The sequence below is a fragment of the Arthrobacter sp. B2060 genome (assembly GCF_059090445.1).
Genome location: NZ_JBNHFR010000001.1, coordinates 282819 through 337099, shown reverse-complemented (window position 1 = coordinate 337099; position 54281 = coordinate 282819). Strand labels below are relative to the sequence as shown.

General features: G+C 65.2%; 59 protein-coding genes, 3 tRNA genes and 1 pseudogene (2 of these 63 cut by a window edge). 37 read left to right on the top strand and 26 right to left on the bottom strand.

Features of this window, described 5'->3' with window-relative positions; genetic code table 11:
* Positions 1–306, bottom strand: partial view of a metallopeptidase family protein gene (locus tag AC5RUM_RS01655; RefSeq protein ID WP_494033295.1) — the 5' portion only. Its footprint begins 123 nt before the window's first position; only the first 306 of its 429 coding nucleotides appear in the window; it begins with the start codon at positions 304–306; its stop codon lies off the left edge, out of view.
* A gap of 9 nt (positions 307–315) precedes the next feature.
* Positions 316–1293 (bottom strand): DMT family transporter, encoded by a 978-nt coding sequence (locus AC5RUM_RS01650; protein WP_494033294.1) that lies wholly within the window; start codon positions 1291–1293, stop codon positions 316–318.
* Between the two features lie 239 nt (positions 1294–1532).
* On the opposite strand from AC5RUM_RS01650, the gene AC5RUM_RS01645 reads away from it, so the two are divergent.
* The 11 genes from AC5RUM_RS01645 to AC5RUM_RS01595 all read left to right on the top strand — a co-directional run bounded on the left by AC5RUM_RS01645 (position 1533) and on the right by AC5RUM_RS01595 (position 7876).
* Positions 1533–1605 (top strand) — tRNA-Glu (locus tag AC5RUM_RS01645).
* Between the two features lie 94 nt (positions 1606–1699).
* Positions 1700–1773 (top strand) — tRNA-Asp (locus AC5RUM_RS01640).
* A gap of 48 nt (positions 1774–1821) precedes the next feature.
* Positions 1822–1897: transfer RNA gene (locus AC5RUM_RS01635), tRNA-Phe, on the top strand.
* 747 nt (positions 1898–2644) lie between these two features.
* Positions 2645–4240, top strand: a complete 1596-nt coding sequence (locus AC5RUM_RS01630; RefSeq protein WP_400577608.1) for a glycoside hydrolase family 68 protein — start codon at positions 2645–2647, stop codon at positions 4238–4240.
* Between the two features lie 325 nt (positions 4241–4565).
* On the top strand, positions 4566–5024 hold the full coding sequence (locus AC5RUM_RS01625; RefSeq protein ID WP_494033293.1) for a hypothetical protein: 459 nt from the start codon (positions 4566–4568) through the stop codon (positions 5022–5024).
* Positions 5025–5149: 125 nt separating this feature from the next.
* Positions 5150–5593, top strand: coding sequence for an Asp23/Gls24 family envelope stress response protein (locus AC5RUM_RS01620; RefSeq protein WP_494033292.1), 444 nt, complete (start codon positions 5150–5152; stop codon positions 5591–5593).
* Positions 5590–5781: a hypothetical protein gene (locus AC5RUM_RS01615; RefSeq protein WP_400577612.1), complete on the top strand. Its 192-nt coding sequence runs from the start codon at positions 5590–5592 to the stop codon at positions 5779–5781. The genes AC5RUM_RS01620 and AC5RUM_RS01615 overlap by 4 nt, the downstream gene beginning before the upstream one ends.
* Positions 5778–6158: a hypothetical protein gene (locus tag AC5RUM_RS01610; protein ID WP_494033291.1), complete on the top strand. Its 381-nt coding sequence runs from the start codon at positions 5778–5780 to the stop codon at positions 6156–6158. The genes AC5RUM_RS01615 and AC5RUM_RS01610 overlap by 4 nt, the downstream gene beginning before the upstream one ends.
* On the top strand, positions 6155–6802 hold the full coding sequence (locus AC5RUM_RS01605) for a hypothetical protein (RefSeq protein ID WP_494033290.1): 648 nt from the start codon (positions 6155–6157) through the stop codon (positions 6800–6802). The genes AC5RUM_RS01610 and AC5RUM_RS01605 overlap by 4 nt, the downstream gene beginning before the upstream one ends.
* A complete protein-coding gene (locus AC5RUM_RS01600) occupies positions 6799–7410 on the top strand; it encodes a hypothetical protein (protein ID WP_494033289.1) in 612 nt (203 codons plus the stop codon). Before AC5RUM_RS01605 ends, AC5RUM_RS01600 begins: the two co-directional genes overlap by 4 nt.
* Positions 7411–7561: 151 nt before the next feature.
* Positions 7562–7876 (top strand): hypothetical protein, encoded by a 315-nt coding sequence (locus AC5RUM_RS01595; RefSeq protein ID WP_494033288.1) that lies wholly within the window; start codon positions 7562–7564, stop codon positions 7874–7876.
* Positions 7877–7965: 89 nt separating this feature from the next.
* Here AC5RUM_RS01595 and AC5RUM_RS01590 read toward each other — a convergent pair whose 3' ends face one another.
* Positions 7966–9912: an alpha-amylase family glycosyl hydrolase gene (locus AC5RUM_RS01590; RefSeq protein ID WP_494033287.1), complete on the bottom strand. Its 1947-nt coding sequence runs from the start codon at positions 9910–9912 to the stop codon at positions 7966–7968.
* Between the two features lie 127 nt (positions 9913–10039).
* Between AC5RUM_RS01590 and AC5RUM_RS01585 the strand changes: the two genes are divergently transcribed.
* The 5 genes from AC5RUM_RS01585 (at position 10040) to AC5RUM_RS01565 (ending at position 14655) form a co-directional block, all read left to right on the top strand.
* Positions 10040–11326, top strand: a complete 1287-nt coding sequence (locus tag AC5RUM_RS01585) for an ABC transporter substrate-binding protein (RefSeq protein WP_494033286.1) — start codon at positions 10040–10042, stop codon at positions 11324–11326.
* 7 nt (positions 11327–11333) lie between these two features.
* Positions 11334–12371, top strand: a complete 1038-nt coding sequence (locus AC5RUM_RS01580; RefSeq protein WP_494033285.1) for a carbohydrate ABC transporter permease — start codon at positions 11334–11336, stop codon at positions 12369–12371.
* Positions 12368–13255: a carbohydrate ABC transporter permease gene (locus AC5RUM_RS01575; RefSeq protein ID WP_400577621.1), complete on the top strand. Its 888-nt coding sequence runs from the start codon at positions 12368–12370 to the stop codon at positions 13253–13255. The genes AC5RUM_RS01580 and AC5RUM_RS01575 overlap by 4 nt, the downstream gene beginning before the upstream one ends.
* On the top strand, positions 13252–13518 hold the full coding sequence (locus tag AC5RUM_RS01570; protein WP_494033284.1) for a hypothetical protein: 267 nt from the start codon (positions 13252–13254) through the stop codon (positions 13516–13518). Before AC5RUM_RS01575 ends, AC5RUM_RS01570 begins: the two co-directional genes overlap by 4 nt.
* 84 nt (positions 13519–13602) lie before the next feature.
* Complete coding sequence (locus tag AC5RUM_RS01565; RefSeq protein ID WP_494033283.1) at positions 13603–14655, top strand: LacI family DNA-binding transcriptional regulator; 1053 nt, start codon at positions 13603–13605, stop codon at positions 14653–14655.
* A gap of 30 nt (positions 14656–14685) precedes the next feature.
* Here AC5RUM_RS01565 and AC5RUM_RS01560 read toward each other — a convergent pair whose 3' ends face one another.
* Together AC5RUM_RS01560 and AC5RUM_RS01555 are read right to left on the bottom strand one after the other, a co-directional pair.
* Positions 14686–15585: a DUF8083 family protein gene (locus AC5RUM_RS01560; RefSeq protein ID WP_494033282.1), complete on the bottom strand. Its 900-nt coding sequence runs from the start codon at positions 15583–15585 to the stop codon at positions 14686–14688.
* 13 nt (positions 15586–15598) lie between these two features.
* Positions 15599–16408 (bottom strand): exodeoxyribonuclease III, encoded by an 810-nt coding sequence (locus AC5RUM_RS01555; RefSeq protein WP_400577626.1) that lies wholly within the window; start codon positions 16406–16408, stop codon positions 15599–15601.
* Positions 16409–16692: 284 nt separating this feature from the next.
* On the opposite strand from AC5RUM_RS01555, the gene AC5RUM_RS01550 reads away from it, so the two are divergent.
* The 5 genes from AC5RUM_RS01550 (at position 16693) to AC5RUM_RS01530 (ending at position 21873) form a co-directional block, all read left to right on the top strand.
* Complete coding sequence (locus AC5RUM_RS01550) at positions 16693–18192, top strand: CoA-acylating methylmalonate-semialdehyde dehydrogenase (protein WP_494033281.1); 1500 nt, start codon at positions 16693–16695, stop codon at positions 18190–18192.
* Positions 18192–19265, top strand: coding sequence for an enoyl-CoA hydratase/isomerase family protein (locus AC5RUM_RS01545; protein ID WP_494033280.1), 1074 nt, complete (start codon positions 18192–18194; stop codon positions 19263–19265). The genes AC5RUM_RS01550 and AC5RUM_RS01545 overlap by 1 nt, the downstream gene beginning before the upstream one ends.
* The gene (gene mmsB, locus AC5RUM_RS01540) at positions 19258–20235 is read left to right on the top strand and encodes a 3-hydroxyisobutyrate dehydrogenase (RefSeq protein ID WP_494033279.1); all 978 of its coding nucleotides are present in this window, start codon (positions 19258–19260) and stop codon (positions 20233–20235) included. Before AC5RUM_RS01545 ends, mmsB begins: the two co-directional genes overlap by 8 nt.
* A 40-nt stretch (positions 20236–20275) precedes the next feature.
* The gene (locus AC5RUM_RS01535) at positions 20276–21055 is read left to right on the top strand and encodes an enoyl-CoA hydratase (RefSeq protein ID WP_494033278.1); all 780 of its coding nucleotides are present in this window, start codon (positions 20276–20278) and stop codon (positions 21053–21055) included.
* Positions 21056–21117: 62 nt separating this feature from the next.
* Complete coding sequence (locus AC5RUM_RS01530; protein ID WP_494033863.1) at positions 21118–21873, top strand: CPBP family glutamic-type intramembrane protease; 756 nt, start codon at positions 21118–21120, stop codon at positions 21871–21873.
* A 26-nt stretch (positions 21874–21899) separates the two neighbouring features.
* Here the strand turns inward: AC5RUM_RS01530 and AC5RUM_RS01525 are convergent, their stop codons facing one another.
* A complete protein-coding gene (locus tag AC5RUM_RS01525) occupies positions 21900–22163 on the bottom strand; it encodes a hypothetical protein (RefSeq protein WP_494033277.1) in 264 nt (87 codons plus the stop codon).
* A 133-nt stretch (positions 22164–22296) separates the two neighbouring features.
* Positions 22297–22632, bottom strand: a complete 336-nt coding sequence (locus tag AC5RUM_RS01520; RefSeq protein ID WP_494033276.1) for an ArsR/SmtB family transcription factor — start codon at positions 22630–22632, stop codon at positions 22297–22299.
* Positions 22633–22949: 317 nt separating this feature from the next.
* On the opposite strand from AC5RUM_RS01520, the gene AC5RUM_RS01515 reads away from it, so the two are divergent.
* Together AC5RUM_RS01515 and AC5RUM_RS01510 are read left to right on the top strand one after the other, a co-directional pair.
* The gene (locus AC5RUM_RS01515) at positions 22950–23243 is read left to right on the top strand and encodes a YegP family protein (RefSeq protein ID WP_494033275.1); all 294 of its coding nucleotides are present in this window, start codon (positions 22950–22952) and stop codon (positions 23241–23243) included.
* Between the two features lie 2 nt (positions 23244–23245).
* Entirely contained in the window at positions 23246–23947 is a 702-nt protein-coding gene (locus tag AC5RUM_RS01510) for a PAS and ANTAR domain-containing protein (RefSeq protein ID WP_494033274.1), read from the top strand.
* 40 nt (positions 23948–23987) lie between these two features.
* Here the strand turns inward: AC5RUM_RS01510 and AC5RUM_RS01505 are convergent, their stop codons facing one another.
* Together AC5RUM_RS01505 and AC5RUM_RS01500 are read right to left on the bottom strand one after the other, a co-directional pair.
* Positions 23988–24497, bottom strand: coding sequence for a MarR family winged helix-turn-helix transcriptional regulator (locus tag AC5RUM_RS01505; RefSeq protein ID WP_494033862.1), 510 nt, complete (start codon positions 24495–24497; stop codon positions 23988–23990).
* Positions 24498–24499: 2 nt separating this feature from the next.
* Entirely contained in the window at positions 24500–26272 is a 1773-nt protein-coding gene (locus AC5RUM_RS01500) for an AMP-binding protein (RefSeq protein WP_494033273.1), read from the bottom strand.
* Positions 26273–26434: 162 nt separating this feature from the next.
* Between AC5RUM_RS01500 and AC5RUM_RS01495 the strand changes: the two genes are divergently transcribed.
* Positions 26435–27607, top strand: a complete 1173-nt coding sequence (locus AC5RUM_RS01495; protein WP_494033861.1) for an acyl-CoA dehydrogenase family protein — start codon at positions 26435–26437, stop codon at positions 27605–27607.
* Here the strand turns inward: AC5RUM_RS01495 and AC5RUM_RS01490 are convergent.
* From AC5RUM_RS01490 to AC5RUM_RS01460, 7 genes are all read right to left on the bottom strand, one after another.
* Complete coding sequence (locus AC5RUM_RS01490; RefSeq protein WP_494033272.1) at positions 27604–28194, bottom strand: DinB family protein; 591 nt, start codon at positions 28192–28194, stop codon at positions 27604–27606. The two genes, AC5RUM_RS01495 and AC5RUM_RS01490, sit on opposite strands and share 4 nt — an antisense overlap.
* Before the next feature lie 116 nt (positions 28195–28310).
* Positions 28311–28514: a cold-shock protein gene (locus AC5RUM_RS01485; RefSeq protein WP_013599688.1), complete on the bottom strand. Its 204-nt coding sequence runs from the start codon at positions 28512–28514 to the stop codon at positions 28311–28313.
* 214 nt (positions 28515–28728) lie between these two features.
* Positions 28729–29772 (bottom strand): carbohydrate kinase family protein, encoded by a 1044-nt coding sequence (locus AC5RUM_RS01480; protein WP_494033271.1) that lies wholly within the window; start codon positions 29770–29772, stop codon positions 28729–28731.
* Between the two features lie 69 nt (positions 29773–29841).
* Positions 29842–30900 carry an NAD(P)-dependent alcohol dehydrogenase gene (locus tag AC5RUM_RS01475; RefSeq protein WP_494033270.1) on the bottom strand — a complete coding sequence of 353 codons (1059 nt, stop codon included), beginning with the start codon at positions 30898–30900 and terminating at the stop codon, positions 29842–29844.
* 40 nt (positions 30901–30940) lie between these two features.
* Positions 30941–31885 carry a carbohydrate ABC transporter permease gene (locus AC5RUM_RS01470; protein ID WP_494033269.1) on the bottom strand — a complete coding sequence of 315 codons (945 nt, stop codon included), beginning with the start codon at positions 31883–31885 and terminating at the stop codon, positions 30941–30943.
* Positions 31882–32853, bottom strand: coding sequence for a carbohydrate ABC transporter permease (locus AC5RUM_RS01465; protein ID WP_494033268.1), 972 nt, complete (start codon positions 32851–32853; stop codon positions 31882–31884). Before AC5RUM_RS01465 ends, AC5RUM_RS01470 begins: the two co-directional genes overlap by 4 nt.
* A 62-nt stretch (positions 32854–32915) precedes the next feature.
* Positions 32916–34265 carry an ABC transporter substrate-binding protein gene (locus AC5RUM_RS01460; RefSeq protein WP_494033267.1) on the bottom strand — a complete coding sequence of 450 codons (1350 nt, stop codon included), beginning with the start codon at positions 34263–34265 and terminating at the stop codon, positions 32916–32918.
* 277 nt (positions 34266–34542) lie between these two features.
* Here AC5RUM_RS01460 and AC5RUM_RS01455 point away from each other — a divergent pair, with 277 nt between their 5' ends.
* Positions 34543–35469 (top strand): AraC family transcriptional regulator, encoded by a 927-nt coding sequence (locus AC5RUM_RS01455; RefSeq protein ID WP_494033266.1) that lies wholly within the window; start codon positions 34543–34545, stop codon positions 35467–35469.
* A 4-nt stretch (positions 35470–35473) separates the two neighbouring features.
* On the opposite strand, the gene AC5RUM_RS01450 is transcribed toward AC5RUM_RS01455, so the two are convergent.
* From AC5RUM_RS01450 to AC5RUM_RS01440, 3 genes are all read right to left on the bottom strand, one after another.
* Positions 35474–36529 carry a zinc-dependent alcohol dehydrogenase family protein gene (locus tag AC5RUM_RS01450; RefSeq protein ID WP_494033265.1) on the bottom strand — a complete coding sequence of 352 codons (1056 nt, stop codon included), beginning with the start codon at positions 36527–36529 and terminating at the stop codon, positions 35474–35476.
* A gap of 73 nt (positions 36530–36602) precedes the next feature.
* Complete coding sequence (locus tag AC5RUM_RS01445) at positions 36603–37229, bottom strand: response regulator (RefSeq protein WP_494033264.1); 627 nt, start codon at positions 37227–37229, stop codon at positions 36603–36605.
* Positions 37226–38428 carry a sensor histidine kinase gene (locus tag AC5RUM_RS01440; RefSeq protein ID WP_494033263.1) on the bottom strand — a complete coding sequence of 401 codons (1203 nt, stop codon included), beginning with the start codon at positions 38426–38428 and terminating at the stop codon, positions 37226–37228. Before AC5RUM_RS01440 ends, AC5RUM_RS01445 begins: the two co-directional genes overlap by 4 nt.
* Before the next feature lie 198 nt (positions 38429–38626).
* Here AC5RUM_RS01440 and AC5RUM_RS01435 point away from each other — a divergent pair, with 198 nt between their 5' ends.
* Positions 38627–39220 (top strand): GlcG/HbpS family heme-binding protein, encoded by a 594-nt coding sequence (locus tag AC5RUM_RS01435; protein ID WP_494033262.1) that lies wholly within the window; start codon positions 38627–38629, stop codon positions 39218–39220.
* Positions 39221–39225: 5 nt separating this feature from the next.
* On the opposite strand, the gene AC5RUM_RS01430 is transcribed toward AC5RUM_RS01435, so the two are convergent.
* Positions 39226–39486: a hypothetical protein gene (locus AC5RUM_RS01430; protein WP_494033261.1), complete on the bottom strand. Its 261-nt coding sequence runs from the start codon at positions 39484–39486 to the stop codon at positions 39226–39228.
* 58 nt (positions 39487–39544) lie between these two features.
* Between AC5RUM_RS01430 and AC5RUM_RS01425 the strand changes: the two genes are divergently transcribed.
* A complete protein-coding gene (locus AC5RUM_RS01425; protein ID WP_494033260.1) occupies positions 39545–40087 on the top strand; it encodes an ankyrin repeat domain-containing protein in 543 nt (180 codons plus the stop codon).
* Between the two features lie 134 nt (positions 40088–40221).
* On the opposite strand, the pseudogene AC5RUM_RS01420 reads toward AC5RUM_RS01425, so the two are convergent.
* From AC5RUM_RS01420 to AC5RUM_RS01410, 3 genes and pseudogenes are all read right to left on the bottom strand, one after another.
* Positions 40222–41386, bottom strand: a pseudogene (locus tag AC5RUM_RS01420) (acetyl-CoA acetyltransferase).
* Positions 41383–42090: a CoA transferase subunit B gene (locus tag AC5RUM_RS01415; RefSeq protein WP_494033259.1), complete on the bottom strand. Its 708-nt coding sequence runs from the start codon at positions 42088–42090 to the stop codon at positions 41383–41385. The pseudogene AC5RUM_RS01420 and the gene AC5RUM_RS01415 overlap by 4 nt, the downstream one beginning before the upstream one ends.
* A 61-nt stretch (positions 42091–42151) precedes the next feature.
* Entirely contained in the window at positions 42152–42868 is a 717-nt protein-coding gene (locus tag AC5RUM_RS01410; RefSeq protein WP_494033258.1) for a CoA transferase subunit A, read from the bottom strand.
* A 182-nt stretch (positions 42869–43050) separates the two neighbouring features.
* Here AC5RUM_RS01410 and AC5RUM_RS01405 point away from each other — a divergent pair, with 182 nt between their 5' ends.
* Together AC5RUM_RS01405 and AC5RUM_RS01400 are read left to right on the top strand one after the other, a co-directional pair.
* Positions 43051–43824, top strand: a complete 774-nt coding sequence (locus AC5RUM_RS01405; protein WP_494033257.1) for an IclR family transcriptional regulator — start codon at positions 43051–43053, stop codon at positions 43822–43824.
* A gap of 93 nt (positions 43825–43917) precedes the next feature.
* The gene (locus tag AC5RUM_RS01400) at positions 43918–44820 is read left to right on the top strand and encodes an NADP-dependent oxidoreductase (RefSeq protein WP_494033256.1); all 903 of its coding nucleotides are present in this window, start codon (positions 43918–43920) and stop codon (positions 44818–44820) included.
* A gap of 62 nt (positions 44821–44882) precedes the next feature.
* Here the strand turns inward: AC5RUM_RS01400 and nadE are convergent, their stop codons facing one another.
* Complete coding sequence (gene nadE, locus AC5RUM_RS01395; protein ID WP_494033255.1) at positions 44883–45737, bottom strand: NAD(+) synthase; 855 nt, start codon at positions 45735–45737, stop codon at positions 44883–44885.
* Between the two features lie 190 nt (positions 45738–45927).
* Between nadE and AC5RUM_RS01390 the strand changes: the two genes are divergently transcribed.
* From AC5RUM_RS01390 to AC5RUM_RS01370, 5 genes are all read left to right on the top strand, one after another.
* Entirely contained in the window at positions 45928–47175 is a 1248-nt protein-coding gene (locus AC5RUM_RS01390) for an FAD-dependent oxidoreductase (RefSeq protein WP_494033254.1), read from the top strand.
* A gap of 86 nt (positions 47176–47261) precedes the next feature.
* Entirely contained in the window at positions 47262–47846 is a 585-nt protein-coding gene (pyrE, locus tag AC5RUM_RS01385) for an orotate phosphoribosyltransferase (protein ID WP_494033253.1), read from the top strand.
* 85 nt (positions 47847–47931) lie between these two features.
* On the top strand, positions 47932–48711 hold the full coding sequence (locus AC5RUM_RS01380) for a GAF and ANTAR domain-containing protein (protein WP_494033252.1): 780 nt from the start codon (positions 47932–47934) through the stop codon (positions 48709–48711).
* A gap of 80 nt (positions 48712–48791) precedes the next feature.
* Complete coding sequence (locus AC5RUM_RS01375) at positions 48792–49379, top strand: hypothetical protein (RefSeq protein WP_494033251.1); 588 nt, start codon at positions 48792–48794, stop codon at positions 49377–49379.
* A gap of 60 nt (positions 49380–49439) precedes the next feature.
* The gene (locus AC5RUM_RS01370) at positions 49440–50480 is read left to right on the top strand and encodes a thioesterase domain-containing protein (protein ID WP_494033250.1); all 1041 of its coding nucleotides are present in this window, start codon (positions 49440–49442) and stop codon (positions 50478–50480) included.
* A 7-nt stretch (positions 50481–50487) separates the two neighbouring features.
* Here the strand turns inward: AC5RUM_RS01370 and AC5RUM_RS01365 are convergent, their stop codons facing one another.
* A complete protein-coding gene (locus AC5RUM_RS01365) occupies positions 50488–51318 on the bottom strand; it encodes an HAD-IIA family hydrolase (protein WP_400577672.1) in 831 nt (276 codons plus the stop codon).
* A 54-nt stretch (positions 51319–51372) separates the two neighbouring features.
* On the opposite strand from AC5RUM_RS01365, the gene AC5RUM_RS01360 reads away from it, so the two are divergent.
* The 3 genes from AC5RUM_RS01360 to AC5RUM_RS01350 all read left to right on the top strand — a co-directional run bounded on the left by AC5RUM_RS01360 (position 51373) and on the right by AC5RUM_RS01350 (position 53702).
* Positions 51373–52047, top strand: a complete 675-nt coding sequence (locus AC5RUM_RS01360) for a TrmH family RNA methyltransferase (RefSeq protein WP_494033249.1) — start codon at positions 51373–51375, stop codon at positions 52045–52047.
* A 201-nt stretch (positions 52048–52248) separates the two neighbouring features.
* Complete coding sequence (gene fbaA, locus AC5RUM_RS01355) at positions 52249–53268, top strand: class II fructose-bisphosphate aldolase (RefSeq protein ID WP_400577676.1); 1020 nt, start codon at positions 52249–52251, stop codon at positions 53266–53268.
* Positions 53269–53270: 2 nt separating this feature from the next.
* Positions 53271–53702, top strand: coding sequence for a DUF3151 domain-containing protein (locus tag AC5RUM_RS01350; RefSeq protein ID WP_400577677.1), 432 nt, complete (start codon positions 53271–53273; stop codon positions 53700–53702).
* Positions 53703–53769: 67 nt separating this feature from the next.
* On the opposite strand, the gene AC5RUM_RS01345 is transcribed toward AC5RUM_RS01350, so the two are convergent.
* Positions 53770–54281, bottom strand: the 3' portion of a protein-coding gene (locus AC5RUM_RS01345) for a uracil-DNA glycosylase family protein (RefSeq protein ID WP_494033248.1). The gene runs 124 nt beyond the window's last position; the window shows 512 of its 636 coding nt (coding positions 125–636); its start codon lies off the right edge, out of view; the stop codon is at positions 53770–53772.

Sequence of the window (54281 nt, the reverse complement as noted above, 5' to 3'; positions counted from 1 at the left end):
GGGCTGGCGGTAGATGGTGATGCGGTCCGGCAATGAGCCCGCGTCCCACCACGAGTCGCGCTCGGTCAGGGGGACACCCTCATAAAGCCCCAGGAGCACAGTGTCCGGGTCCTCCCCTGGCTGGGGTGTGTAATCGTCCTCGATGAAGACGGCCACGTTGTCCATGGCGCGCGCAATGTCTGCGGGAATCATGTCCAGGGCGTCGCTGACGGCTGCCTCGAAATCGGTTTCGGACATGTCGAAGCCGGGGGAATCGCTGGCGCCGTCGGGAACGATGGGAAGTCCTGGCGGCAGGTTTGCGGGCATACCCAAACTTTAGCGGGATCTCCGCCGGGTGAGGCCCACGCCCACCAGGCAGACGGCGCCGCCTACAAGGCCCCAGACGGTGGGGATTTCTCCGAGCACCGCCCAGGAGATCAGCACCGTGGTGGCCGGCACCAGGTAGGTGGTGGCGGCCAGCTTGCCTGCGTCGATGAGGGAGAGGGCATATGCCCAGGTGGTGAACGCTATGGCCGTCGGAAAGACGCCGAGGTAGACGAGGCCCAGGGTGGCCGGCAGCGGCGCCGCCTGCAGTTCGTTGACCAGCTGGCCGGTGAACGGCAGGCAGCACAGGAACCCCACCATGATGCCGAACCATGTGGCCTGCCCCGCCGAGAACTTCCGCAGCACCGGCTTCTGGATAATCACGCTGACGGCGGCGAGTGCGGCCGCCAGCAGGCAGAGCAGCACGCCGGCCACGTCCCCCGTCGACCGCTGCCCGGAGCCGAGCGCAATCACCGCCACGCCGCCAAAAGCCACGACGCTGCCGATGATGAGCCACCGTGGGAACCCCTCCTTGAGGACGATGCCCGCCAGGACAGCGATCAGAATGGGGTTGACGTTGATCAGCAGCGCGGCTGTCCCGGCATCGAGCAGGTGCTCGGCGGCGTTGAGCGCAACGTTGTAGCCGCCGAACCACATCACCCCGAACGCGAGTATGGGCCACCATTCCCGTCCCCGCGGCAGCAGGCGCAGTTTTGGCAGGACCACTACGCCAAGCGCGACGGCGGCAATTGCCAGCCGCCCCAGTGTCAGGGAGCCGGGGGAGAAGCTGGGACCGACGGCCCGGATGCCCACAAAGGCGGACGCCCAAAGCACCACTGTGATGACGACGGCGGCGACGCCCAGTCTGCTGATCGGTGGTGCTGCCTGGCCGGGCGGTGGGGGAGAGGCGGGTGTGGGGTTTGCGGGACCGGAAGATCCCTTGTGGGGATCTGCCGGCTGACTCGGGCCGGTGCGGGCGGTGGTTGCCATGGTGCCAATCTAGCCCTGTGTCCGCTCCCAGGGCTGGCGGAAATCGGTCACTTCTAGGCGAGAAACTGCCAAGTTTTCCGCGGTCCTGCCGGGGCGTTGGGCCCGCAGCACCGCCGATTTTGGAAATTCCCGGAGGAGGCTCTATAGTTTTAGAGGTCCAGTTCGGAGCAACTCGAAGGGACAAAAACGAAAGGCTTCGGCCCTTTATTTTTGCCCGGAACAACCCGTACTGAGTTCAGGCCCCCATCGTCTAGCGGCCTAGGACACCGCCCTTTCACGGCGGCGGCACGGGTTCGAATCCCGTTGGGGGTACGCAAGGAAGTGGTCAAACCGGACCAAAAAGTCTGGTAGGCTAAAAGCCTTGAAAAACGCAGTAGCGATACTGCAAACAGCAAGAAACAAGCAAGGCCCTGTAGCGCAGTTGGTTAGCGCGCCGCCCTGTCACGGCGGAGGTCGCGGGTTCAAGTCCCGTCAGGGTCGCTCTGATTGCCAGAAGAAATTCCGGCTCTCAAGGTGACACGTCACCAAGGCTCTGTAGCTCAGTTGGTAGAGCGTTCGACTGAAAATCGAAAGGTCACCGGATCGACGCCGGTCGGAGCCACCAGCTAGAACCCCGCAGTTCCCAGTGTTTACACGGGAATGGCGGGGTTTTTTCGTTGCCGAATTCTTCCCGTTGCCAGCCCCAGATCCTGTGCGTCTCTGGGCTTACCCCCAGCCTCCTGGTGCAGGCAGATTTCGTCACCCGCCCCTGGCTGGCCGTCCAGAGCCGCTCGGACCTGTGCATCCCGGGCGCCCGTGGCCTTGGACGCCGATGGCGCTCCGACAGCTGTCCGCGACGAGGTGCCCACGACAGGTGTTCACCAAAGGCCACCACAACCAGATGCCTGCCACTCGGTCTTGGTTGTCGGCCGCGCCCCACCGACGTGTGGCGTCTGTCTCAGTTCAGATGATCACTTCATAGACGCTCGGTATGGCGGATATCACTCTTCTGGGCCAGGGCCGAATGCCAAAGCGGAGGTGACGTCATTGTTACGTTCCGGTTGATGTATTTCCTAGGCTGTGGCACGCGCGCGCAAACCTAAATGTAAGCGCTTGCATCCCTGCGCGCCGAGGCAATGAAATCTCCCAAAACCGGGTTGTACTCGGCTGACAACGTTGTCTACCGTGGAGTGCGGGCCGGGATATGTATGACATCTCCAGGCTTCTCAACACGGGGGACCACCCAACCCCCGTTCTCCCTCGACACAACGGCGTCCTCGATGACGCACGTCGTGTCAGCGGGGCCTCCGGAGTGCCGGGGACAGGGCACCAGCCCGTCTTCCACGAACGTAACTCCGCGAGAAGAGAAAAAATGCACAAGCACCCCAATACCCCCCGGATGCTGCGGTGGCGCCCCGCCGCCGCAGCGCTGGCGGCGGCTGTTGCAGCCTCAACGTTCCTTGCCACGCCGTCGGCGCAGGCAAACGAACCGGCCGATCCGCCGGCCCAGCAGCAGATGCCGGCTCCCACTCCGGGCTTCCCCCTGCCCACGAAGCACACGCAGAAGGCCTACGACCCGGAGTCGGACTTCACCTCGAAGTGGACCCGTGCCGACGCGAAGCAGATCATGGCGCAGAGCGACTCGACGGTAAAGCCCGGCGAGAACTCAATGAGCCCGGACGTCACCATGCCGGAAATCCCCGAGGACTTCCCCACCATGAACGACGACGTGTGGGTTTGGGACACCTGGTCCCTGACGGATGAGCACGCCAACCAGATCAGCTACAAGGGCTACGACGTCATCTTCTCCCTCGTTGCTGACCGCCACGCAGGCTATGGCTTCGATCAGCGCCACTGGAACGCCCGCATCGGCTACTTCTTCCGCAAGACCAACGCCGACCCGGCCAAGGACAAGTGGAACTACGGCGGACACCTCTTCCTGGACAACACTTCCATCGGCAACACCGAATGGTCCGGGTCCACCCGCCTCATGAAGGGCAACCAGGTGAACGTGTTCTACACGGCCACCACGTTCTACGACGTCAAGGAGCGCAATGCCGGCGGCGGCGGAATTGCCCCTGACGCTGTTATCGCCAAAGCTCTCGGCAAGATCCACGCCGATGAGAACGGCGTGACTTTCGACGGCTTCAAGCACCACAAACTGCTCGAGCCGGACGGCAAGATGTACCAGACCAAGGAACAGAACCCGGGCTTCGCCTTCCGCGACCCCTACACGTTCGCCGACCCGGCACACCCCGGTAAGACCTTCATGGTCTTCGAAGGCAACACCGGTGCCAAGCGCGGCGACTACCGCTGCAAGAACGAGGACCTGGGTTACCGCAAGGGCGACCCCAACGCTGAAAGCCTCGACGAGGTCAACAACAGCGGCGCCTACTACCAGACCGCAAACGTCGGCCTGGCCGTGGCCGAAAACAAGGACCTGACCAAGTGGAAGTTCCTGCCCCCGATCCTCTCCGGAAACTGCGTCAACGACCAGACCGAGCGCCCGCAGATCTTCATCCAGAATGAGGGCGGCAAGAACAAGTACTACCTGTTCACGATCAGCCACCAGTTCACCTATGCTGCCGGCATGCGCGGACCCGACGGCGTCTACGGCTTCGTGGGCGACGGCATCCGCTCTGACTACCAGCCGATGAACAACAGCGGCTTGGCTCTCGGTTCCCCCACGGACCTGAACCTGCCGTCCGAATCCCCGGAAGCACCCACCCCGCAGCAGAACGGCCGCCAGTTCCAGGCCTACTCGCACTACGTGCAGCCCGGCGGCCTGGTCCAGTCCTTCATCGACAACGTGAACGGCGTCCGCGGCGGTTCCCTCTCGCCCACTGTGAAGATCAACTTCCGCGACGGCGTATCCCAGGTTGACCGCAGCTTCGGCAAGAACGGCCTTGGCCCGTTCGGCTACCTGCCCACCAACGTCCGCGTCGGCGGCGAAGGCCTCTACAAGTAAAGCGGGCTTTTGCCTGTGGCCGGTGATTAGGCCCCAGAGCAGTACACCGGCACAGCAGTAGAGCAGCACAGCAGTACATCGGCGGAGGCGCCCGGACCAGGTCCGGGCGCCTCTGCTGCGTTTGGCGGCCGGCCTGATCTTTGTTCTATATATACGCGACATACGCGGTATACGCGCGCCCGTCGAACGCAGGAGTGAGGGCTGTCAACTTGGAATGCATGCCGCGTCCGCAGCTAGACTCGCACGCCGGGGGATACGGCCGGCTCTTGCAACCGGCCAGTCAAGGCCGCCCGTCGGCGGTGAATCTATCCAGGAAATGTGAACCGTGAAAAACTTTGCCCGCATGCTGACCGTCACTTCCCTTTTCGCCGCAGTGGCACTTACGGCCTGTACCGCCCCGACGGCAGGCAGCGCGCCGTCGTCGTCGTCCAATGATTCCGGGGCCTCGAGCAGCCCTGCTGCCGCACAGGGGGCCAGCACGCCGTCGGGCGCCTTTGGCGGCTTCGCCACAGCCGCGGAAGCCTGCAAGGCCATCGCTGAGCAGGCCACCGGTGCCTCGCTCCTGCCTATGTCCGCTGCCCAGGGAAAGACCGCAGAGCTTGAGCAAAAGAAGGCGGAGCTCAGCGAAACGGCGCAGCTTGTGCCCGACTCGCTCAAGGCAGACTTCGCCAAGCTGAACGAGGTGGCGGTGGCAGGTCTGACTGACCAGACCGTCTACTCCAGCGGCAAGTTCCAAGAGGCCATTGCCCCGGTAAACCAATGGCTGGCCAGTAACTGCGCCTAGGGTCCCCGCCTAGAGTCCGTGCCCGGAGTCCGTCCCCGGAACGGCTGGGCGAATCGTGCCCCTGCCACCCCTGACGTTGTCGGACCTAGGGGATAGGGTTGTGTTCAACAGAAGGGGAGCGCCTGATGGAATACCAGAATCCGGATCCTGCCGGCATCCGCACGCAAACGGCCCTCAGTCAGACCGGGGGCGGCGGACGGACAGTCATTTCTGAAACAGCGGTCGCCAAGGTGGCCGGAATCGCCGCCCGCGCCGTGCCGGGCGTCTACTCGCTGGGGACGGGTTCGTCCAGGGCCTTGGGAGCGTTCCGGGACGCGGTAGGCAGCTCAGACCACGCCGGGGTGCATGCCGAGGTAGGCGAGACCCAGGTCGCCGTCGATATCACGCTCGTCGCAACCTACGGCACACCGCTGCACTCCCTGGCCAACCAGGTTCGGGCCGCTGTCTATTCGGCAGTTGAGAAACTTGTTGGACTTCAGGTCATCGAAGTGAATGTCGAAATCAACGATGTCTACATCGCGCCGCCGGTGAAGCCCGCGGCAGCACCTGAGAGGGAGGCGATCCAGTGAGCCTGACGGTCGTGGGAATCGGAATCGGTGCGTTCGTGGCTTTCATGTCGCTCCAATTCGGATTGTGGGGGTTCCTGGTTTCCCTGCTCTTCATGGGCCTTGGCGCCCTGCTGGGCCGCGCCGCAGAAGGGAAACTGGACCTGCGCAGCGTCATCGATGCACTGACCGGCCGGCGCTCCTCGTCATGAGCGCGGAAGGGGAAGCGACTCCGAGCCGGCTCTACAGCGGTCACAACAGGATCAGCACCCAGGCCCTGACAAGCCTGGCGAGGGCGGCGGCCGGTGCGGCGCTGGGGATTCCTCCGCACGATGTCCGCGCGGACTGGTCGGACGACGACGGCCTGCTGGCGTTGTCCCTGGTCACACCGATCAAAATCCCTTCCCTGACGGCCGTCGTGCGGGATCCCGCACGCGTTCCTGCTTTTGGCGGCTCCATCTGGGAGCGGGCGGTTTCGGCCAGATCCGAGATCCTCACCACAGTCACAGAACTCAGCGGCGCCAGGCTGAGCAGGGTGGATATCCGCATCAGCGGCGCGCACGTCACGGAAAGGGGCCGGGTCCGTTGAGCTCAGTCATCGAACGGAAGAACCCGGCAGATGGAGACCCGGCCGATGCGGCCGAATCAGGGAACGCCGGATCCTTTGACATGCGCCGTGTCCTCCAACGGGAAACCCACTCCTCGCGTGCCGTAGCAGCCTGCCTCGCAGCCGTCCTCGTCGGCCTCGTTTCCCTCTACGGCCTGCTTGAGGCGGCAGTCCGGGCGATCGGCCAGCCTCCGTGGCTCATCGACCCCAAATCAGCGGCCGAACGGATCGTTGCGCTGCCGAACGGCGTCCCGCCACTCCTGCTGGGCGTCACGGGTGCCGTGGTGGCGGCAGTAGGGCTCTTCTTCTTCCTCAGCGCCGTACTTCCCGGACGCAGGGCGAGGCATTTGCTCGAAGAGTCCGGGGTCGCTGTGGTGGTGGACGATGAAGTCATCGCATCCGCCCTGGCCCGCCGGGCACGCCAAGCGGCCAACGTCACGCCGGAGCAGGTCATGGTTGTGGTGTCCCAGCGCCAGGCGGTGGTGAACGTCCGCCCCACATCAGGTGTTCCCGTAAGTGAGAACGCTGTCCGTGAGGCTGTCGAGGACGAACTCCTTTCCATGGCGCCCATCCCGCTGCCAGAAGTCCGGATCAACCTGGCGGAGTCGGGGGTGATCGGGGCATGAACAGCACCCCGCGCCTGCTCAACAGGATCCTCATCGGGATCCTCGGCCTCATGCTCCTGACGGTGGGCATGCTGCTCATGCTGCTGGCCTCGGTTCCCGCTGTCGGATCGTGGTGGCAATCCTGGTCCGGCGGCGTCTGGAAAGGCGCCAATCAGCTTTTTGACGGGACAAGGTTCCCCGGCCGGCAGGAGAGTTGGCTTTGGATCGTCCTCTCACTCTTCCTGGTCCTCCTGATAGGGCTCATGGTGGCGTGGGTCGCCCAGCAGGGAAAGGGGCGGTCCGGGCTATTGCTGGCCGCCGAGGACCCCGGCGGGGTACCGGGAGACGTCCGCATCGGCGGCGGCGTGGCGGAGCAGTCCCTGAAGAATGCACTTGCCGAACGTCCCGATCTCGCCGGTGCCACGGTCACCACATACGAGGTCCGCGGGCAGCCAGCGCTCAAGATCCGCCTTCACCCGAGGCCCGGTGTGGCGCCGCACCTTCTGGCGGCGGATGCATCGGACCTTGTTGCGGCCCTGGACGAAGTTGTGGGCCAGAAGACACCTGTGCTGGTGCACATAGCCGTCGGTGCCCGCTCACGCTTCAGCCGCGCGGAGCGCGTCCGCTGATTGTGACCTCCACATGTCCCGCCCCGGCGTGGGCCTTTGCCTCCGGACCAGCCCGGCGCCTAGTTTGAAGGAGAGGGGTAGTGGCTGCAGGTCACCACTGCCCGCTGACGGGTCCAACAACCCCGCAAGGCCGTCGAAGAAGGAGAACACTGTGCGCGAAGAAGTAACAGGAAACCACGCTGCGAAGGACGGACTTGAGAATGCGGTGGGCAACGCCAAGGAATTTGCAGGCGGCGCCGCCGAAAACGTCAAAGTGTTGGCCGGCGGGACGGCGGAACACGTCAAGGAGTTCGCCGGGCAGGCAGCCAGGAACGTCAAGGAACTCCTGTCAGGGGATGTTGCCGCAAATCTGAAGGAAGCGGCCGGTGACGCAGCGGGCAACGCCAAGGAATTCGCCGGCGGTGTCACCGAAACAGCCAAGAGCTTCTCGGCCAGGCTTGCCGGGCTCCTCAAGGGAGGCAAGTAGCCCTTCGGTTTGTCAGGATCACCGACAGAGCGCCGCGTCCCCGGAGGACGCGGCGCTCTGTCGGTTAAAGGCGGACTCTTTCTGGAGGCCTACCCGGCCACGAGGTAGGCCGCGCTGTTCGGGGCAATGACGGCGCTGTCGGCGCTGTGTCCGGCTCCTGATCCTGTTTCCGTTTCTGTGGCGCTCGAGAGAACCACCCGGTAGCCGTCCGGAACGGGCGTCGCCTCGCTGCCCATGTTCGCTACCACCAGGACGTCCCGGTTCTGAAACGCCAGCACACCCTGCTCAGGATCGTGCATGTCTGCCCAGCAGAAGGTGCCCGATCCCAGCCCGTGGCTCCCGCGCAGGGACAGCGCCGAGCGGTAGAGCTCGAGCGTGGAACCAGCGACGCCTTCCTGCCTGTCCGCGGCGAGTTCCCTGAACGAGTCCGGCTGGGGAAGCCAGGGCTCGGCCGGAGCGCCGGCCGCTGGGTTGCCGGCAGATGCCGGCCCTGCCGCCGCGTAGGCCTCGGCGAATCCGAAGCCGGGTTCGTCCGATTTCCACGGCAGGGGAACGCGGCAGCCGTCGCGTCCGCGCTCTACGCCGCTCGTGCGGAAGAACGTGGGGTCCTGTCGCGCTTCTGCGGGCACGGTTGTGTGCTCCGGAAGGCCGAGTTCTTCCCCTTGGTAGAGGTAGGCCGAACCGGGCAGGGCGAGCAACACGAGCGTGGCCGCCCGGGCGCGGGCGAGGCCCAGGGCGGCATTGGGTTGCTCGTCCTCCGCGGCGATGCCCTTCGGGAAGCTTGTGGGATCGGACAACCCGAACCGTGTCGGATGCCGGACGGTGTCGTGGTTGCTCAGTACCCACGTTGTCGGGGCGTCGACCGAAGCGGCAGCCTCCAGCGACTCCTCGATGGCCACTGCCATGCGCCCGGCGTCCCAGCCGGCGAGCAGGAAGTCAAAGTTGAATGCCTGTTGCATTTCGCCCTTGCGGATGTACCGCGCCAGCCGTTCCGCCGGTTCCACCCAGGCTTCGGCCACGAGCATGCGGTCTCCGTCATACTCGGCCAGGACGCGGTTCCAGTCCCGGTAGATGTCGTGGACGCCGTCCTGGTCAAAGAAGGGCGACGGCGGATACAGCGGAGACACCGGTTGATGCTGCGGGTCCTCTCCTGCAGCGTCCAGCACTGAGACTTGTGCTCGGGCAGCGTCATCTGCGCCGGCACTGCCGGCCGCAATGCTGGCGTGGTGGGCTGTGTGGGGCTCGACTGATTCCGAATGCGCGCCCGGGGCATCCGGAAGGTGCCTTGCGTCGGCTGAGCCTTCCACCATGGCCGCCACGCCATCCCAGTCCGGCAGCCCGGCCTCCTTGACCATTCCGTGCGCCACGTCCACCCTGAAGCCGTCCACGCCGCGGTCCAGCCAGAACCGGAGCACGGACCGCATCTCCTCCCACACCTCGGGGTTCTCCCAATTGAGGTCGGGCTGTTTGGTGTCGAACAGGTGCAGGTACCAGTCGCCGGGCGTGCCGTCCGCATTGGTGGTGCGTGTCCAGGCCGGACCGCCAAAGATGGACCTCCAGTTGTTCGGGGCGATGTTCCCGTCACCCGAACCCTCCACTTCGTCCTTGCCGGGCCGGAAGATGTAACGCTCCCGGGCAGCGGATCCAGGTTCCGCGGCCAGAGCCTCCCGGAACCAAACGTGCTCGTCCGACGTGTGGTTCGGCACCAGGTCCACGATGACTTTGATGTCCAGGTCGTGAGCCTTCAGTAACATCTCATCAAAATCGGCCAGACTGCCGAACATCGGGTCCACCTCGCGGTAGTCGGCCACGTCATATCCTGCATCTGCCTGCGGTGATTTGTAAAAGGGTGAGAGCCAGACGGCGTCGACGCCCAGCTTCTTCAGGTAGGGCAGCCGCGCGGTCACACCGCGCAGGTCCCCCATCCCGTCGCCGTTGCCGTCGGCGAACGAGCGGGGGTAGATCTGATAGACGACGGCGCTGGCCCACCACGTCCCCATATCAGATCCGGGCGTCGAAATTGGACGATGGGTCATGGTTGTCCCTCCGGTAACAATTAGGTGTAAACGCTTGCATTTCTTTCCGCAACGTTACTAGTGTGATGGTCACCACAACAACCGCACCACGACTAACTCTTGTCACTCAGCGAGGAGTTCTCTGCCAATGAAAACCAGCAAATTCTTATTGCCGGTCGCTACCGCCGGCGTTCTCGCCCTGACGCTCTCCGCCTGTGGCGGCGGTGGCGGGGGCGGCACCACAGCCGGTGGCGGTGACGCAGCCAACGGTCTCGACGGCCGCGGTCCCATCACGTATGTGCAGGGCAAGGACAACAGCAATGTGGTCCGTCCGCTGATCGAAAAGTGGAATGCCGCCCACCCCAACGAGAAGGTCACGTTCAAGGAGCAGACCGACCAGGCCGACCAGCAGCACGATGACCTCGTCCAGCACTTCCAGGCCAAGGACCCCAACTATGACGTCACAAGCGTGGACGTCGTTTGGACCGCGGAATTCGCTGCAAAGGGCTGGCTGCAGCCGCTGAAGGACAAGATGGCGCTGGACACCTCCGCCATGCTGAAGCCGACGGTGGACAGCGCATCGTACAAGGACACCCTGTACGCAGCGCCGGTATCCTCCGATGGCGGCATCCTGTACTACCGCAAGGACCTTGTGCCCACTCCGCCCAAGACTTGGGACGAGATGATGCAGATGTGCTCCATCGCCAAGGAGAACAAGATCGGCTGCTTCTCCGGCCAGTACAAGCAGTATGAGGGCCTCACGGTCAACGCTTCCGAGGCCATTAACTCTGCGGGCGGCTCCGTGCTGGACAAGGACGGCAAGCCGAGCCTGAACACCCCCGAGGCCAAGGCTGGCCTTGAGAACCTGGTGAAGGCATTCGCGGACGGCAACATCCCGAAGGAAGCCATCACGTACCAGGAAGAGGAAAGCCGCCGTGCCTTCCAGTCCGGTAACCTGCTCTTCCACCGCAACTGGCCGTACGTGTACAACCTGGCGACCACCGAGGGTGCGTCCAAGGTGAAGGACAAGCTGGGCATGGCCCCGCTTCCGGGCAAGGACGGCCCCGGCGCTTCGTCGCTGGGTGGACACAGCGCAGCCATCAGCGTCTACTCCAAGAACAAGGCCACGGCCCTGGACTTCCTGAAATTCCTGGTCGAAGAGGAACAGCAGAAATTCTTCGCCACCCAGGGTTCGCTGGCTCCGGTGATCAGTGCCCTCTACGATGACGCCGAGCTCGTGAAGAAGCTTCCGTACCTGCCGGTCCTGAAGACTTCCATCGAGAATGCTGTGCCGCGCCCTGTGACGCCGTTCTACCCGGCCGTCACGCAGGCGATCCAGGAGAACTCCTACGCGGCGCTGAAGGGTGAGAAGCCGGTGGACCAGGCATTGTCTGATATGCAGAAGTCCATCGAAGCCGCCGGTGCGGGATCGTAGTCCAGCCATGGCAACCGAAGTAGGCCCGACGCCGGTCAAGTCACCGGCGTCGGGCGGTACCCCGATACACCACGGGCCCAAGGGCGTGGGTGAGGACAACAAAATCCTCAGCCAGGGCAAATGGGCTACCTGGCTGCTGGCCCCGACTATCATCGCGCTTGCCGTGGTGATCGTTTACCCGATCATCAGCGCCATCGTGATGTCCTTCCAGAAGGACGCCGGCCTGGACCCTGCGACCGGCTTGTTCACGGCGGGCGGCCCGGCCGGCATCCAGAACTACGTGAACTGGATCGCGCAGCAGTGCGCCACCGCCGGCGGCGGGACCGTTGCGTGCCCTCCCGGGACCCTCGGAGCGCAGTTCTGGTCCGCCACCCAGACCACGTTCATCTTCACGATCATCACTGTCACGCTGGAAACGGTTTTGGGTTTCTGGATGGCCATGATCATGGCCCGGACCTTCAAGGGCCGCAGCCTGGTGCGTGCAGCCGTCCTGGTGCCGTGGGCCATCCCCACCGCAGTGACGGCACAGCTGTGGCTGTTCATCTTCGACTTCCAGGGCATCGCCAACAAACTGTTCAACACCTCCATCCTGTGGACCGGAAGCGAGTGGCCGGCCAGGTGGGCCGTCATCATCGCGGACACCTGGAAGACCACGCCGTTCATGGCGCTGCTGATCCTGGCGGGCCTGCAGATGATCCCGGCTGAAGTCTATGAGGCAGCGAAAGTGGACGGAGCCAGCGCCTGGCAGCGGTTCCGGATGATCACTTTGCCGCTGGTGAAGCCGGCGCTCATGGTGGCAATCCTGTTCCGTACCCTCGACGCGCTGCGCATGTTCGACCTTCCGTACATCCTCACGGGCGGTGCGAACAACACCACCACGCTGTCCATCCTTGTCATCAATCAAATCCGGCAAGGGTTTAACTCGGCGGCGGCGTTGTCCACCATTACCTTCATCATCATCTTTTTGGTCGCTTTCATCTTTGTCCGCTTCCTCGGGGCGAACGTTGTGGAGCAAAGCGGCGCCACCGGTAAGGGGAAGAAATGAGCACCGGGACAGCCCTCCGGGCAGAGCAGGACAGGGGACGCCGCGCCTCTCAGAACAAGGAAAAGTGGGCGCAGGGCCGCACGTACATCAGTGCGGCAGTCATCCTGATCTGGTGTCTGGCACCGGCGTACTGGATGGTCGTCGTGGCCTTCCGGGAGGTCGGCTTCACGTACGACACGTCGATTCTGCCCACGCATGTCACGCTGGATAACTTCATTACGGCATTCGACACGTCCTTCGGCAACAGGTTTGGCCAGGCGCTGCTGAACAGCATCTTCATCGGCGTGGTGGTTACCGCCATCTCGCTGCTGATCGGTGTTTTCGCCGCCTACGCCCTGGCCCGGCTGAACTTCCGGTTCAAGTTCCTGGTCCTGGGCTTCATCCTGGGCGCCTCCATGTTCCCCGGCGTTGCCCTGATCACGCCGCTGTTCCAGCTGTTCACCAACATCGGCTGGATGGGCACCTACCAGGCGCTGATCATTCCGAACATCTCGTTCGTGCTGCCGCTGACCGTGTACACGATGACGTCCTTCTTCCGCGAAATGCCGTGGGAGCTCGAGGAATCGGCGCGTGTTGACGGCTGCACGCAGGGGCAGGCCTTCCGGAAAGTCATCATGCCGCTGGCGGCCCCGGCCATCTTCACCACGGCCATCCTGGCGTTCATCTCCTCCTGGAACGAGTTCCTGATCGCCAGCCAGCTGTCCAGCGATGCAACGCAGCCGGTGACGGTGGCCATTGCCAACTTTGCCGGTGCGCAGCCCCAGCAGATCCCCTACACGGCCATCATGGCGGCCGGCACCATTGTCACCATTCCGCTCGTCATTCTTGTGCTCGTGTTCCAGCGCAAGATCGTAGCCGGCCTGACAGCGGGTGCAGTCAAGTGACGCACGGAGCAGCACCGCAGGGTAAGAAGCAGGCAGCGGGCCTCGGGCAAAAGCGTGTCCGTTCCGGCGAGGACTTCGACATCATCATCGGATTCCTCGGCTTTTGGGCTGTGGTGCTGCTCGTCGTTACCGTATGGATGGAGCTGACCGCCCAGCCGGCCTTGGGGTGGGCGCTAGGTCTGCTCGCCATCCTGCTGGCGCTCTACGGGATGATCAGGCTCCGCCGGCGCCTGCCGGCACGCACTGCCACGCGGCGCAACTGACACACGAAGGCCGGACTAAAATGGTTTCTTGCCGTTGGGAGAATGGGATGGCGGAAATCTGCACCAGGCCTTTGAGGGGACACCGTGGCGCGCACAAATGACCGGGCTCAGCGCGGCGGCCACTCCGGTGTGAGCATCGAGGACGTGGCGGCAGCCGCGGGGGTGTCTACTGCCACGGTGTCACGCGCGGTGCGGGGCCTGCCGCGCGTTTCGCCGGCAACTCGGGCGAAGATCCTCGAAGTTGCCGGTGCCCTGGGCTACGTGGCGTCCTCGTCAGCCTCTGGCCTGGCAACCGGCCGCACCAGGACCATCGGCGTGCTCGCGCCGTTCGTGAGCCGCTGGTTCTTTTCCAAGGCCATTGAAGGGGCCGACCGCGAGCTTCATGCGCGGCAGTACAACCTGTCCCTGTTCAATCTGGGCGGGCACGGCAGCCACCGTGAGCGGCTCTTCAGCAAGACCATGGTCTATAAGCAGATCGATGCGCTCCTTGTCCTGTGTATGGCGTTGTCCCACGAGGAGCTTGACCACCTGCAGAAAATCGACATTCCGCTGGTGGTGGTGGGCGGCCATGTCGAGGAATGCGCCTATGTCGGCATCGACGATTATGCGGCTGCTTCCACCGCCGTCAAGCACCTGATCGACCTGGGGCACCGCGACATTGCGCTGCTCCACGGGGACGACGAAACGGACCTCAACTTCGACGTCCCGCGCGTCCGCATTCTGGCCTTCCAGGACGTGATGGCGGCGGCGGGCCTTGAGGTCCGGCCGGAATGGGATGAGTGGGGCGATTTTACCCTCAGGAGCGGCCAAGAAGCGTTCCGCCGGCTGTGGGGCCAGCCCGGCCAGAAGCCCACCGCAATATTCTGTGCTTCCGACGAGATGGCCATGGGCGTCATTTTCGAAGCCCAGCGGGTGGGCATCCGGGTGCCCGAGGACCTGTCGGTGATCGGGATCGATGACCACGATTTTTCCGAAGCCATGGGGCTGACCACTGTGGCCCAGCGCCCGGACGAGCAGGCGGAGCTGGGCACGAAGATGCTCCTGGATGAGCTCCTCGGTATCACCGGCTCGGTTCGCTCCGCCATCGCTCCGCACCGCCTGATCGTGAGGCGCACGACGGCCCAACCCAGAGCCTAGCGGATAGAGGCATAGCGGCCCGTCAGCGAGTCAGGACGCCCGCGCGAGTTGGCGGATGGGAATCCACCGCGACGCGAGCCGACGGTAGGCGGCAGCTGCGCCGGTCATGTCGCCCTCTGCGAGGCACTCAATGCCCAGGCGCACATCCATGGGGGAGTCATCCGGATACACCTTGTCCGCCACGGCACCGTAGTCCAGTTCCACCATGGATTCCGCATGGAAGAGTTCCAGCCACTCGGTGAGCTGGGTGAGGTCGTCAAGCATGTCGAGATCCGGAGCCGCCAGCGCGAGGTTGGCAACGGCGTAGCGCACCCGGTCGAGGGCCTCGGCAATTGGGGCCAAAACCCGGACGGTGAGGATCCGGCCGCCGGCCTCGACCACTTCCTGCGGATCCGACTCGAGGAACAGTGAGAACCAGCTGAAGGGAATGCCCCAGGTGGACGCCCGGGTATGGACACGGTTGGCGCCTTCGCGGGCACTCACGAGATCAATGCGCTCCTGGTGCCTGTCCCGCTGCTCTTCCGGAATCAGGAGTTCAGCCAGCGGCCCGTGGATGCCCTCCATCAGCGCATTGGCTGCCAGCCCGGCCCGCAGGACAAGCTGGCTGGGGCAGTAAAGGAGGGAGTCGCCGTCGGAATCTTTCGGGTCCGGCGAATCCTTGGCGTCGTCCGCAACCGGCAGTCCCAGGGGGCGGGTGACCCGCACCAGGTCGGTCCGTCCCGTCGGGAACGGATCGCCGCCGGGCCGCGTGATCCGCCCCAGGGAGGCCAGCAGCTCGGCGTTTTCAACGGCAGCGCGGGACGCCGCCCGCTCACCGGCAGCCTTGAGCGCCGGACGCTGGTCCTCGGGGAACGCGTCCAGGGGCTCGTACACCCGCAGGGTGGACGAGAACGGCAGCCCGGCCTGCCCGCGGTAAAGGCTGCCCGTCATGAGTGTTCAGCCCTCATGAGTCAGCCAGCTCCACGAGCACAGGGGCGTGGTCAGAAGCGCCCTTGCCTTTGCGTTCCTCGCGGTCAATCGAGGCGCCGGTGACCCGGGCGGCAAGGGCGGGCGAGGCCAGGATGAAGTCAATGCGCATGCCCTCCTTCTTTGGAAAGCGCAGCTGCGTGTAGTCCCAGTAGGTGTAGACACCGGGGCCGGGGGTGTGCGGGCGGACCACATCCGAGTAGCCGACCTGCTCGAAGGCGTGGAAGGCGGCGCGTTCCGGTTCGCTGACGTGCGTGTAGCCCTGGGTGAGGAACAGATCGATGTCCCAGACGTCGTCGTCCGTGGGTGCGATGTTCCAGTCACCCATCAGGGCGACTTGCGCCTCCGGGTTGTCAGAGATCCAGCCGGCCGCGTGGTTCTTGAGGGTGTCAAGCCACTTGAGCTTGTACGGCATGTGTTCGTCGTCGAGGGCGCGGCCGTTGGGGACGTAGAGGCTCCATACTCGGACACCGCCGCAGGTGGCGGCCATGGCACGGGCTTCCTGAATCGGGTCCGAACCCCCCTTGCCAAACACGGGCTGGTCCACGAAGGCGCGTTCGACGTCCTCGAGGCCGACGCGGGAGGCAATCGCCACGCCGTTCCACTGGTTGAGGCCGTAGTGCGCCACCTCGTAGCCCATCCGTTCGAACAGCTCCCACGGAAAGTTGTCGTCCTTGCACTTGGTTTCCTGGATGGCAAGGACATCGCAGTCGGAGCGCTGCAGCCAGGCCTCCACACGGTCGGCACGGGCACGGAGGGAGTTCACATTCCAGGTAGCTATCTTCACAGTTCCTAACTTACCGAACTTGGGCCCGGGATGAACGGGGCGCAAGGGGAGCGCCCGCAGAACCGGGGCACTTCCGCGCGGACAAGCCGGGATATGACGGCCATGTGCCGTGGAAGCACATGAAAGTGCCCAACGGCGGCGGCCGAAGGCGTCTGATGGCGGCCGCCCGGCGGCGCCGACGGCGGGGCCGTCGGCGCCAAATTTTGGACTCTGGAATTTAGTAGGAAGTCCGAGTATATTCAGCTCCAAGATGACCTGGGTCACATGCAAAGGAGCATTCCATCATGGTGCGCGAACTGTCCCACTACGTCGACGGCCACAGGGTAGATGGTATTTCCGGCCGGTTCAGTGACATTTATGACCCCTGTACGGGTGAAGTGCAGGCGAAGCTTCCGCTGGCCAGCGCGGAGGAAGTCCGCAACATCATTGCAAGTGCGGAGAAAGCCCAGCCGGAGTGGGGCGCCATGAACGCCCAGCGGCGCGGGCGCATTCTGCTCAAGTTCGTGGACCTGGTAAACGAGAACCTGGACGAGCTCGCCCGGCTGCTTTCCTCGGAGCACGGCAAGACGGTTGCGGATTCCAAGGGGGATATCCAACGCGGCATCGAGGTGGTGGAGTTCGCCGCCGCGGCACCGCATCTGCTCAAGGGCGAGTTCACTGACAGCGCCGGGACCGGCATTGATATCCATTCCATGCGCCAGCCGCTGGGCGTGGTTGCGGGCATCACGCCATTCAATTTCCCGGCCATGATTCCGCTGTGGAAGTCCGGGCCCGCCCTCGCCGCCGGCAATGCCTTCATCCTCAAACCTTCCGAACGCGACCCGTCCGTGCCCCTCCGGCTGGCGGAGCTCTACTCGGAGGCCGGCGTGCCGGACGGAGTCTTCAATGTGGTCAACGGTGACAAGGAAGCCGTGGATGCGCTGCTTGAGGACCCGCGCGTCAAGGCCATCGGCTTTGTCGGCTCGACCCCCATCGCACAGTACATCTACGCCACGGCGGCGGCCCACGGAAAGCGCGCACAATGCTTCGGTGGTGCCAAGAACCACATGGTGATCATGCCGGACGCCGACCTCGACATGGCCACCGATGCCCTGATCGGCGCGGGATACGGATCCGCAGGGGAGCGCTGTATGGCCATCTCCGTGGCCGTACCCGTCGGCAAAAACACAGCGGACGCCCTGGTGGCGAAACTGGAGGACCGGGTCAGGCACCTGAAGGTCGGCCACAGCCTGGACAAGGATTCGGACTTCGGGCCCGTGGTGGCGGGATCTGCCAAGGAGCGGATCGAAAATTACATCCAGTCCGGCGTGGAGGACGGCGCGACGCTGGTGGCTGATGGCCGGGGGCTCACCGTTGACGGCTATGAGGGCGGTTTCTGGATCGGGCCCACGCTTTTCGACAATGTCACAAAGGACATGAAGATCTACAAGGAGGAGATCTTCGGCCCGGTGCTGAGTGTCGTTCGCGCTTCCGACTACGACGAAGCCCTCCGCCTCTGCAGTGAGCACGAGTTCGGCAACGGCGTGGCCATCTTCACCCGCGACGGGGACGCGGCCCGCGACTTCGCCAGCCGGGTCCAGGTAGGCATGGTGGGAGTCAACGTGCCCATCCCGGTACCCATTGCCTACTACACGTTCGGCGGGTGGAAGGCGTCAGGCTTTGGCGACCTCAACCAGCACGGAGCCGATGCCTTCCGCTTCTACACCAAGACCAAGACCGTGACCTCGCGCTGGCCCTCCGGTATCCGCCAGGGCGCCAGCTTCATCATGCCGGAAGGAAGCTGATGACCGCTGAAACGATTGAGGGTTCTCCGGATGAGGTTCTGTTCGAACAGCGCGGCCACCTCGGCGTTATCACGCTGAACCGCCCGAAGGCGGTCAACGCGCTCAACGCCGGCATGGTGGCCGCCATGCTGGAGCGGCTCACCGCGTGGGCGGACGACGACGGCGTGGCCACTGTTCTGGTGCAGGGTTCCGGAGAGCGGGGCTTATGTGCCGGCGGGGACATCGTGGCCATTTACCGCGACATCCTCGCCGGCGGGCACGAGACCGCGGACTTTTGGCAAGCGGAGTACCGGCTGAACTCACTCATTGCCCGCTATCCCAAGCCCTATGTGGCGTTCATGGACGGGCTGGTCCTGGGCGGCGGCGTGGGCATCTCCGCCCACGGTTCCGTACGGGTCGTCACGGAGCGGACCAGGTCGGGAATGCCGGAAACCACCATCGGATTCGTCCCCGACGTCGGCGGAACCCTGCTGCTCGCGCGCTCACCGGGGGAGGCCGGCACGCATGCGGCGCTGACGGGAGCACATCTGAGCGGAGCCGACGCGCTGTTCCTGGGCCTCGCGGACCACTTTGTTCCGTCCGGCAGGCTCGCTGAACTGGCGGCGGCACTGGAAAACGAAACTGCGGAGTCCGCCGTCGGACGCTTCGCAGAGAAGCCGCCCGCCTCCGCCCTGGAGGCGCAGCGGGACTGGATCGATGCCTGCTACGCGGCCGACGACGCCGGGGAAATCCTCCGCAGGCTGCGGGCGGAGGGCGGCCCGGCGGCGGAGGCTGCGGACACCATAGAGTCGAAGTCGCCCACGGCGGTGAAGGTGGCCCTGGCATCGCTGCGCCGGGCCACGGAGCTGAGCCTGGACGAGGCCCTGGCACAGGAGTACCGGGTGGGCCTTCGCTGCTTGGCCGGGCCGGACTTCCGCGAAGGGATCCGTGCCCAGGTGGTGGACAAGGACCGCAACCCGCAGTGGCGGCCGCCCACGCTGACGGAAGTGCACACGGAGGACGTTGAGCGGTACTTCGCCCCACTGGGCGAGAGGGAACTGGTTCTGCTGGAAAGGGAGACTGACCATGCCTGACGACGCGACACCGGAAGCTGCAGAAGCCGGGGAGAATTCAACGGCCGGCACTGCTGGGGCCAGGAAGGAACACATCGCCTTTCTCGGGCTGGGCCATATGGGTGGGCCCATGTCCATCAACCTGGTCAAGGCCGGGTACACCGTGGCGGGCTTCGACGTCGTGCCGGCGGCCCTGGAAGCCGCGCGTGAGCACGGCGTCCCTACCGTCGGGAGCGCTGCCGAAGCCGTCTCGGGGGCTGACGTGGTCCTCACCATGTTCCCCAGCGGCCGGCATGTGCTGGACGCCTACCAAGGTGCCGAGGGGCAGCCTGGACTGCTGGCCGCCGCCGCTCCAGGCACCATGTTCCTGGACTGTTCGACCATTAACGTGGACGAGGCCAGGGAGGCGGCCCGGCTGGCCATCGAGGCAGGGCACCGGGCAGTGGACGCACCGGTGTCAGGGGGCGTTGTGGGTGCGGAGGCCGGCACGCTGACGTTCATGGTCGGAGCGCTGCCGGAGGACTTTGAAGCGGTGCGCCCGATGCTGGAGGTCATGGGCAAACGCGTGGTCCTTTGCGGCGACCACGGCGCGGGGCAGGCCGCCAAGGTTTGCAACAACCTGATCCTCGGAGTGTCCATGATTGCCGTGAGCGAGGCATTTGTCCTGGGTGAAAAACTCGGACTGACGCACCAGGCGCTCTTCGATGTCGCCTCCGCGGCTTCCGGCCAGTGCTGGGCGCTCACCACGAACTGCCCCGTCCCGGGGCCGGTGCCCACGAGTCCGGCCAACCGCGAGTATCAACCGGGTTTTGCCGGGGCCTTGATGGCCAAGGACCTCAAGCTCGCCCTGAACGCGATCCAAAGCACCGGGGTGGCTGCCCGAATGGGGCCGCTGGCCTCCGAAATCTATGATGCCTTCGCAGCCGAAGGCGGTGCCGGAAGGGATTTCTCCGGCATTATCACCGACATTCGGGACAAATCCGGTAAGTAGGCTTAGTTTGAATTGGGGACCAAACACTTAAGGGGCATGCATGACGCAGGAGTACGGGAACATTCTGGTGGAGCGCCGCGGGCGCGTGGGCCTCGTGACCCTGAACCGGCCCGAAGCACTGAACGCGCTGAACAGGGCGACGCTGGATGAACTCGTCGCTGCGGTGTCAGACATGGACACCGATCCCGGCGTGGGGGCCGTAGTGATCACTGGTTCGGGGAAGGCCTTTGCTGCCGGGGCGGACATCAAGGAAATGGCGTCCCAGGGATACATGGAGATGTACGACGCCGACTGGTTCCGTGGGTGGGAAGACCTCACCAGACTGCGGATACCACTGATCGCCGCAGTGTCCGGCTTCGCCCTGGGCGGCGGATGCGAGTTGGCCATGATGTGCGATTTCATCGTCGCCGGGGACAACGCCAAGTTTGGGCAGCCCGAGATCAACCTTGGAGTCCTTCCGGGGATGGGCGGCTCCCAGCGGCTGACCAGGGCCGTGGGCAAGGCCAAAGCAATGGACATGATCCTGACCGGCCGGTTCATCGATGCGGACGAGGCGGAGCGCGCCGGACTCGTGGCAAGGGTAGTGCCCGCAGGGGACACGGTGGAGGAGGCGCTGAAGGCCGCCGAAGTCATCGCCTCGAAGTCAAAGCCTGCCGCCATGCTGGCCAAGGAGGCCGTCAACGCGGCCTTCGAAACCGGGCTGGCCCAGGGCGTGCTTTTCGAGCGACGGCTGTTTCATTCGCTCTTCGCCACCGAGGACCAGAAAGAAGGCATGGCGGCTTTCTCGGAGAAGCGCCAGCCGGAGTTCAGGCACCGGTGAACCTCCCAGTCGCAGAGCAGCGCACCGCCAAGGTGACCTCCGTACGCGTGGTCCCCTCGGCGATGCTGTCGCTGTCCGGCTTCCTGCTCTTCGCGATGCACCAGCCCGTCCCGGGCTACGCGCTGCTGGCCGCCTCGCTCGTGCTTGCCGCGCTCGCAGACCGGGCGCTCTTCCGTGACCTCATCCTCATCGCGGCCGGAATCCTGGTGATCAGCGCGGTTCCGATCACCACCGACGTCAGCACCTCGCACATGCTTGTCATGGGGTCCGCCATGATCCTGGCCGTGGGCGTCCCTTACGCGGTGTCCCGCTGGGTCACCAGGGAGCATGCAATCGTGTTTCCCGTCATGACCGGCAATAAGTGGACCCGCGGCGAGAAGCTGTACCTGCCCGTGGTGGTGGTGCTTGGCTATGCGGTGCTGCCCGTCTATATGGTCCGGACAGGCGTCTACCAAAACTGGCCCGCGGTGCACGACCCCGACGGCATCATCCGGCTCTTCATCGGGACCAACGCCTTGGGCATCTGGGATGAACTGTTTTTCATCTGCACGGCCTTCACCCTGTTCCGTCGCCACATGCCGGACTGGCAGGCCAACCTCCTGCAGGCGGTACTGTTCACGTCCTTCTTGTGGGAGCTCGGATTCCGGGCTTGGGCACCGCTGTTCATTTTCCCGTTCGCGCTGCTTCAGGCGCGCATCTTCACGGTGACCAAGTCGCTTTCCTACATCGTGGCTGTCCACCTGCTCTTCGACTTTGTCCTGTTCCTGGTCCTGCTGCATGCCCACAACCGGGAATGGTTCGACATCTTCCTGTACTGACGTCGCCTGTGCTGAAGATCAGCCTGTCAGTGGGAGTTTGCCGCCTCGGTGCGTTCCGGGGCCCCGAAAAGCCACGCCGCGACGTCGCTCCGCAGGATCTGGTGGGGGCTCCCCGTGGGGCTGACGCTCCCGGTCGGCACGTAGTAACCGCGCCCCGAGCCCGGACCTCCGGCGGCGCGGTCCAGTGCCTGGATAATGTGGCGGCTCAGGTGGCCCTTCGGGCCAGTGGCCCGGATCTCCTCAAGTTCGTGCGGGGCGAGACGCCCCAGAACAGCAGCAATGTCGGCCACGATCGTTCCCTTCCTCGCCCGCGTTCCCCTCGCTCGGGTATTAGAAGAGCAACGCTAAGGCACGGCTATTAACGGGAGGTGAAGTTCCGGCGGCGATCAGCGAAAGTCGCCGGAGCGGCGGCCTGTTGGCGCATCAGCCCGCGGTTTGCAGGCCGCCGGCAGGCATCCGCACAGACCCCAGCAGGCCGCCGGCGGCCTGCAGGACCTGGCTCACGTCGGAGCAGGAGAGTTCATAGAAGAGACGGCCGTCCTTCCGGGAGGGGACGATCAGCCGTTGCCGCCGGAGGATGCCCAGGTGCTGGGAAAGGTTTGAGGCCTCAAGGCCCGTGTCATCGCGCAGCCGGCTCACTGCCACCGGTCCGTCAACCAGCATTTCGAGGATGAGGATCCGCGCCGGATGTCCCATCGATTTGAAGAGGTCTGCCTTTGTGTCGCTCAGGACCACGCCGCCTGCCATGTCATCCATCATGGATTTCCTCCGCTGCAGTCCCCATCCGATGCCGGCGCTGCTGAACTGCCGCGCCTGCAGTCAATTATAGAGACAGAACGGTCTGTCTTAGACCTTCCAATCTCCAGCTACAACATAGCGGGCCGGAACCAGGACGTGAACCCCGGTCAGCTAGCTGGCCAGACCTTGCCAAACAGGCCTGCCTGGTTCAGACTTTCATAAATTCATCAAATCGCGCCCTGCGTAATCCGCGGCGTGATTCAGGAACACGTGGACTGCTTCCGGTGCCGACGATGTCACCGGGAGCCTTGTATTTCTGTTGAGCAAGGGGGATCTTTATGGCCGGTATGTTTGAACTTTTCCTTGACGATGACGCTAGGTTCAGATTCCAGCTCACAGCCCCGGACGGCACAGTGATGGCCGTGTCCCGGGCTTTTTCCAATAAGGAGGAAGCGGTAGAGGGAATTGCCGCAGTCCGCGAGTACGCAGGCATGGGTCACGTAAGGGATATTTCGGTGACACGACTGCGGCGCACCGCTCCATCGCGCACGGACGTCCGGCGGGGGTGCAGGACCGGTGAGCAGATAAGGCCGCTCGTGTCCGCCACCGACAGTTATTTCCCAGGCGCCTGAGCATGGACGGGCAGGGTGCGGCAGAAGGCGCGACGAATCAGCCGAAGACTGTAAACACCTACTCCAGTGCTCTGGGCGAAGCTAACTGCGCTGCCGGTACATTTCACTACGATGCTGTGTCCCGGGAACTGCGATGGTCGGATGACATCTACGCCCTGCACGGGTACGCACGCGGGGAGATCGTACCCACCATCGAACTTCTTTACTCGCACAAGCATCCCGAGGACCGCGACCGCTGCCGTGAGGTCTTCGAGGCCGCCTGCGTCTCGGGCGGCTACTTTTGCAGCTACCACCGCCTCATCGACTCCAAGCTCCGGGAGCACCGCGTCATCACGGCCGGGGAGGCCGTCGTCGAATCTGGCGTCCTGCAGCGCGCGGACGGCTTCATCATTGACCTGACCAGCACGCTTCACTGGGAGACGGAGCGGGCCGCCCGCGAGGCGGTGGAGGGTGCCGTCGGAACGCGCGCCACCATCGAACAGGCCAAGGGCATTCTGATGGGGATCCTGCGCATCAACTCCGAAGCGGCATTCGACCTTCTCTCGATCCACAGCCAGCACACCAACATCAAGGTGTGCAGCACGGCGGCCGACCTCGTCCAGCTGGCAAACAACCCGCAGCAGATTGCCCCGCTCGACGCCTTCATTGAGGAACTGCGGCATCCCTCCGGCCGGCGCGTGGAAAGCGACACGGTGCCAGGCTGATGACCGGGCGCTGCGGCTGAAGCCGCCGCCCGCCCGGGCGTCATTCTTCGGCGAAGTCCCCTGACTTGCGGCGGAAGTCTGCGAGTATCCGTATCAGCTGGTCCGTGTCGCCGGCGGTGAATCCGGACTGGCTGAAAACCTCCGTGTTGAGCACCGCCGTCGCACGTTTTGCAACGGTGCTGCCCTCGGTGGTGAGCTCGATCAGCGTGGTGCGGCCATCGGTGGGGTGCGGTGAGCGCACCACGAGTCCGGCTTTTTCAAGGCGGTCGACGGCGTTGGTCACCGACGTGGGGTGCACCTGGAGCAGGGCGCTGGCTTTGTTCATCGGAAGCGCGCCGCTGCGTGCGAAGCTCAACAGCGCCAGGAGCTCATAGCGGGCAAAGGTGAGGCCGAAGGGCTTCAGGGCGCCCTCGATGCGGGCCAGGAGTATCTGCTGCGTGCGCATGATTGCTGTAATTGCGGCCATTGGCGCGGCGACGTCGCCCCAGCCATGGCGTTCCCAGTTCCGCTGGGCGTCGGCGATGGGGTCGCGGGGCAGCGGCGTTCCCACGGTCATTTCCCGCTTTTCAGGCCCGGAAAGTCAGCTTCGGAGTACTCCGTGCCCGGGCCCGGGCCGGTGCCCGTGCTCGTGCCCGGACTCTGGTGAACGGGCGTGCCGGAAACGGACGCGCCGCCGTGCCTGGCCTCTTCACTGCGGCGCAGTTCGACGCGGCGGATCTTGCCGGAAATGGTTTTGGGCAACTCGGTGAATTCGATCAGGCGGATGCGTTTGAAGGGTGCGAGGCGGTCCCGGCAATAGCGGAGGATCTCCTCAGCCAGTTCAGGGCCGGGGTCGTGGCCTGGCGCAAGAACCACGAAGGCCTTGGGCACGGACAGTTTGACGGGGTCCGGCGACGGAACGACGGCAGCCTCGGCCACGGCAGGATGCTCGATCAGCACGCTCTCCAGTTCGAACGGGGACAGCCGGTAGTCAGAGGATTTGAAGACGTCGTCACCGCGGCCAACATAAGTGATGACGCCGTTCCCGTCCCTGCTGGCCATGTCCCCGGTGTGGTAGTAGCCGGCCCGGAAGGCCTCAGCCGTCTTTTCGGGATCGCCGTAGTACCCCTTCATCAGCCCGACAGGGCGGGGGTCCAGGCGCAGGCACAGCTCGCCGTCGTCCGCTTCTTCCCCGGTGGCGGGATCAACCAGGACCACATCGTAACCGGGCAATGGCTGGCCCATTGCCCCGATCTTGACCGGCTGGCCGGGCGTGTTGGCCACCTGGACCGTGGTCTCGGTCTGGCCGAATCCGTCGCGGATGGTCTGGCCCCAGGCCCGGTGGACCTGCCCGATCACCTCGGCGTTGAGCGGTTCACCGGCCGAAACGACTTTCGTGGGCGGATTCTTCAGGAGCGTGAGGTCTGCCTGGATGAGCATCCGCCACACAGTGGGCGGCGCGCAGAAACTGGTCACCTTCTCGCGGTCCATCTGCTCCATGAGGGAACGGGCGTCAAAGCGGTCGTAGTTGTAAATGAACACGCAGGCCTCGGCGATCCACGGCGTGAACACGTTGGACCACGCATGCTTCGCCCAGCCGGGGGAGGCAACGTTCAGATGGACATCGCCGGGCTCGAGGCCGATCCAGTACATCGTGGAGAGGTGGCCGACGGGGTAGGACGTGTGCGTGTGCTCCACGAGCTTGGCCTTCGAGGTGGTGCCCGAAGTGAAATACAGGAGCAGGGTTTCGTCGGCCTTAGTGGCGGCGTCCGGAGCAAATTCGCCCGGGGAGGCGGCGGAGTCCGAGTACTGCAGGGTGTCCGGCTGGCCGGTCCCAGCCGCGCCGACTTCAATGAGCCTGTAGTTTCCCGGAACATCGGCAAATTTGCCGATGTTGGAACTTCCGACGGCGGCCCAGGCCGCTTCGCCGCGCTCGACGCGGTCCTTCAGGTCCGCTGGGCCCATCAGGGTGGTGGTGGGGATGAGGACGACGCCCGACTTGATGCCCGCCAGCATGATCTCCCAGAGTTCCACCTGGTTTCCAAGCATGACGATCATGCGGTCCCCGCGCTGCACCCCCTGGCCCCGGAACCAGTTCGCCACCTGGTTCGAACGGACCGACAGTTCGGCGAAGCTGCGGCGGGTCGCCGTGCCGTCCTGTTCCACGATCACCAGGGCGGGTTTGGCTCCCGTTGCCGGGTCCGCCGCCAAGGCATCGAACCAGTCCCGCGCGAAGTTGAATTCCTCGAACCGTGGCCACTGGAAGCTGCTCCTGGCCTCGCCGTAGTTGTTGCGCAGGGCCAGCAGTTGGTCGCGTGCTGCACGGAAGTCATCGGTGACTGTCATGGGGCACCTTTCGCCTGGGGATGCACGTCCTAGTGATCCATATCACTCTGCAATATACTAGGACATCCAAGGGTTTGAAAGAGCGAAGGGACCGCGCCCGTGCAGCCACAAGGACGTGACAACGGACAATCCACAGCCGTGCCTGCGGCGGCCGGTGACGACATGCGCGGGCAGGCGCCGCCCTTCCCCGACGCCGACCTCATGTACATCGCAGACCTGCTTCCTCCGGACGAACGGAAGCGCTACCTGGACGTCCGGGAGTTCCTGCAGTCCAGGGTCAGGGCGCAGTCCATCGATTACTGGAACCGCGAGGAGTTCCCGTTCGGGCTGTTGGCGGAGATGGGCAAATGCGGGCTCGGCGGGCTGCAGACCGACGGCACATCAAAGCTCTTCAAGGGCCTCATGTACGTTGAGGTGGCCCGGGCCGACGTGTCGCTTTCGGCCCTGGTGGGCATCCACAACGAGTTGATTGTGGGCATGATCCATGAGCTTGGGTCCGAGGAGCAGAAGCGCCGCTGGCTGCCTGGACTGACGGCGTTCACGCAGCTGGGAGCTTTCGCCCTCACGGAGCCGGACCATGGCTCGGACATCGCGGGGGGACTTGCAACCTCGGCCAGACTGGAGGATGGCGAGTGGGTGATCAACGGTGCCAAGCGATGGATTGGCGCCGGAACCATTGCGGACTTTGCCCTGGTGTGGGCCCGGGATGAGGCCGACCAGCAGATCAAGGGTTTCATTGTTGAAACGGACCGGCCCGGCTACGCCGCCACCAAGATCAGCAACAAGATTGGCTTGCGGATCATGCAGAACGCGGACATCGTGTTGGACAACGTCCGGGTTCCCGAAACGAACCTGCTTCCCGGGGCAACGGACTTCTCCAAGGCCAACCGGCTCCTGCGGGATTCGCGCGCGTGGGTGGGATGGCAGGGTGCGGGGATCCAGCTGGCCGCGTTCGACGTCGCGCGCTCCTACTCGCTTCAGCGCCGGCAGTTCGGCAAGGAACTGGCCCGGTTCCAGCTCATCCAGCAGCAACTGGCCGAGATCCTCGGTAACGCCTCCGCGTCGCTGGCCCTGATGGTGCAGGTCGCCCGGATCCAGGAGGAGGGCCGGCTGGACATGGCCCAGGCCGCCATGGCCAAGGCGACCACCACGCGGCTCGCACGATCGTCCGTGGCCATGGGGCGGTCGTTGCTCGGCGGCAACGGCATCAGCAGCGACTTCGAGATGGGCAAGCTCTTCGGGGATGCCGAAATCCTCTATACATATGAGGGAAGCTACGAGATCAACTCCCTCATCGTTGCCAGGGCCGTAACCGGGAAGTCCGCCTTCGTCTAGGTCCCGGCGCGCGCGGCGGCCTCACGTGCGGCAGCCTCAATCCGGTCGACGTGGGCGCTCTGCTCTGCGGCACTCCGCACGGGAAGGTTGGGATCATTGGGGCCCTGCCCCACGGCGCCGTCGATCAGTTCGCGGAGGATATCCGCGTGCCCCAGATGCTGGGCGGTCTCCGCGCACATGTGCACGAGGATCTGCTGCAATGTAACGTGCCTGCGCTCTTCCGGCCACCACGGCACGACGCCTGGCGCATCCAGCGGCAGTGACTCAATGGTGGCATCGCTGTGCGTGGCCGAGAAGCGGTGCAGCTCTACGATCTCATCACGTGTCTCCCCGGCGGTGGCCCACATGTCCGCGTCTGGTTCCGCGGCGTCGTCGAACCAGGGGAGGTCGCGTCCGCTGGGACGGCCAAACACCTCGCCGAAGTAGCCGAGCTCTACGCTGGCGACGTGCTTGACGAGCCCCAGCAGGTTGGTCCCTGTGGACGTCATCGGCCGGCGGGCTTCGTACTCGCCCAGACCGTCGAGCTTCGCGAGAAGCTGGCCGCGGCGGGTGCGGAGGTAGCGGTGCAGGATCGCTTTGTCATCCATGGGTGCACTCTCGGCTTAGGGGCGGCCAGGACCAAAGGCGCCGGGACCAAAAGCGCCAGGAGACAGAAACTGCCCGGGATGTGCTTGCCAGCACGTCCCGGGCAGTTTCTTCAAACCTACAGCGGGCGAATGTTCTCAGCCTGCGGGCCCTTGGGGCCCTGGGTCACGTCGAATTCGACTTTCTGGTTTTCATCCAGGGAGCGGTAGCCGCTGCTGGCAATTGCCGAATAGTGCGCGAATACATCTGCCGATCCGTCATCCGGAGCGATGAATCCGAAGCCCTTTTCGGCGTTGAACCATTTAACTGTGCCTGTTGCCATGTGCTGCTACTTCCTTTGTAACCCTTATTTCTGGTCCTGCTCCAACGGCAGGCAGATGCGGAGAATGTTTTCCGCTATCTCAAACCTATGGGCAGCACGCGGGCCGTGCAATAGCTGGAGTCATCAACTGTCCCTTCTGCAACGCCTGATGACGGCATTAACGGCCTCCATTAACGGAGTGTTCGGCCATTGTTTTTCTGTGGGATGTCCTAAATCAGCTCTTACGGGCGGCGGCTAACTCCAGGTCCGCCAGCCGGGGAGGGTTTGCCCCTGGCCGCGAGCAGGTGATGGCCGCGGCCCTGTTCGCGTAGGCGGCCAGGCCGTGCAGTTCATCCGGTGAGAGTTCCTGCAGGCGTGGCCTGCCGGCCGCCCCGAGTGCGTCCATCTGCGCCAGCCCGGAGATCAGGGCTGCCATGAAGGAGTCTCCTGCCCCTACGGTGTCTGCCACTGTGATGGCCTCGCCCGGCATCTCCACGCGTCCCTGCCGGGTCAGGATGACCGGTCCCCGGGCGCCGCGGGTCAGGGCCACCAGTGATGGTCCGAGTTCCAGCCAGGCGGCCATGGAGTCCTCCGGCGTCCTGTCGGGGTAAAGCCACCGGAGGTCCTCATCGCTGGCTTTGACGATGTCGCTGGCGGCCACGAAATCTTCGGCCTGTTCCCTCGCCGCTGCCGAGTCCGGGCTGATGGCGGGCCGGCAATTGGGGTCAAAGCTGACGGTGGCATGCGGGCGTGCTGCCTCGATCAGCCCCCGGACGGAGTTGTTGCCCGGGGGCAGCAGCGTTGCGATGGATCCGGTGTGCACATGGAGTGAATTCTCCGCCACCGCCAGGGCAGGAATGGAGGCCCCGTTGATGTCCCAGCTGATTGAGAACGTGTAGTGCGCGGCTCCGGCGGCATCCAGGGACGCCACGGCAGTTGAGGTCGGCAGGGAGCCGCCGACAATGGCGTCGACACCGTTGCTGTCCAGGTGGTCGGCGATCATCTGCCCGTAGGCATCCTCGGCAAAATGGGTGACGAGCTTGGTCCGGAGGTCCAGACGGGCGCAGCCGACGGCGACGTTGAGCGGGCTGCCGCCCGGGTGCGCCTCGGGCGCGGTGTTTCCGCGCGTTGTTGGTCCCCGCCCCGGGGCGTCGATGATGTCAACGAGTGACTCGCCGATGACGGTGATGAAGGCCCCGTCGTCGATCAAAGCTCCGTCGTCGATTAGGGTCCCGTCGTCAGGGATGTCTGCTTGCGTACCGTTCTCGTGTAATGGCATGGCTGCTTCCTTGCAGGTCGATGGTGAACGTTGTACCTGTTGAGCGGCGCGGTGGTGCCGTTTGCCGGCTTATCGGCCGGGGTAAACGACGGCCTTGAGCTGCCCTGGTTGCTTGCCGGCTTTCAGTGCGTCCTCTGATTGGGCCAGGGTGAACTTGCCGGTGACCAGGATGTCCAGGTCCACTTTTCCGTCGGCGATGAGTTGGATCGCCAGAGGCCAGGTGTTGGTGTACCTGAACACTCCGGAGAGCCAGATCTCACGGTTCTGGATGAACGAAACGGGGAGTTCGACGTCGTCCGCCCCGAGCCCTACCAGGATGACCCGCCCCGCCGGTCCGACGGCCCTGATGCCGGAGCGGACGGCCTGCGCGGCGCCGGAGGCGTCGATGAAGGCGTCGACGTCCAGCCCTTCCACGCTGTCAGTCCTGGCGTTGAGTGCGTGGGTCGCGCCGTGTGCCAGGGCGAAGGCAAGGCGGTCCTCGGCGATGTCCGTGATGTAGATTTCGGTGGCACCGAAGGCGCGGGCCGCCTGGGCCGCGATGATCCCGATGGGGCCGGCGCCGGCGATGAGCACGCGGCTGCCGGGTCTGATTGCGGCGCGTTCGCAGGCCCACAGCCCGACGGAGAGCGGTTCGATGAGCGCGGCTGCCTCGTCGCTGACGCTGTCCGGGATGTCATAGGCGAAGTCGCTTTGGATGGTCACGTATTCGGCGAAGGCACCGTCAATCGGCGGGGTGGCGTAAAACTCAATGTCGGGGCAGAGGTTGTAGCGCCCGGCCTTGCACTGCTTGCACGTGCGGCACGGCCGCTGGGGCTCGACGGCGACCCGCTTGCCCACGCGCTCAGGGTCAACGGCGCTTCCGACGGCGGCGATGCGGCCGGAGAGTTCGTGGCCGAGGACCAGCGGGTGGTCCACCACGTAGTCGCCGATGCGCCCGTGTTCGTAGTAGTGGACGTCGCTGCCGCAGACACCGACGGCGGCGACCTGCACGAGGACCTGGTCGGGCTCGAGTTGCGGGACGGACAGGGTTTCCAGCACCATGTCGCCCTGGCGTTTCAGGATGGAGGCGCGCATGGTGGCCGGTACTTCCGCCCCAAGTGCGGGGGACTGTGCGGTGGGTGTTGTCATCTTGAAGCAATCCTCTGGAAGTCGGAGTTGAGGTGGCTGGCTACTTCACGGCGCCGAGGGAGAGGCCCTGGACCAGCTTGTCCTGGGCGGCGAAGCCCGCGAAGAGCACCGGAAGGGAGATCACGACGGCGGCCGCGCAGACCTTGGCCAGGAACAGGCCCTGGCTGGAGACGAAGCCGGTGAGGAAGACGGGGGCGGTTCCGGCCATGACGCCGGTGAGGACGCGGGCGAGGAGGAGTTCGTTCCAGCTGAAGATGAAGCAGATCAGGGCGGTGGCGGCGATGCCGGGCATGGCAACCGGGGCGATGATCTTGCGGAGCGTCAGGAGCAGGCTGGCGCCGTCGATCTGTGAAGCCTCCAGCATTTCGACCGGCACTTCCGCGAGGAACGAGCGCATCATCCAGACCGCGATGGGCAGGTTCATGGAGGTGTACATGAGGATCAGGAACCAAATGTTGTCCAGGGCGCCGGCGGTCTTGGCGAAGAGGAACAGCGGCAGGACCGCAGCGACCACCGGCATCATCTTGGTGGAGAGGAAGAAGAACATGACGTCTGTCCACTTCTTCACGGGCCGGATGGACAGCGCATAGGCGGCCGGAATGGCCAGAACCAGCACCAGGACGGTGGAGAGGACCGAGGCGGTCGCGGAGTTGATCAGCGGCGGCCACGGGCTGACCCCGGAGCTGGCGCCGAAGAATTCCTTGTAGGCGTCCAGGGTCAGGTTCGCGGCGACGGAGGGCGGATTGGTGGCAGCGTCCGTCTCGGAGTGGAAGGAGGTCAGGATCATCCACAGGACCGGGGCGGCGAAGAGCAAGGCCAGCAGCCAGGCCGCGACGCCGGCGGCGGTGTTGTTCCGGGTGGGGTCCATGCGCGACTTGCCACCGAATTTACCGAAGCGGCGGCGGGTTCCGGTGTTCAGGGCGGCGGGCGATGTGGAACGGGCATGGCCCGACTTGCGGGGCGCGGCAGGGGTGAGTGTGCTCATCGTGCTGCCTCCTTCTTGAAGAGCGAGAAAACGGTGCGGAGGGCGAAGGTCGCCACGATGATGGTGCCGACGACCACCACGACGCCGGCGGCGGAGGCCAGGCCATATTCGTTGGCGAAGTAGAACGTCTGGTAAATGGCGTAGGGCAGGTTGGCCGTGCCCAGGCCGCCGGAGGTGAGGGTGAAGACGGCGTCGAAGTTCTGCACGATGTAGATCGCTCCGAGCAGGCCTCCGAGTTCCAGGTACTGGCGAAGGTGCGGCAGGGTCAGGTGCCGGAAGATGGCCCAGGACGTGGCGCCGTCCATCTGGGCTGCTTCGACGGTGTCCATGGGGCGGGACTGCAGTCCCGCGAGCAGGATGAGCATCATGAACGGCGTCCACTGCCAGACCAGGGACACGATCACGGCCATCAAAGGCGCCTGGGAGAGCAGGTCCGGCTGGGGCGGGGTGTCGCTGCCGAACAGCGACCAGATCCAGGTCAGGGTGCCATTGATCAGCCCGTACGTGGGGTTCAGCAGGGCGTGCTTCCAGATCAGGGCCGCGGCGACCGGGACCACGAGGAACGGTGCGATGAGCAGGGTCCGGGCCAGTCCGCGGCCGATAAACTTCTTGTCCAGCAGCAGGGCCAGTCCGAGCCCGATGACCAGGCTGGCCAGGACCACGGAGACGGTCAGGACGATGGTGGTGAAGATGGCCTGGCGCAGGTCGGCGTTGGTGAGGACCTGGATGTAGTTGTCGAAGCCGGCGAAACCGGTCTGGTCCGGGCGGAGGCTGTTCCAGTTCAGGAACGAGATGATCAGGGTCACCACGAACGGAAGCTGGGTAACGATGATGAGGAAGATCAGGGCCGGCAGCAGCGGCGCACGCCGTGCCCAGGCCAGTGCGCGTTCACGCGCCCTGGCATCTTTGGAAGGTTTGGAGGCGCTGTGCCCGGGGGTGGGGACGGCGCGCGCTGGTGCGGTAGTCATGATGTTCTCCTGCGCTGCTGCGGCCCGCCCTCAGGAGGGCCACAGCAGCGGTTGGTGGGTTGTTACTTCTTGTACTTGTCGCCGATTTTTTGTGCGGCGTCCTGGCCCTTCGCCAGCGCATCGGCTACTGAGCCCTGGCCGGCGATCGCTGCGCTGACGCCCTGGGAGACCGTGGTGCCAAGGTCGGCGAACTCGGGGATGCCGACAAACTGGATGCCCACGACCGGGCGTTCCTGCACACCGGGGTTCTTCGGGTCGGCGTTTTCAATGGCGGAGCGTTCTGCCTTGAAGAACGGGGCGGCCTTCTGGAACTCGGCGTTCTCATAGGTGGAGATACGTTTGCCGGAGGGGACCTTGGCCCAGCCGAGCTTCGAGGCCACGAGCTCTTCGTACTTCTTTGAGCTGGCCCAGGCGATGAACTTGCCGGCAGCGTCCTGCTTCTTGGAGGCAGCCTGCACGCCCCAGGACCAGGTCCACAGCCACCCGGACGAATCCGTCTTCTTCACCGGTGCCTGGGCGTAGCCGATCTTTCCTTTCACCGGGGAGGCGTCGGCTTCCAAAGCACCTGCTGCTGAGGTGGCGTCGTACCACATGGCCACCTTGCTCTGGCTCATGTTGTTCAGGCACTCGGTGAAGCCGGCCTGCGCTGCACCTGCCTCGCCGTGCTTGCGGACCAGGTCCACGTAAAACTCAGTGGCTTCTTTGAACTCGGGGGCGTTGACCTGGGCGTTCCAGTCCTTGTCGAACCAGGTCCCGCCGAAGGTATTCACCACGGTGGTCAGCGGGGCAAAGACCTGGCCCCAGCCGGGCTGGCCGCGCAGGCAGATGCCCTTCATGCCCGGCGCGGCGCCGTCAGCCTTCGCGGCAAGGTCAGCGACCTGGTCCCAGGTGGGCTTCTCCGGCATGGTCAGGCCCTTGGCCTCGAAGATGTCCTTGCGGTACATCAGAAAGGAGGACTCCCCGTAGAACGGTTCGCCGTAGAGCTTGCCGTCCTTGCCGGTCAACGACGCGGTGTAGGCGGGCAGGATATCTGCCTGGTTGAACTCGGCGTCCTTGGCCACATTGTCCAAGGGGGCCAGCCACTTGTTCTCCGAGTAGAAGGGGATTTCGTAGTTGGACAGGGACGCCACGTCGTACTGGCCGGCCTGGCTGGAGAATTCCTGGCTGATCTTGGCCCGGACGTCGTTTTCCGGCAGGACCGTGTAATTGACCTTGATGCCGGTGTCTTTGGTGAAGTTGTCTGCGGTCAGCCTCTGCAGGTCTTCCATCTGCGGGTTATTCACCATCAGGACATTGATGCTGTTCTGGTCACCGGCGGCCGTGCCGCCGCCGGCTCCGGAGCAGGCTGAGGCAGAAAGTGCGATGCACAGGGCGCCGGCGGCCAGTGAGGCAGCGCGCATTTTTGGGCGCATTGAGGACTCCTTTGTTCTTCAGGGGGTGCACAGCCGCCGCACTTCGACTGCTTCATCGAAGTACCGGACTGGGGGAGAGGCTAAGGTCGTGAATCCGACGGGCCCCGCTTGTGTTCCTCAACATTAGGCCTGAGGCGTGGGGCACAACTAGCGCCGTGGTTGCCAACTTCTGATACAAATTTGCCATGTCGCTGTGAGGAGAGGGGCGCTAATGTTGGGGAAGGCACCCGACCGTGCCCCGTATCCCACACACCCATCAAATGCCTGGAGAATCAGAATGAGCGCGACGGATCCGAGCAACGGCGCATCTGCCAGGCTCGCCGAAAGGCTGCTGGGCATGCGCGCCAACCGCGAAGTTATTCCGGACGACCCGAACAGTTCGGTCCGGTGGCACGAGCACGACTATCCCAGCCCGCTGGCACGCTGGAACTACCATCCCGAGTACGAGATCCACCTGATCCGGAAAGGCAGCGGAAAGTTCATCGTCGGAGACCACATCGGCACGTTCGAGGCCGGACATGTCTCCCTCATCGGTTCCGGGCTGCCGCACGACTGGGTCAGCGACCTGGAGCCCGGAGAAGTCCTGGAGCGGCGCGATGCCGTGATCCAGTTCGACGGAAAGTGGATCCGGAAGGCAGCCTCCGTCGTTCCGGAAATGGTCGAGATCCAGCCACTGCTGGAACACTCCGCACGAGGGATCGAGTTCCTGGGGCCTTCAGCCCGGGCCGCGGCCGCAGCGATCGAGGCCATGGGCGCATCCGAGGGATTGGAGCGGCTTCACCACCTCCTGGAGCTCTTCGCGATTCTTGCGCGGGCGCCCCAGGACGAGCGGCGCTACCTCGCCGAAGAATGGTTCCGGCCGCAACTGGACGGCCAGGCCGCGGCAGTGGTGGACATCGTCCTCGAATACGTCTTCAATAACCATGCGGGCAGCGTAAAGATGTCCGAGGCCGCAGCCTTGGTGGGCATGTCCGAACCCACCTTCTCGAAATATTTCAAGCGGTCCACCGGACAGAATTTCAGTGACCTTGTCCGCAAGCTGCGGCTGGCGCATGCCCGGCGGCTCCTGGAACGCAGCGACATGGCGATTTCCACTATTTGCTATGAGGTGGGCTTCTCGAATCTGTCCAACTTCAACCGGCAATTCCTGAACGAAACCGGAGCCACGCCGCGTGAGTACAGGGCGCGGGCGGTTCCCGCGTAGCGGCTCAGGGCCTCAGCAGTACCTTGATCGCTCGCCGCTCGTCCATGGCCTTGTACGCCTCAGGGGCCTCCTCGAGCGACATTTCGACGTCGAACACCCGGCCGGGATTGATCCTGCCCGCGAGCACGTCCGCCAGCAGTTCCGGGATGTAGGTCCGGGCGGGAGCCATGCCGCCTGACACCGTGATGTTCTTGTCGAACAGGTAGCGCAGCGGGATTTCCGCGCCGCCGGTCGGAACGCCCACGAATCCCAAAGCGCCGCCGGGGCGTACGGAGTGCAGGGCCTGTTCCATGGACTCCTTGGTCCCCACGCACTCCAAGACCGAATCGGCAAGCACGCCGCCGAGCAGTTCACGGACTTTCGCCACGCCCTCGTCCCCGCGTTCGTCCACGATGTCCGTTGCGCCGAACTCCCGGGCGATTGCCTGCCGGTCGGCGTGGCGGGACATGGCAATGATCCGCCCGGCTCCCAGCCGCTTCGCTGCCAGCACCCCGCAGAGTCCCACGGCGCCGTCGCCCACCACCACAACGGTCCGGCCGGGCGCGACCCGGGCGCTGAGCGCGGCGTGGTGGCCGGTGGCCATCACATCGGACAGGGTGAGGAGATTCTTGCGCAGCGCCTCGTCCGGTTCCCCGACGCCGGGAACTTTGACGAGTGTGGACTCAGCCAGCGGCACACGCACGGCCTGGCCCTGGCCGCCGTCGATCCTGTGGCCCGCATCGTCTTTGCCGCCCCAGCCCGCGAGCCGGTCGCAGGCCACGGTCACGCCGTTGCGGCACTGCGGACACGCGCCGCAGCTCACCACGAACGGCGCGATGACGAAATCGCCTTCCCTGAGCACCCCCACGTCAGCGCCAACGCTCTCCACGACGCCGATGAACTCATGTCCAATTGCGGAGGGCCTGCGGATCGGCTTCACGCCCCGGTACGGCCACAGGTCCGAGCCGCACACGCACGCCGCGGTCACCTTGACCACCGCATCCGTGGGCAGGTGGACGGCCGGGTAGTCCCGGTCCTCCACCCTGATGTCTCCGGGGCCGTGGATGATGGTGGCGCGCATGGCTGCTCCTGTCGTGGCGGGGTTGGTCCGGCGTGCGAAGTAGTCTAGCCGCACGTCTCCCTGGTCGGGGGTCCTAGCGCATTCCTTCGCGCCGGATCGCCGTGGCGATGGCGGCTGCCCTCGTTTCCACTCCAAGCTTGGCGTAGATGTGGGCGAGGTGGGTCTTCACCGTGGCTTCTGAAATGAAGAGCCGCTGTCCAAGCTCCCGATTGCTGAGCCCCTCAATAAGGAGGCTCAGCAGCTCGGCTTCGCGCGGCGTCAGGACTTCGTCCGGATTGCGCAGCTGCTGGAAAAGCCGCGAGGCCACGGGAGCGCTCATCACGCTCTTCCCTTGGACCGCGCCACGGATGGCAGCGAAGATTTCCTCCGGCGCGGCGTCCTTCAGCAGATAGCCCATGGCGCCGGCATCCACAGCCCGGACGATGTCGGCGTCCGAATCGTAGGTGGTGAACACGAGCACGGCCTGCCGCCGGTTACGCTCGCGGATTCTCCGGATGGCTTCGATGCCGTCCATGCCGGCGCCCATGGCCAGGTCCATCACCACCACGCCGGGGGAGTGCTGCTCCACCTGTGCCAGGGCTTCCTCGCCTGACGCCGCCTCCGCGACCACATCGATGTCCGGCTGGGTTCCCAACAGGGCCTTGAGTCCGCTCCGCACCACGAGATGATCGTCCACGAGGAGCACGGTGATGGCCTTCATGCGTCCTCACCTGTAGGCAATTGTGCAGCCACGATGGTCCCTTCGCCCGGGGTGCTTTCCACCGAGAATACGCCGCCCAGCTGTTCCACCCGCTGCCGCATGGCCCGCAGCCCGTAGCCTCCGGCGCCCGACGGCGGTGGTACCGCTGCGGGATCAAAGCCGGCACCGTCGTCGTAAATGTCCAGCGTGACGGCCGCCGGAAGGAAACCGAGCGTCAGGGTGGCGTTCGTGGCTGACGCATGGAGCTTGATGTTCGACGCCGCGCTTTGGACCACGCGCAGCAGAGCGTGCCGGACGTCCGCCGGAACAGGGCGGGGTTCGCCCGTGACGAGCAGCCGCACCCCGGGGACGTACTGGATGGCCGCCTGCCGGAGCGCCTCGGGGAGCGGGGATGCTTCCAGCCCCGGCGACGCCAGCTCGTGGACCAGGCTGCGGGTCTCGGCCAGGTTCCGCCGCAGCAGCTCGCCGGCCTGCTGCAGGTCCTGCCGGGCCGACGCGCCCGGCCAGTTGCGGTTCGCCGCTTCGAGCAGCAACAGGCTGCTGGCCAAGCCCTGCGTAACGGTGTCGTGGATCTCCCGAGACACCCGCTCGCGCTCGGCTATTGCCCCGGCCCGGCGCTCGCTGGCAGCCAGCTGCCCCTGGGCGAGCGAAACTTCCGCATGCAGGCGGCGCTGCTCGGCGGCGTCGTGCTCTATCCGGTCATAGATCAGCGTCAGCATGACGCCGACGGCGAGGGGGCCGAGCAGCATGGCGAGGTCAGTTCCGTTGCTGAGCCGGAACAGCCCGACGGCGGTGGCAGCCGCCGTTGCTCCCGCCGCAATGTAGGCGACTGCCCCCGTAAACGCCGTGCGGCAGAGGAAGAACAACGCAAACGAACACCAGGCGAAGCTGGGCGCGGCGATGACCAGCACGGCCCAGAGCCCCACGAGGGCGAACATCCAGACGGCCCAGGGGCGCCGGCGCTGCGCGAGCACCGCGATGACGGCGTAGAGCATGCAGGCGGTCACAGCCAGGCCGAGGACCAGGAGGTTGTCGGCAGGGCTGTGGCGCATCACGTAGCGGACCACCGACGCCACCATCAGCACCGCAAAGCCAGCGTGCACCGCGGCGTCGATCCGGCCCAGGCGGGCCGGAACTCCGGACGAGTGCGCATTTTCGGGGGAGACGGCTGGGGCAGGGACTGCGGCTCGGGTAGGCATGGGGGTCCGGTTCCGGTGGAGGGATTGCTACCCACCATGCTATTGCCCGCGCCGTTGCTGGTCTCTCAGACTTTTGGCTGATACCGCTGGCCTTACGGCGGAGCCAGGCGCCTCCGAAGGCCCGATGTGGGTACCCGTGGCCGCGGGCACGATGGAAGGACACGATTCCGCTGCCCTTCATTTCCCTAGGAGACCCCCATGAAGAAGTCCAACAAGGTTTTTTCCGCCGCCGCTGCCGGAGCGCTCGTCCTCACCGCCGGAGCAACCGTCGCCGCCAATGCCGGAACCGCGTCTCCCGCTGTGCCTGCGGCTGTGCCTGCAGCGGCGCCCGCCGCTGTGCCCGCGGCTGACATCCCGTCCTCACCCGAAAACGTGGTGTCGCAGAGCCGTATCAGCGTCGGCGCGTCGGCCAAGGCCGTGGGTGCAGCGCTGGCCAAATGCCAGGCGGACAAGCTGCCCTTCGTGACGGTGGCCCTCGTGGACCGGTTCGGCACGGTGCAGGCACTCCTCCGGGGCGACAACGCCGCCGAGCACACCATCGAATCCGCCAAGCGCAAGGCCTACACCGCAGCCGCCTTCGGAACGCCGACGAGTGAGCTGGCCAAGCGCGTCACGGGGAACGGCCCCAGCATCGCAGACCTTCCCGGCACGCTGTTCCTGCCCGGCGGCGTCCCGCTCAAGGTCAACGGTGTGTCTGTTGCCGGGATCGGCGTGGGCGGCGCTCCCGACGGCAAACTCGATGAAGCCTGTGCGGACGCAGGTGCCGCTGCCATTGCCGGCGCCGCTGAGTAGGCTCTTTACATGGCCTGGTTCAGGAATTCCGGGGTCAGGACGTCTGTCAGGCGGTCTGTCAGGCCGTCGCGAATGGCAGTGACGGCTGCCGTGGGGGTGGCCGTGGCGGCACTCGTTGGATGCAGCCCAGGCAACGCGGGCGGCAGCCCCTCGGACAGCGCCGCCTCGCACAGTCCCGCGTCCGGCACTGCGGCGTCTGACAGTCCGGCGTCCGGCACTGCGGCGTCTGACAGTCCGGCGTCCGGCGCGGGGATCCCGTCCGCCACGGGTTCCGCCGCCTCCCCGCAGGCGACAAAGCCCGGCCCGCCAAAGGAACAGCCAGCCGTGCCGAAACCGGCGGACTCCTCGCGTCCAGCCCTGTCCCCGGAAGCCCAGGCGGAACTCGACCAGCGGCTGATCCTTGCTGCCAAGGCCAATAACGTTCCCCTGGTCAAGGAGCTGATCCAGGCCGGCGGCAACGTCAACGCCAAGGACGCCATCCAGGATTCAGCGTTCCTCTACGCCGGCGCCGAGGGGTTCAACGACGTACTGCGCCTGACCATCGCCAACGGGGCCGACGTGAAAAGCACCAACCGCTTCGGCGGGACGGCCCTCATTCCGGCCAGCGAACACGGCCATGTCGAGACGGTGCGGATCCTCATTGCCGCCGGCGTTCCGGTCGACCATGTGAACAATCTCGGCTGGACCGCCTTGCAGGAGGCCATTCTCCTCAATAATGGCGGTCCGGGGCAGCAGGAAGTGGTCCGGCTGCTCCTGGCCGCCGGAGCCGACCCCACCATCCGTGATCCCCAGGGCCGCACGGCCTTGGACAACGCGGAGCGGCTGGGCTTCGCCGAAATCGCCCGGTTGATCCGGGCCAGGGGCTGACTATCTGCTCGGGTGTGCTGAACTGGCCCGGTTTCGGCTGATGAACCTGCGGCGATGCGCCTGCCCGGCGGGGCAGGCGCATCAAAACCGGGCTGGTTCGGCCGGGCTCGTTCCACAAATGGCGTCGGAAGGGGCTAGACGGCCTCCAGCACGCTGACGTAGTTGGCGATGCCCACGCCTCCCATGTTCTGGACAGCGGCGCGGCGGGGGTTGGCCAGTTGCATGTCCCCGGCCGTCCCCGTCAGCTGCATGGCGGCAATGACGTGCTGTGAAACGCCGGTGGCGCCGACGGGGTGGCCTTTGGCTTTGAGGCCACCCGAGACGTTAATGGGCAGCTTGCCGTCCTTGAACACCCAGCCTTGCTCGATTGCCCGTGTACCCTGGCCGGGTTCGGTCAGGCCCATGGCCTCGTACATCAGGAGTTCGGCGATGGTGAAGCAGTCGTGGACTTCGGCGAAGTCCAGCTCTTCGAGCCCGACGCCGGCCATCGCCAGGGCGCGCTGCCAGGACGCCCGGGTCGCGGCGTTCTGCCGGGAAGAAGTCGTTGGCATGGCCGAAGCCGGCGAGCCGGACCGGGGCGGTGGCGGCTGCCGCTGGCGATGTGGAGAGCACCACGGCGGCAGCACCGTCGGAGACGGGGGAGCAGTCGGTGCGGCGCAGCGGATCGGCCACCAGCGGGTTCTTGTCCGAGACCGTCCTGCAAAACTCCTCGCCGAGGTCCTTGCGCAGCTGGGCGTACGGGTTGTCCACGCCGTTGCGGTGGTTCTTCGCGGCGATGGTTCCGAGGACATCGGATACCGGACCGTAGCGCTTCTCGTAGTGCTTGGCGACGTCGGCGAAAAGTCCGGTGAAGCCGGTGGTGGAAGCCTGGCCGGCCATGTCGTAGTCCGCTCCGAGGAGGGCCGCGCCCACCACGTCGGCCCCGGCATGGGTCATCTTCTCGGCACCGATCACCAGGACAGTCTTGGCCGTGCCGGCCAGGATCGACTTGGCGCCCTGCTGGAAGGCTGCCGACCCGGAGGCGCAGGCATTCTCCACCCGGGTGGACGGCACGTTGGCCAGCTGCTCCGAAACCTGCAGGGCCAGCGAGGACGGGAAGGCCAGCGGCATCATGCCGGAGTTGAACTGGCCGAGGTAGATTTCGTCGATCTGGGCGGGATCGATGCCGGCATTGGCGATGGCCTCGGTGGCGACCTGGACGATCAGCGACTCGAGCGTTTCGTCCGTGAGTTTGCCGAAACGGGTGTGGCCCCAGCCGGTGAGCAGGACGTCCTTGCCGAACTGATCTTTCAGGCTCATGCTGTGGCTCCTTCCAGTGATTCTTCCTGTACGGGTGCTGCTTCAAGGGAGACAGAGAACGAGGCCTCGGTCTTCTCCCGGATCTCCTCCACGGTGACCCCCGGCGCGAGGCGGGTGAGCGTGAGCCGCCGGCCGCCGTCGCCTGTTTCCTGTTCGTTCCTTACAAGATCAAAGACCGCGAGGTCACTGATGATCCGATCCACCACGCCGAGTCCGGTGAGGGGAAGACTGCACTCCTTGACGATCTTGGCGGTGCCGTCCTTGGCATTGTGCTCCGTGAGCACCACCACGCGCGGCGTCCCGGCCACGAGATCCATGGCGCCTCCCATGCCCTTCACCATCTTGCCCGGGATGGTCCAGTTGGCCAGATCACCGTCGCCCGAGACCTGCATGGCGCCCAGGATGGCCACCTTCACGTGCCCGCCGCGGATCATGCCGAAGGAGGTGGCAGAGTCGAAAATGCTGCCCCCGGGCAGGACTGTGACGGTCTGCTTTCCGGCGTTGATGAGGTCGGCGTCCTCCTCGCCCTCGTAGGGGAACGGGCCCATGCCGAGCAGACCGTTTTCGCTTTGCAGGATCACGCGGACGCCATGCGGCAGGTTGTTCGCCACAAGTGTGGGAATGCCGATGCCGAGGTTGACGTAGTCGCCGTCGTTCAGTTCTTCGGCCGCGATCGCGGCCATCTCATCCCTGGTCCAGGCCATGGGGTTCTCCTTGGGTCTCAAATTCGCGGGGCTTAAGTGTTGGTTCGCGAGGCGGTGGAGCTTAGACGGGGAGCGGCTCGACGCGCGGGCGGACGGTGCGCTGCTCGATGTCCTTCGTGCGGTTGCTGGCCTGCACGAGGTGCTGGACGTAGACACCGGGAGTCACGATGTGGTTCGGGTCCAGTGCGCCCGGCTCCACGATCACCTCGGCCTCCGCAACGGTCACCGCACCGGCAGTGGCCGCTACCGGGTTGAAATTCCTGGCCGTGTAGCGGTAGATCAGGTTGCCGTCGGTGTCGGCTGTGTGGGCGTGGACCAGGGCGACGTCGGCCCGGATGGCCCGCTCCTGGACGTACGTTTCGCCGTCGAACTCCGCGAGCGGCTTGCCCTCGGCAACCAGGGTGCCCACGCCGGTCTTGGTGTAGAACGCAGGGATCCCGGCGCCGCCGGCGCGCAGGCGCTCGGCGAGCGTGCCCTGCGGAGTGAACTCCACCTCAAGCAAGCCCGCAAGGTATTGCTCCGCGAAGAGTTTGTTTTCGCCCACGTAGGATGCGATCACTTTCCGGACCTGGCCCGCCTCGATCAGAATGCCGAGGCCCTTGCCGTCCACGCCCATGTTGTTCGAGACCACAGTCAGGTCACGGACAGCCGAATCCCGCACGGCTTCGATGAGGTCCGCGGGGATGCCGCTCAGGCCAAAGCCTCCGACGGCGAGCGTCATGCCGTCCCGCAGGACACCGTGCAGGGCCTCGGCAGCACCGGGTTTCAGTTTGGACATGGCATCTCCTCGTTGAGTTGGTCATGACGGGTATCCACTTTGTGGACTCGACCCCAGATGTCCTGAGCGTAGGGGCGGTCCTGAGGGGCTGTCAAGGCGTTCTCCCACCCCCTATATGGCGGTTCTTACACTGTGGACTGTATGCTTTCAAGCGTCCACAATATGGATGAATAGGGAGATATATGAACCAGATGCCGGTCCAGGGGGCCCAGGTGGTGAGCCGTATCGCGGGGCTCTTGCGCATTGTTGGCCGCAAGCCGGAGGGGACTCCGCTGGTGGAGCTGGTGCGGGAGTCCGGACTGACGCGGCCCACGGTTCACCGGCTGCTGACCTCCCTGGCCGCGGAAGGGCTGCTGGACCATGAGGCAAGGACTGGCAACTGGGTCCTCGGCCCGGAGGTCCTGCTGCTCGGATCGGTGGCGTCAGCCCGGTTCCCGCTCGAGGACATCGCCCGGCCGAGCCTGCGCCGACTGGCCGAACAGACGGGTGAGAGCGCATTCTTCTCCATCCGCCGCGCGGACGAGACGGTCTGCCTGCTCCGCGAGGAGGGCAGCTTCCCCGTCCGGTCGTTCGTGCTCCACGAGGGTGTTCGGTTCCCTCTCGGTGTGGCGTCGGCTGGCACCGCGATCCTGGCCTTCCTGCCCGAGCGCGAACAGGAGCAGATTTTGGCAAACTGGCCCGGCCATGCCGGCACATTTGCGGAGGGACACACGGAATCGGTGGTCCGCGCCAACGTGAAGCGGACCAGGGAGACGGGCTACTCCGTGAATCCCGGACTTGTACTGGAAGGCAGCTGGGGCATGGGCGCTGCCGTGTTCGATCAGGCCGGCCGGCCGGCGTGGGCTTTGTCCCTGACCGGAATCGAGCCGCGCTTCCGCGAAGACCGGCAGGAGTTCCTGGGCAGGCTCCTCATGGAGGAGGCGCACCGGATCAGCGTCCAGCTGGGCGCTCCTTAGGCGTGTCACCAGCCGCCGCAGGCTGTTGAGATCACCGGATTCCTGCACCTACTCTTGCAGTAAAGTGCCGGACAACTCCAAGGAGCCAGGACCATGAGCACCAGGATCTACTTTGAGGAATACGGCAGTCCGCAGGTGCTCACCGTCGGAACGGAAGAGCTGCCGGATCCCGCCGAGGGGCAGGTCCGGGTGGAATTCCGGGCCGTCGGCGTCAATCCCATGGACTGGAAAATCGTGGCCGGTCACGTAAAACAGTGGGTTCCACTCGAGTTCCCGGCAGTTCCTGGTTCTGAGGCTGCCGGCGTGGTCACCCAGGTGGGACCGGCCTTCGAAGGCTTCGCCGTGGGCGATGAAGTCATCTGGAACGGCACCGTTGGCGGCTACCGCACCGAAGCCCTGGTTTCCGCGGACGCACTGACTCCCCTGCCGGTGGGCGTCGACTTCGAACAGGCGGCCTGCATCCCGGTGGCCGGCGGGGCGGCCTATTCGGCCCTCAAGCAACTCGAGGTGGGCGAAGGGGACACCATCCTCATCCACGGGGCGGCGGGCGGTGTCGGATCAGCCGCAGTGCAGATCGCCCAGGCCTTCGGGGCTGCGGTGATCGGCACGGCGTCCGAACCGAACCACGAGTACCTCACCGACCTGGGCGCGCTGCCCGTTATGTACGGCGCCGGGCTGGTCGAGCGGGTCAGGGCGCAGGGCAAGGTTACGGCGGTGTTCGATACGGTGGGCACCGAAGAATCCGTCGCGGCCACGCTGGATTTGCTTCAGGATCGGAGCCGGGCGGTGACCACGGTTCCCGGCGAATCCTCGGAGACGGCGGGAATTGCGAAACTCAGGCTACTCGACGGCCGCGTTGCGGACGTCGCAACCCTAGCGGCCGAAGGCCAGGTCACCTTCACCATTTCGCACCGGATGCCGCTGATCGAAGCGCCTGATGCGCTGGAAATCAGCCGAACCGGCCACGGGCGCGGAAAGATTGTGCTGCTGCCCTAGCTGGATCGGTACTGTCCGGAGCCCTGACCGGGGCTCAGGGCGTTCCGCTCAGGGCCTTCCGCTCAGAGCCCTACCCGTGGCTCCTCCGGACCCTCGTGCTTCCACCAGGTGTCAAAGATAGAGACCGGGACGGTGCGCTTGTGCCGGGTCCGCATGTACTTTTCCTCGATCAACGCGGCTGCGTCTTCGGGGATGTCGCGGCCTTCGAGGTAGTCGTCGATCTGGTCGTAGCTGATGCCGAGCTCGTCCTCGTCTGTGCGGCCAGGCTTGCCGTCCAGAAGGTCGGCAGTGGGGACCTTCTCCCAGATCCGGGCAGGGGCGCCGAGTTCGGCAAGGAGTGCGCGGTTCTGGCGCTTGTTCAGGCCGAAGAGCGGGAGGATGTCCGCGCCGCCGTCGCCGTATTTCGTGAAAAAGCCCGTCACGGACTCGGCGCCGTGGTCCGTGCCGATCACGAGGTAGTTGTGCTCGCCGGCCAGGGCATACTGGGCGATCATGCGCGTGCGGGCCTTCGTGTTGCCCTTGTGGAAGTCGGAGATTCCGTTGCCCACAGTCTTTTCGAACTCGTCCTCGAAGCCGTCCACGGCCGCCGAGATGTTGAACGTCCATTCGGTCTTGGCCTTGATGAAGTCCAGGGCGGCCTGGGCGTCGTCTTCGTCGTGCTGCACACCGTAGGGAAGCCGGATGGCGACGAAATTGGCGTCCACACCTTCGGCTTCCAGCTCCTCGACTGCCAGCTGTGCGAGGCGTCCGGCCAGGGAGGAGTCAAGGCCTCCGGAAATGCCCAGGACAAAACCCCTGGTGCCCGTTGCCTTGAGGTACTCCTTGAGGAAGGTGACGCGCTTGCGCACCTCCTCGGCGGGGTCGATCCGGGGCTGTACGCCCATTTCTTTGATGATCTTGGCCTGGAGTTCGCGCATGTGCCCAGCCTAGCCAGCCGCATCCGCAACGCTCAACTGTGTTCCGGCGACTGTGTTCCGGCCTCGCGACTCGCAAATGGACGGGCGCTGCGGGAATTCCCGTAGCGCCCGTCCATTTGCGCGTCCCTGGGCCGTTTCCGCAGCGAAATACCTATCCTGTGCCGCCGCCGTCGGGCGTAGCGTGGGGTGCATGGAGCGAACAGGGTGCGTAGTTGCTGGCGGCGGTCCTGCCGGCATGATGCTGGGCCTGCTGCTGGCGAGGGCAGGCGTCGAGGTCACGGTCCTTGAAAAACATGGCGATTTTCTCCGCGATTTCCGCGGCGACACGGTCCACGCGGCCACCATCCGGCTCATAGACGAACTCGGCCTCGGCGGCGCCTTCCGCGAACTGCCACAGAGCCGGCTGCGCAACGTCGCCTTCCCGGTGCCGGGCGTCGGCCTGGTGACCCTGGGCGATTTTGCCTCCCTGCACCCGCCGTATAACTACATCGCCATGATGCCGCAGTGGGACTTCCTGAATTTCCTTGCGCGTGCCGCTGAGGAGGAGCCGAGCTTCACGCTGCTGATGGAACACACGGCCACCTCCCTGATGTACGACGGCGGCCGGGTCACCGGTGTCCGCTACCGGACCAGTTCCGGCATCGAGGGCGCGATCCGCGCCGACCTGGTGGTGGCCACGGACGGGCGAAATTCCGCCCTCCGCAAGGCCGCCGGCCTGGTACCCAAGGAATTCCCGGTGCCGTTCGACACCTGGTGGTTCCAGCTTCCGCGCCACCCCTTCGAGGAGGGTGAAATTGCGGGAATCGTTCCCGCATTCAAAGGCAGGGAGGCCATGATTGCGCTGTTCCGGGACGACTACTACCAGATGGGGTACATGGGGCCCAAGGGGGCGGACGCCCGCATCCGGAGCGAAGGGGTGGAACGGTTCAGGGAACGCGTCGCCGCACTGAGGCCGGACCTGGCGGACCGCGTGGATGCCATCCGTTCATTGGATGACGTCCACTGGCTTGACGTGCGCCTCAATCGGCTGCGGCGCTGGTATGTGGACGGCATGCTCTGCATCGGCGATGCGGCCCATGCGATGTCTCCGGCCGGGGGAGTCGGAATCAACCTTGCCATCCAGGACGCGGTTGCGGCCGCGGCACGGCTCGCGCCTAGCCTTCTGCGGGGTCATGTCAGCCTGCAGGACCTTAAAGCGGTGCAACGCCGGCGATGGATGCCCACTGTCGTTGTCCAGACAGTCCAGCGGATCATGCACCGCGCTGTCTTTGTGCCGCTGTTCACGGGCCGGAGGGCCGGTGCCCCCGCTTTCCCGCTCTTCGTGGTTCAGCACGTTCCGGCAGCCCGTAAGATCATGCCGCGCATGATTGCCTTTGGACCGCGGCCCGAGCATGCACCAGGGTTTGCCTGCCGGCAGGAACCGCGGGCGGTGCCATAGTTCGGTGCCGTAGGCAGTGCCATGGCGCCTCTGCACAAGCCGGAGGCGGCGCCTTCACAATCCGCTGAGCCACTAAACTGGACCCCATGACTGCCACCAGTGTTCCTGCAGCAGATGCTGCTGCTGCCCGTGCCCGCCTGCTTGAACTGATCAAGGAACTCGCCGTTGTACGCGGCAAGGTCACCCTCTCCAGCGGGGCGGAGGCCGATTACTACATCGACCTGCGGCGGATCACCCTCCACCACGAGGCCTCCAAACTCGTTGGGCAGGTCATGCTTTCACTGACGGACGACGCCGGGATCGACTTTGAGTGCGCCGGTGGACTGACCATGGGTGCGGATCCGGTCGGCACGGCTGTGATGCACGCCGCCGCCGACGCCGGCCGCACCGTTGACGCCTTTGTGGTCCGCAAGGCGCAGAAGTCCTACGGCATGGGCCGCCAGGTCGAGGGCCCTTCGGTCGAGGGCCGCAAGGTCCTGATCCTTGAGGACACGTCCACCACCGGTGGCTCTGCACTGACCGCCGTCGAGGGTGTTCGGAAGGCCGGCGGCAACGTGGTGGCCGTTGCCGTGATCGTGGATCGCGACACCGGGGCCAAGGAAAAGATCGAGGCCGAGACTGGCGTTCCCTACCTGTTCGCCTTCGGCAAGGACGAACTCGGCCTGAGTTGAGCGGCCGCCCTTGTGGACGGCACTCCCAGGGTGACCTAGTATTTGCGTACCCGCATCAGATTTCCACCCCTGGAGTACCTTCGCCATGCGCACGCCCGATTCCACCCAGAGCAGTAGTCCCCGTGCACTGACCAGCGCTGAGCAGATCCAGAATCTCATCTTGGACAGCGCGGACTTTGAGGCCTTCCTGAACGAGCTTGCGCGCTACTCCGCGCACCAGGTGGCGGGTGACGGTGACGATGCCCTGTGCGGCATAACGCTGCTCCGCGACCGCAAGGCGGCCACCATTGGCTGGAGCAGCGAGTCCGCCCGGGAAGTGGATCAAATCCAGTACTCGCTGTCCCAGGGACCGTGCCTCACCGCGGCCGAGGAAGAGCGGGAGGTCCATGTGCCGGATCTCTTGGAGGAAAACCGGTGGGGTCCGGACTATGCCAATGCTGTGGCATCCCATGGACTGCGCTCCGTGCTTTCTTTGCCGTTCCATCTGCAGGGTGATGCCAAGGCGGCACTGAATCTGTATTCCGACGCGCCGCACAAATTCAATGAGGTAGCCGCGGCACGCGCCCGCGGCTACACCCGTGAAATCTCGCAGGCCCTGCGCCTGGCCGTCAGGTTTTCCCTTCACACGGACACTGCCACCAACTTGCGCGCCACGCTTGAATCCCGGACGGTCATCGACATCGCCGTCGGCATCGTCATGGCCCAAAACCGGTGCAGCCAGGAAACGGCCGTGCGCATCCTGACCGATGCATCGAGCAACAGCAACATCAAGCTTCGCGACATCGCGGCGTCGCTGGTGAACTCAGTGGGCGGCTCCGAGGCGCACACGCATTTCCAAGAGCCCGGGCAGGTGCACGCAGGCTAACTGCTTGTGCGCAGGGCCTGCCCGGGATACGCTGGCCAAGGTTGAGCCGTCGGCCATAGACACCCATTCTTGGAGTACCTATGGACAACCAGCTTAATTCCCGGCTTGACATCGACCGCTCCGCCAGCGCCGTCAGGATCGACATCCGCGGCAGCCTCACCCAGGCATCCCGGCCTGATCTCCTGCGCGAAATTCAATGTGTCCGGGCCAGGGGCATCACCTTCCCAATAACCGTGGACCTGTCCTGTGCCGCGTTCGTGGAATCCTCCGCCCTCGCAGGCCTGCGCGTAGATTTGAACGCCCAGGCCATGAACGCCCAGGACAAAAATGCACAGGACCCCGGCTTGCAGGATGTGTTTGCCGCCGCTGCAGGAGTGTCGCTGGTGCTCATGGCAGGCAGCGGGCAGGGTGCAGCGGAAGGGGGAAGCCCCACAGCGATGCCGAATCCGTCGCAGCCCGTTGTTGTTCCGGCACCCTTCAGCCTGCGCCCGCTGTCCAGCTACTCCTCGGCGGATCTGCTCGCGGCAAGCGACTCGATTTTTGAATTGCTGGACGATCCCTCGGGCCGCTGCGGGAATGAACTGCTGGCACAGTACGACGCCATTGGCGAGGAGCTCGCCCGGCGTGAACTCTTCGAAGCAACGGGGAAGCAGGCCGCGGGCTGCTGAGTCCGCGGCAGGCCGCCAGGTAATTGCCCACGGCGGTTGAACTGTGCCTAGGGTAGATGAGTGCCGTATGAAGGATCCGCAGGTCCGGAGCCGTCGCCGGGTACAGATGCGACCCGGCTGATCCGTCATGCCTCCGACCTGAAAAGGTTCTCCCGGCGGGCCTTCCTTACGGGGGCAGGAGCGGCGTCGGTTCTGGCTACGGACATGCTGCTGACCCAGCGGGTCCAGACAGAACGCCAGGTCCACAAAGTCCTGGTGGTCGATGACGATTTCGCCCAGAGCTACTTTCCCAATGCCAGCTGGATCCTGTTTCCCGGCTACAAAACCAGCTGGGAGGAAGCGCAGTGGATCCTGAACTCGCTGCGCGGGACACTGCGGCAGCGCGGCCAGCTGGCCGCCGTCGGCTATTCAAATCTCGGGCTGGACATCGACCAAATCGTCATCGCCGTGATCGAGCATGTCCGCGCCAGGAACCTGACCACGCTCTACTTCTACGGCCACAGTTTCGGCGGTATGGTGGCCACGCAGGTGGCGGCCCGCCTGCTCGAACTGCACGGTGTGGAGGTGGCCCTCATTGTGCTGGACTCCAGCCCCTACAGTAAATACGACGTGCTGGACCAGAGCTGGTTCGACGGCGTGGTGTTCCTGTACGAACGGGGGTTCCGGGTGCCCTCGGTGCTGCGCGGCGGCTATGAGCTCGGGGAGCGTGTGGTGCACAAGAACGAGCGCACCTGGCGGCAGATCCTGGACCAGACGCTGGAACAGCTGTCCCCCATTGCGCCCTCCAGCGTGCTGATCCAGTCAGAATCCGCCTACATCTACCATTACGATGCCACCCGCTTCGCAGGGCAGATCGGTGATGCACGCATGGCCTACATCGGGAATCCCCGGGACCAGACGGTCAACTACGAAACGGCGCACCGGTCCTGGGCGCGGACGTTTGCCGCCAACATGGCGTCCTCGGAACTGCAGACCGACGGGGCGCTTCCGGCGCATGCCAGCCCGGGATGGAACCCCTTCGTCTACCGCCCAATCCTGGCGGACCTGCAGGACCAAATCTTCCCGCTTCCCGGCGGTGGCGGGAGGATGACGCCGTTCTAGCCGCGTGTCAGATCTGGCTCTTCAGGTCCGCCACCGAGTTCAGCACCTGGTTGGGGCGGAACGGGTAGGAGGAAATTTCGTCGCGCTGGGTGATGCCGCTCAGCACCAGCACGGTGTGCAGCCCGGCTTCCATTCCCGCGATGATGTCCGTGTCCATGCGGTCGCCGATCATGGCAGTGGTTTCGGAATGGGCATCGATCTGGTTCATGGCTGAACGGAACATCATGGGGTTGGGCTTGCCCACGATGTACGGTTCGCGCCCTGTGGCCTTGCTGATCAGGGCGGCGATGGCCCCGGTGGCGGGCATGGGTCCGTCCTTGGACGGGCCCGTGGCGTCCGGGTTGGTGGCAATGAAGCGCGCACCCGCGAGGATCAGGCGGATCGCCATGGTGATCGCCTCAAAGGAGTAGGTGCGGGTTTCGCCGAGAACCACGAAGTCGGGGTTCTGGTCGGTGAGGATGAAGCCTGCTTCATGCAGTGCCGTCGTAAGCCCGGCCTCACCGATCGTGTAGGCGCGGTTGCCCGAACCGGAGCCCTGGACCTGGTCCTTGAGGAACTGTGCCGTGGCGAGGGCCGAGGTCCAGATGTTTTCTTCCGGGATCTCGAGGCCGGAGGCGCGGAGCCGGGCAGCCAGGTCACGGGGCGTGAAGATGGAGTTGTTGGTCAGCACCAGGAACCGCTTGGACGTGTCCACCCACCGCTGGATCAGCTCCGCGGCGCCGGGAACGGCCTGGTTCTCGTGCACCAGGACGCCGTCCATGTCGGTCAGCCAGCACTCGATCTCCTGCCCGCTCCGGTAAACCGCTGCCGATTCCTGTACCTGGTCTGCCTTCGCCATGTTTTCCTCCGCCGGTAATGAATGCTTTCTCGGAGCCCAGTCTAGTGTTGAGGGGTGACTCAGACGCCCGGGACCCCAGCCGAACACCAGCCGCCCGCAGAGGAGACCTCCGAGCCCAAGCCGGAGGTCGGCGTCGGGCCCTGGGAAGGCCAGTGGCCCGAAGGCGACCACTGGGACCCTGACCTCCTCGCGGACGGGGACCGGCGCAACGTGGTGGACAAGTACCGCTACTGGAAGCACGAGGCGATCGTCGCCGACCTGGATGCCAAGCGCCACGACTTCCACATCGCCATCGAAAACTGGCAGCACGACCTCAACATCGGCACCGTGGTGCGCACCGCCAACGCGTTCCTCGCCAAGGAAGTCCATATCATCGGACGACGGCGGTGGAACCGCCGCGGAGCAATGGTCACCGACCGATACCAGCACGTCCGGCACCACCCCACCGTGGAGGATTTTGTGGCGTGGGCGCAGGGGGAGGGGCTGGCCATCATCGGGATCGACATCTTCCCCGATTCCGTGCCGCTGGAAACCTACGAACTGCCCCGCAAATGCGTCCTCGTCTTCGGCCAGGAGGGCCCGGGCCTGACGCCGGAGGTGCATGAAGCCGCGGAGGCCACCCTCTCGATTGAGCAGTTCGGCTCCACCCGCTCCATCAACGCGGGATCCGCGGCGGCGATCGCCATGCACGCATGGGTGCGCCGGCACGTTTTCGGCCAGCACGTCTAGTTCCGCCGCGATGGCACGTCGCGGCAGGTGTGGGCTGGTGACTGCCGTTAAGTGTCATCTGGCTGAAGCCCGCAAAGTGTTACCCGCCTGAGTGACCCGAACCACGGCCAGTGCCAAGAAATGACTAGGATGGTTCGTAGCCGACGAGGTTTACTCCAGGGTCAACCCAACCCGCAGACGAAATTCACTTTAGGAGTCAGCATGCCCATTGCAACCCCAGAGATCTACGCCGACATGATCGACCGCGCAAAACAGGGCGGCTTCGCGTTCCCGGCGGTTAACGTCACCTCCTCCCAGACCCTGAATGCTGCCCTGCGCGGCTTCGCCGAGGCTGAGTCCGACGGCATCGTCCAGGTCTCCACCGGCGGCGCGGCGTACTGGTCCGGCGCCTCGACCAAGGACATGGTTGCCGGTTCCCTGGGCTTCGCGGCGTTTGCCCGCGAGGTTGCCAAGAACTACAACGTCAACATCGCCCTGCACACGGACCACTGCCCCAAGGACAAGCTGGACGGCTTCGTGCTGCCGCTGCTGGCCGCGTCCGAGGAAGCCGTCAAGGCCGGCAAGGACCCGATCTTCAACTCCCACATGTGGGACGGCTCCGCCGAGACCCTGGACGAGAACCTGCGCATCGGCCGGGACCTGCTGGCACGGGCGGCTGCCGCCAAGATCATCCTCGAGGTTGAAATCGGCACGGTCGGCGGCGAGGAAGACGGCGTCGAGCACGAGATCAACGAGAAGCTGTACACCACGGTCGAGGACGCGCTGGCCACGATCGAGGCCCTGGGCGCCGGCGAGAACGGCCGCTACATCACTGCGCTGACGTTCGGCAACGTGCACGGTGTGTACAAGCCGGGCGGCGTGAAGCTGCGTCCGGAGATCCTGAAGGACATCCAGGCCCAGGTCGGCGCCAAGATCGGCAAGGACAACCCGTTTGACCTGGTGTTCCACGGCGGGTCCGGTTCCTCGGACCAGGAGATCGCGGACGCTGTGTCCTACGGCGTGATCAAGATGAACATCGACACGGACACCCAGTACGCCTTCACCCGTCCCGTGGTGGACCACATGTTCCGCAACTACGACGGTGTGCTCAAGGTTGACGGCGAAGTCGGCAACAAGAAGACGTACGACCCCCGCGTCTGGGGTGCCTCAGCCGAAGCCGGCCTCGCCGCCCGCGTCGTCGAAGCAACCCAGCAGCTGGGTTCCGCAGGCAAGACCTTCTAGGCATGTCTGACGAGTTCCGCAAGAACCTGATGGGTCCAGAGCCCACCCTCCTGCCTGCCGAGACTGAGGTCTACGAACAGCTGGAAGCGGGCCAGGAGGCCCTGGACCTCGTGGAGAAGCACCCCACGTCGTCGCTGCTCTGGGCCGTGCTGGCCGAGGAAGCCTGGGCGGAAGGGCGCACGATCGACTCCTACGCCTATGCCCGGGTGGGCTACCACCGGGGCCTGGACTCGCTCCGCCGCAACGGCTGGCGCGGCGTCGGGCCCATCCCGTGGGAGCACGAGCCCAACCGCGGCTTCCTGCGTGCCCTGTACTCGCTGGGCCGTGCCTCGGCGGCCATCAACGAGGCCGAAGAACCGGAGCGCATCGAGAAGTTCCTCAATGACTCGGACCCGAAGGCCAAGGCAGCCATCCAGGGCGAAAACCTCAACTGAATTAAGCACGACGGCGGGCGGTCACCTTCTCCTTGGAAGGTGACCGCCCGCCGTCGTCATGTCAGCGTTAGCTGGCGGCCTTTTGGAGGCCGGTGCGGGCCATGGCATCCGCGTACACCACGTGCATTTCGTCGAGATACTGCTGCTGGCGGGCAGGCGTGCCGGCGAAGGCCCGGCCGCTCAGCGAGCGGACCTTGTACGTCTTGAGGCCGCGGCGCCACAACAGGGGCACTTCGGTCTTGAGGAGCATATTGGCCAGTCGGTTGGCCTCGGTGCCGTGGGCGACGATGACGGAGGCGCGGGGGACCAGGGCCAGGAACTTCAGCAGGGGCTTCAGGCCGGCGGAAATCTGGTCGGGGGTGAACTTGCCGTTGGGCTCTCCCGGAACATGCCAGGGATGCACGTTCCACGGCATGACGAACTCGGGCCGCAGCCCCAGCTTCCACTGCAGTCCGAGCATGCGGGTGGCGGCGTCTTCGTCTCCGGCCGTGATGAAACCGGACGGCGAGGCGGTGCCGATGTTGGAGAACAGGCTGATGATGCGGCACTCGTCGACGTCGTGCATGGGGTCGACGTAGG

Coding starts and splice junctions, on each gene's coding strand:
- AC5RUM_RS01650 (WP_494033294.1), bottom strand. CDS start 1,293: ATGGCAACCACCGCCCGCACCGGCCCGAGTCAGCCGGCAGATCCCCAC.
- AC5RUM_RS01630 (WP_400577608.1), top strand. CDS start 2,645: ATGCACAAGCACCCCAATACCCCCCGGATGCTGCGGTGGCGCCCCGCC.
- AC5RUM_RS01620 (WP_494033292.1), top strand. CDS start 5,150: ATGGAATACCAGAATCCGGATCCTGCCGGCATCCGCACGCAAACGGCC.
- AC5RUM_RS01610 (WP_494033291.1), top strand. CDS start 5,778: ATGAGCGCGGAAGGGGAAGCGACTCCGAGCCGGCTCTACAGCGGTCAC.
- AC5RUM_RS01600 (WP_494033289.1), top strand. CDS start 6,799: ATGAACAGCACCCCGCGCCTGCTCAACAGGATCCTCATCGGGATCCTC.
- AC5RUM_RS01590 (WP_494033287.1), bottom strand. CDS start 9,912: ATGACCCATCGTCCAATTTCGACGCCCGGATCTGATATGGGGACGTGG.
- AC5RUM_RS01585 (WP_494033286.1), top strand. CDS start 10,040: ATGAAAACCAGCAAATTCTTATTGCCGGTCGCTACCGCCGGCGTTCTC.
- AC5RUM_RS01580 (WP_494033285.1), top strand. CDS start 11,334: ATGGCAACCGAAGTAGGCCCGACGCCGGTCAAGTCACCGGCGTCGGGC.
- AC5RUM_RS01575 (WP_400577621.1), top strand. CDS start 12,368: ATGAGCACCGGGACAGCCCTCCGGGCAGAGCAGGACAGGGGACGCCGC.
- AC5RUM_RS01560 (WP_494033282.1), bottom strand. CDS start 15,585: ATGACGGGCAGCCTTTACCGCGGGCAGGCCGGGCTGCCGTTCTCGTCC.
- AC5RUM_RS01550 (WP_494033281.1), top strand. CDS start 16,693: ATGGTGCGCGAACTGTCCCACTACGTCGACGGCCACAGGGTAGATGGT.
- AC5RUM_RS01545 (WP_494033280.1), top strand. CDS start 18,192: ATGACCGCTGAAACGATTGAGGGTTCTCCGGATGAGGTTCTGTTCGAA.
- mmsB (WP_494033279.1), top strand. CDS start 19,258: ATGCCTGACGACGCGACACCGGAAGCTGCAGAAGCCGGGGAGAATTCA.
- AC5RUM_RS01535 (WP_494033278.1), top strand. CDS start 20,276: ATGACGCAGGAGTACGGGAACATTCTGGTGGAGCGCCGCGGGCGCGTG.
- AC5RUM_RS01530 (WP_494033863.1), top strand. CDS start 21,118: ATGCTGTCGCTGTCCGGCTTCCTGCTCTTCGCGATGCACCAGCCCGTC.
- AC5RUM_RS01520 (WP_494033276.1), bottom strand. CDS start 22,632: ATGATGGATGACATGGCAGGCGGCGTGGTCCTGAGCGACACAAAGGCA.
- AC5RUM_RS01515 (WP_494033275.1), top strand. CDS start 22,950: ATGGCCGGTATGTTTGAACTTTTCCTTGACGATGACGCTAGGTTCAGA.
- AC5RUM_RS01510 (WP_494033274.1), top strand. CDS start 23,246: ATGGACGGGCAGGGTGCGGCAGAAGGCGCGACGAATCAGCCGAAGACT.
- AC5RUM_RS01500 (WP_494033273.1), bottom strand. CDS start 26,272: ATGACAGTCACCGATGACTTCCGTGCAGCACGCGACCAACTGCTGGCC.
- AC5RUM_RS01495 (WP_494033861.1), top strand. CDS start 26,435: ATGCGCGGGCAGGCGCCGCCCTTCCCCGACGCCGACCTCATGTACATC.
- AC5RUM_RS01490 (WP_494033272.1), bottom strand. CDS start 28,194: ATGGATGACAAAGCGATCCTGCACCGCTACCTCCGCACCCGCCGCGGC.
- AC5RUM_RS01485 (WP_013599688.1), bottom strand. CDS start 28,514: ATGGCAACAGGCACAGTTAAATGGTTCAACGCCGAAAAGGGCTTCGGA.
- AC5RUM_RS01480 (WP_494033271.1), bottom strand. CDS start 29,772: ATGCCATTACACGAGAACGGTACGCAAGCAGACATCCCTGACGACGGG.
- AC5RUM_RS01475 (WP_494033270.1), bottom strand. CDS start 30,900: ATGACAACACCCACCGCACAGTCCCCCGCACTTGGGGCGGAAGTACCG.
- AC5RUM_RS01470 (WP_494033269.1), bottom strand. CDS start 31,885: ATGAGCACACTCACCCCTGCCGCGCCCCGCAAGTCGGGCCATGCCCGT.
- AC5RUM_RS01465 (WP_494033268.1), bottom strand. CDS start 32,853: ATGACTACCGCACCAGCGCGCGCCGTCCCCACCCCCGGGCACAGCGCC.
- AC5RUM_RS01460 (WP_494033267.1), bottom strand. CDS start 34,265: ATGCGCCCAAAAATGCGCGCTGCCTCACTGGCCGCCGGCGCCCTGTGC.
- AC5RUM_RS01455 (WP_494033266.1), top strand. CDS start 34,543: ATGAGCGCGACGGATCCGAGCAACGGCGCATCTGCCAGGCTCGCCGAA.
- AC5RUM_RS01450 (WP_494033265.1), bottom strand. CDS start 36,529: ATGCGCGCCACCATCATCCACGGCCCCGGAGACATCAGGGTGGAGGAC.
- AC5RUM_RS01445 (WP_494033264.1), bottom strand. CDS start 37,229: ATGAAGGCCATCACCGTGCTCCTCGTGGACGATCATCTCGTGGTGCGG.
- AC5RUM_RS01440 (WP_494033263.1), bottom strand. CDS start 38,428: ATGCCTACCCGAGCCGCAGTCCCTGCCCCAGCCGTCTCCCCCGAAAAT.
- AC5RUM_RS01435 (WP_494033262.1), top strand. CDS start 38,627: ATGAAGAAGTCCAACAAGGTTTTTTCCGCCGCCGCTGCCGGAGCGCTC.
- AC5RUM_RS01415 (WP_494033259.1), bottom strand. CDS start 42,090: ATGGCCTGGACCAGGGATGAGATGGCCGCGATCGCGGCCGAAGAACTG.
- AC5RUM_RS01410 (WP_494033258.1), bottom strand. CDS start 42,868: ATGTCCAAACTGAAACCCGGTGCTGCCGAGGCCCTGCACGGTGTCCTG.
- AC5RUM_RS01405 (WP_494033257.1), top strand. CDS start 43,051: ATGAACCAGATGCCGGTCCAGGGGGCCCAGGTGGTGAGCCGTATCGCG.
- AC5RUM_RS01400 (WP_494033256.1), top strand. CDS start 43,918: ATGAGCACCAGGATCTACTTTGAGGAATACGGCAGTCCGCAGGTGCTC.
- nadE (WP_494033255.1), bottom strand. CDS start 45,737: ATGCGCGAACTCCAGGCCAAGATCATCAAAGAAATGGGCGTACAGCCC.
- AC5RUM_RS01390 (WP_494033254.1), top strand. CDS start 45,928: ATGGAGCGAACAGGGTGCGTAGTTGCTGGCGGCGGTCCTGCCGGCATG.
- pyrE (WP_494033253.1), top strand. CDS start 47,262: ATGACTGCCACCAGTGTTCCTGCAGCAGATGCTGCTGCTGCCCGTGCC.
- AC5RUM_RS01380 (WP_494033252.1), top strand. CDS start 47,932: ATGCGCACGCCCGATTCCACCCAGAGCAGTAGTCCCCGTGCACTGACC.
- AC5RUM_RS01375 (WP_494033251.1), top strand. CDS start 48,792: ATGGACAACCAGCTTAATTCCCGGCTTGACATCGACCGCTCCGCCAGC.
- AC5RUM_RS01365 (WP_400577672.1), bottom strand. CDS start 51,318: ATGGCGAAGGCAGACCAGGTACAGGAATCGGCAGCGGTTTACCGGAGC.
- fbaA (WP_400577676.1), top strand. CDS start 52,249: ATGCCCATTGCAACCCCAGAGATCTACGCCGACATGATCGACCGCGCA.
- AC5RUM_RS01350 (WP_400577677.1), top strand. CDS start 53,271: ATGTCTGACGAGTTCCGCAAGAACCTGATGGGTCCAGAGCCCACCCTC.